Consider the following 54793-nt stretch of genomic DNA (forward strand, 5'->3'; position numbering starts at 1 on the left):
GCCGTCGAGTTCGCGCATCTTCACGCAGGGCGCTTCGGTGATCAGGAGCTTGTAGTGGGACAGGATCACGGGGATGTCGTTCAGAGCCATGTCGTACCTCCGGTGATGAGCAACTGATACATACCAATGTAGAGCAGTATGGATCGGATGGCATAGTCCAATCGGGTGATCTGTAGCAGTGTGGGTCAGTGAAGTTAGGCTGATGCCGTGAGCGACCAGCCAGGACTTGCCGCGTACCAGCGGGTTGTCGAAGCGGTGAAGAAGGACATCCGGTCCGGAGCCTTGGAAGTGGGCGCCCGGCTACCCGGTCACCGCAAACTCGCCGAGCAACACGGCGTCGCACTCGGGACCGCGCAGAAGGCTGTGCAGATCCTTGAGACCGAGGGCTGGGTCGTCTCCCAACCCGCCGTAGGCGTCTTCGTTCAAGAACCGCCGGCCGAGGATCGAAGCCCTGTCACGATCGAGACGGTCATTCGTCAGCTCGATCAGTTGCAGGCGGCGGTCTTGCATCTGACTGAGCGTGTCGAGCAGCTCGAAGCCGCCGACGACGCTCGATCTGTTCCACCTTCTCAGTGACCCTCGTTATGGCGAACTGCAACTGACGCAGCTTGAGGCTGATGAATTCCAACTCATCCGGTGTTCCGTTCATGTAGACATAGAACGGCAGGTGAGGGGGTGCATTGCAGTGTGCTCAAGGGGGTGCATTCGTGCACGGAAGGGGTGCACGGGAGGTGCACAGCGTGCCGACGCGGTGATCAGTTGACCGGAAACAGCGAACCGAACAAGCTCCTAGCTGCGGTGATGTCGGAAGCCGACATGAGCAACAAGGGGCTTGCCGCACGAGTACGAGAACTCGCCAAACGCGATGGTCAGACCGTCTCGGCTGATCACGTGTCGGTTCGTCGCTGGCTCGACGGCACGCGGCCGAAGGCGGCGACCCAGAACTACATCGCGCTTGCTCTCGGCGCCAAGCTGGGCAGGCGCGTCGACCTCGCGGAGATCGGCTTCAACGGCGGTATCCAGCCTGTTGGGCCGGACGCGACGCAGCACGGCGCGGAGTATCCGCCGAGCGCGGACGCAGCTGTTGATCTGATGAGCCAGCTCACCGCCGCTGATCTCGAAGACCAGCCGGCCTTGGTGCGTTCCCAGTGGGCGCACGAGGCCACGCCCGGCATCATCACCGGCTACATGTTCGCCGACTCTCTGCACGTGGCGGATGCGGACGAGCTCCGCCGAGGCGGGGGAGCGGCAGCGTCGGCAATCCGCGCGACAGCTGCGAACCTCATGGACCTGGACTTCAGGTACGGGGGCGGTCACGTCCGGAAGATGCTGCTCTTCTACTTCAAGAGCGAGATTGCCCCGCTGCTGCAAGGCAATCACACCGAGTCCGAACGCCGGGACCTGTTCAGCGCAGCCGCGGAAGTCGCACAGCTGCTGGGGTGGAGCGCGTACGACGCCGGCCGCCACGGCGCAGCACAGCGGTACTTCGTCCAGGGACTTCGGCTTGCCCGCGAAGCTCAAGACCACGTCCTAGGTGGACGGTTGCTGGCGAACCTCAGTCACCAGGCAAACTACCTCGGTCGCTACAACGACGCCGTTCAGTTCGCACGTGCGGCACAGGGCTCGACCATCGCGAAGGCCACGCCAGCAGTCACTTCGATGTTTCTCGCGATGGAAGCGAGGGCGTTGGCGAGCAGCGGCCAGGCGCGTGAGTTCTCACGCGTGATGCACGAGGCGGAGCGCTTCTTCAGCCAGCACGTCCCCGGCGACGAGCCCCCGTGGATCAGCTACTTCAACGCGGAGGAACTCGCGGGGGAGGCGGCCCACGGCTTCCGCGACCTCAGGCAGCCGGAGAAGGCACGGCTGTACGCCGCCCGAGCCATCGCGCCCGACGACACCCCGCCGCGAACGAAGGCCTTCATCGGCATGGTGTCGGCCGCGGGAGCACTCACGAACGGCGACCTTGAAGAAGCCGTCGATCTGGCGATCGACGCTGTCGACTTGGCCGGCCCGCTGCAATCCAGCAGGTACGTGCGCTATCTGACCGACTTCCACGCCCAGCTTGCGGCGCTGCACGCGAACGACCACCGCACGCGGCTGTTTGTCGAGCGCGTGATCCGGCATTACCCGGAGATCGATCTCGGAACCGCCGCACTGCTGACCCGGATTGCCTAGAAGGGCCGCCACGGCTCCGTTGCGCGCCCGGTCCGCATCGTCTCGATGCGCGTCGCGTACTCGGCGTCGATCTCCTCCGACTCGTCAACGTTCTGCATGATCCACGTAGTCATCTTGATCTCGTGAGTCTTCTGCAGGACGTTGAAGCCGTCCCACTGCGTCACGTCGTAACGGTACGCATCGCAGAACGCGCGGTACTCCTCTGCGGTCCACCATCCGGCGGACAGGTACTCAGTTGCCGTCATGGCCAGGTCCCACTCGGGCTGACCCCACGCGAAGCGCTCGAAGTCGATCAGAACTGCGGAACCGTCGCTGATCATCAGGTTCTGGACGTGAGCGTCCCCGTGCGTTGCCGTCGGTTCGAGCGGGAACGCAAGCTCGCTGATCTCGTCCCGAAGCTCGTCGACCCTGTTCAGCAGGAAGCGCTTGTCAGCGTCCGGCACGCTGGCCGACTCGATCCGAGGCTCGACGCGCGTAAGGATGTCTTGCTCGGGCAGCTCGAACGCTGTCGGGCGCGACGTCCGGTGCAGCTCCAGCAGTAGGTGCCCCAAGGCGCCAACGTCCCCGCGGCCGCCGTTACGTCCATCGATGTAGCGCCAGAAGGTAGCTGGGTAGCCAGAAATCGAGATCGGTTGATCAACCTTGTACAACCGGGCCGCAGGTAGGCCGCTCTCCTTCAGCCAGTTGGAAACCGCCACCTCCTTGACCGCGTCGTCCCAGTGTTCGCGACTCCGCGCGATGCGAACCACAACGGATGAATGGGGGAGGTGGAACAGGGCGTTTTCGCCCAGTCGCATCAAACGTGCGTCGGTGGCGTCAATTCCGGTGTGGGCGGACGCCTCCTTGAGGACCGCAGAAGCAAGCCGCGAGCTGAAAGGCTCGTCTGGGATGTCCGCTTCAACCACGTTGTGCACCCTGCCCACGCTAGAGGTTCGGTATTTGGTCCGCCAGGTTCAAGGTGCCTGACCAGGGCAGGTCTGAACCTGTGACTGTACGAAGTGGCCCAGGATCACGACGCGGTCGGTTGCTCGCCTGTCGCTACCTGAAGGACCGTCACGTACTCCTCTGCGAGCAGTCTGCTGAGAAGTATCTTGGATTCAGCGGGGCTCAGAGCGACGTCGTCCAGTGCGGCCAAAGCTGCCCGGCACTGAGAAACTGCGGAACCGTCGTGCACGAAAACCCTCGCGAACTCGCATTCCGCAACCACGGTCGCGGGTGCCTTGTCTCGCTCGTAAATCGTGAAGTCGGTCGAGGCGGGAAGCCGCTTGTCGGTTGGAATGATTCGAATGAACCTTGACATGCGCCGTACCAGTTCGAACTGGTCCATCCGTTCGCGGTCAACGTTGAGCGGTGCGCTCAGTGCAGTTTCGGCCACGTAGAACAGGCATGAGGGACGGGAAGTGGGGTACAAAATGCGTTGGCGCTCTCGCTGTGACCGGATGGCGTCCTGGATCTGTTCGGGTGTGGCCCCGCGCTCTTGGAGAAGCCTTTCCGTGTAGTGGACAGTTCGAAGAAGAACCGGGAGCGACTCCTTGCCATAGCCGGTTATTGTGGTAGCGGAACGCTCGGCATGGGCGATGGTCTCGAAGTTGTCCCAGTTCTGGGCGAAGTAGGACTCAAATGCGTTTCGGTAGTGGTTGGTAAATTCGGTGATTGCGCTCTTTCCCTTGCTGCAGGCGGTCAGGTACTGGGCGAGGTCCAGTTCGGTCGGTCGCACTTTTCCGCGTTCGATGTTGGAAATCTTGCTCGGATCCCAGTCGAGGCGTTCGGCGAACTCGCTGCCCGTGGGAAACTCCTGGCGGAGTGCCCGCAGCATGTCACCGAGTTCACAGCTCCGAGGCGTTGCTGGAGTCTGTTCCATTGTTGCCCTTTCCTTTTCGTACGATGGAGCCAGGCCTCTTCGCTCGCGGCTTCCTGGAAGCCGGACGGCGAGACGAGCTTGCTCTAAGAGAACTCGCCGCCTCGGCGATCGCTTCTATTGACTGAGTCGAAGAGAGTGCGCACCTTTGCAGTGCTTTGAAGCCCTGTCGGATCAGCTGGCAGGTGGTTGGATCCTCGATGTATCGTCCGCATCCTGCGCTCTCCAGGTAAACAACGTCATTGTGTTGCTCGTGCGGAAAAGTGAGATGGCAGTACGAGCTTTCAGGCCGGATCTCGGCGCGCGGTTCGTCATCCAGGACCTGAACTGTGAAGTGATCAAAGTCCGAGAGGTGCACCAACTGCATCAGAGCGGCGTTGGTGATCGCCGGACTTCCGACGACCTGATGAATCGCGCGCTTGGTAAGCACCACGTCGACTGCCGGGTTTGATGCCTCGTTGGCGGCCAAATACTTGAGCCAGTCGGTTTGAGACTCTGGCCAGCGGTTTGAATCTTGTTCCGCTGATTCCAAGGCGTCTGGTGGCGTAATAGACGCTCGGTAGTCGGCGGTTTGAAGAAGGCGTGGAATAGCGTCAGCGCCGAAGGCGCAAATTGCGGCAGCTTCTAGACGTGACTTATCCACGTCCTTGGCTTCGTCCAGATCGTAAGCGGACTGCCTGTATCGGACTTTCCTGCGTTCCTCGGCGGCAAACTCGGCGCGCCTGACTTGCCGCTTCCACACCTCGTTTGGGAGCCCGTAGACCCTTCCAAGGATCATGACATTCAGCGGGTCGAACGGCCTTAGTGCGTTTTCCATCATGCTGAGGTTGGCGGCGGAGAAACCGGCCTCTGTGCATGCTTCAGCGAGGCTCATGCCGGTCTCATCGCGCCACTTCCACAAGGTGCGCCCGATTGCCCTTTCGGCCATTGATGGGCGGATGTAAACAGTCACTTTTGGCCCGGCATGTCAATGACCGTCGCGTGAGACGTGCTGGTGATCGACTCAACCCGCTTAGCTAGACCGTCTCGCGCGTCAAGCACTATTGGTTGTTCAGGAACGTCGCGACGCTCGGCGCGGTGAACAAGCATTTCTCCGAGTGCTACGAGGATTTGGCCGAACTCGTGTTCGCGTTCGGGTGTCAGAGTTTCCATGACGATGTCGAAGGAGACGCCCGGCATCAGTTCGCCGATCCTCCGGAGGTTAGCGACCAGATCGACGTCCTCAGGCGACAACACGGCGCGCACTCCTCGATCTGGGCAGCTGTGGGTGGCGCCTGAGATCGGGGAGCTGGCTTGCATCAGCCAGTAAACCGAGCGGGTTACCTCAGGCGCCAGCAGCGACGCTAGATCGACAATGGGTCAGTAACCCGAGCTGTCAGCTAGGCCTGACCAGGAGCACTGCTGCTCAGAGAGGTGCGCCAACACGAGTTGCCAGGCGTGCGGCTTCCGTCGCGATCGACCGCCGAGCCCGCTGGACGAGCGTCTCCAGCAACTTGTGCGCGGCCGGCCGATGCTTCAGGTCCTCGGGTGCTTCGCGTTCGGTCGCGGAGAGCATGACCAGCGCACTGCCGTAATCACGGCGCTGCACCTGGCCCTTGGCCTGGTCCAGTAGGAACGCCACGCGGCGTTCGATCGAGGGGGAGCGGTCGTGATCGATCTGTTCGGCCAGGCGCAGCCCGTCAGCAGCCGCGCCGGCTTCTACCTCAACGCTGACCGCGTGCATCGCGACGTTCGTAGGCCCGAACACCGTCCACAACGTGTTGCGTTCGCCGGTCCGCTTGGCCAACGGCTCGACCGCCTGCACGCGCTCTCTGGCTCGCCACGCATCCCCTTGGCGCGCAGCTGCGATGGAGCCGACAAGCAGGAGCGCACCGCGGAGCGCCAAGGCGTCTAGGTCGTCCTCAACCCGCGGACCGAGCGCCTCCGCCCCATGCATTGCGACGTCCTCGGCGCCTTCAGCTTCACCACCGGCAAGCAGCACCTGAGCCAGGTTCCATTGGGCCATCGCCAACCGCAGCGGGTCGTCCGCGTTCTCGCCAGCGCGGATTGCCCGGTCCGCCGCGAGCATCGAGACGTCGCCCCTGCCAATCCTCTTGGCGACGCTTCGCAGCAGCGCGTAGAGATCAGCAGCGCAGCACTGAGCTTCTCGCCGCTCAGCCGCGGAGAAATCCCCGCCACCACGCAATGCTTGCTCGGTTTCGACAACGAGCGCGGGGAGTTCCGGCGTGAGTTCGCTGTATCGAGTGGCTGACGTCTGCCAGGTCTCCCATGCGCTCAAGACGTTGCAGCGCAACGCTTTCAGGTCAATAGCCGCACCGTCACCTGGCGTCAACGGCTGCGTGAACGCTCTGTACAGCGCGTCGCCCGCCGCACTTGGACGAGCCGTGTCATCACGCTTTGCGGTTGAGCTCAACAGCTCGTCGGCCGACACGTTCAGCACCTCAGCTAGCTGCTTCAACACGGTGACGGTGGGGAGCTTGAGCCCGCGTTCGATCTGGTAGAGGTAATCGGGCGTGATGCCCGCAAGCCCAGCGATCACGGTTTTCGGCTTGCGCGAGGCGAGGCAATGCAAGCGCACCCGTTCGCCGATGGTGACTGCCAGCTGTTCGTCCATCCCCACCCCTGGGAAGCGTTGACCTGCACTGATGCTACGCCCCAGCACGAGACCCCAACTGAGTGACAGACTCGGAACATGATCTCGCCGAACGGGCCGCGGGTGCTCGTGCTCTGGGACATCGATCACACGTTGCTTCAGTCGCGCGGCATGGGTCGCGAGATGTACGAGCGCGCGTTCCCGGAATCGTTCGGCCGGCCCTTCCAGCAGCTCGCCGACGTGAGCGGCAGGACCGAGCTGGACATCATCGCCGAGACCTTGAAGCTGCACGGGATCGAGCCCACCGACGAGGCAACGGGCAAGCTCGTCGGTGCACTGGTCGACAGCTACGAGGCCGGCCGCGATGAGTTCGCGTCGCGAGCCCGAGTGCTACCAGGAGCGCGAGAAGCCTTGGCGGCCTTGACGACTGAGCCGACCGTCCACCAAGGGGTGCTGACCGGGAACCTTCGGGCCGTCGCACGCATCAAGCTGGTCGCACTTGGGCTGGAACAGTTCCTCGACCTGGAGACGAGTTCGTACGGCGATGACCACGCCGACAGGGCGGAGCTGGTAGCAATCGCCAGAGAGCGCGCGGCCAGGCAGCTTGACACCCAGTTCGGCCTGGACGACACGGTGCTCATCGGTGACACCCCGCGAGACGTCTCCGCCGCCTTGACTGCGGGAGTACAGGTCATCGCTGTGGCAAGCGGCAAAAGCAGCGTCGAGGACCTACAGGCCGCCGGAGCCCGCAAGGTGCTCGAAGACCTGACGAACACCGCCGAGTTGGTACAACTGATCAAGGGCTAGCCCTGTCACCTCACGCCGAAGTGGGCGTGATCTCCGCGATGGGCCCGTGCACGCGCCGTTCGATCTCGTCGCGGATGGGCCGGACCTGCTCGACGCCTTGGCCTGCCGGGCCTTCGAGCGTTCAGCCCCAGGTAGCGCTTGCTAGGCAAGAACGGGCAGGCGCCGCCGCATCTCATCGTGATGGCGACGTCCGAGGCCTGCACCGCGTCGGGGGTTGATCGTGTCGGCTGGTGCCGAGCCTGCGGAGCGCAACTCGACGCGGTCGCGGAGAGGCGGACGGGGAGCGGCCGGCGTTGTGGACGCAGACGAACAGCACGGATGGACGGCACACGGCGTCGGCTCCCTTTCTCACCGTGGCTGGACTGTTGAAACGACGGCGACGAGCACCAGGCCACGATGCCGCCAAGGATTTGAGCGCCGACGAAGGGCGCGACCGAGGCAAGCGTGATCCCGGCGAAGGTGTCCGTGAACGCACGCCCGATCGTAACGGCAGGATTCGTGGACGAGGTCAAGACGCGAACCAGTAGGCGGAGCCGATGAAGGCCGCGTCAGCCATTCCGGCCAGGTCTCCGGTGTCGCAGTTGTGGGTTGACCAAGCGGCGAGCGGTTCGGCGAACATCGCGTTGACCAGGACCGCGCGACGATCGCAGTGGCCGCCTGCGCGCTCTCCAGCTCTTGATTCGACGCTCTTCTATCTTGAAGTTCTCCGGGGCTAACGCCGTGCTGCTCGGTTCGGTGATGTAGGTGTCCGTGACCGTTGAAGTGGCGAAGCGTAAGATCATGGGCATCTACTGAGTGCATAATAGGTCGGTGGAAATCTACGTAGTTGAACGCGGCGAGTGGATCTCGGGAGCGTATCCACCATATGCCACGCTGACGAGTGACAGGTGGAACGACTACGGATATGTGACGATGTTCCAGCTAGCCGTTATTGACACCGCGGACAGGGTCCACGAAATTGGAAACGTAAAGATCGCCAAGGTTGGTCAGTCGTTAGACGACAATGTGACACGAGATTTCCTCGGGCACCGGTTCAGTCAACTTAGCGAAGAGTTTGTCTCGCTCGGCCAAGAATACTCTTACTATGAGGCAATCTCGATCTTGCCGATCGAAATCTATGCCGATGTTCTGGGAGCGCTCCAAGACGCCGTGTGGCTGCCGTTCAAAGCGGGACAGTTTGATAATCAGCACGTATGGCATACATCATTGCTCCGATTTGGATCGGCTGCCGTGGCACTCAAAGACGCGCGGAATCTGCTTCTGGCTAATGTGTCACGCGAAAACTCGGGGCTTAGGCAGGTCATCTTCCGAACGTCGGCTGGCGGTAACGAATTCGACCTGCGATGCAACTTTGGTCACGACCAATACTTGACCTCTCGGATTAACGCGATCATTGGCTACAATGGATCTGGCAAGACGGGTATTCTTTCCCGTCTTGCGGTTACAGCCAGATCTGACAAGAGGCATCGAGACAGTCTTGGGTTCGTAGGTGAAAATGGAGTCTTCGTCGGGAAGGATCCACAGTTCTCCTCAACGATCATGGTGTCGTATAGCGCATTTGATACGTTTACTTTGCCGGAAGACCTGGGAGAGCAGGAGCGGACACTCGCTGAGCGACAGGGAATGGTGTTCGGCTACTCTTACTGCGGGCTGCGGATGCCAACACGAGGTTCTGGTGCCGAGCATCAGGAAGAGCGCCATAAAAATAGCCGAGAGCTCCGAACCGACTTTGTTGTTGGCCTGGCAAGGATAAAGAGTCTGCGGCGCACAGAGCTACTTGCGATGTGCTTGGAGCCTCTGGCTGTGGAGCCATCATTTTCTCGAATAACGGACGTGAATAGTCTGTCCGAACTTGATGCAGACGAATTGGAAACGTTCTTCGACGGCCTCAGCACTGGTCACAAGATCACACTTAGCATCGTGGTTCATCTTGTTCTCCGCCTTCAGCCGAGGTCACTAGTGCTCATTGACGAGCCCGAGGCGCATTTGCATCCTTCGCTCCTTGCGGCGATGCTCAAGTCGTTGAGCGCACTGCTAGAGGCTTTTGACTCCTATTGCGTGGTTGCGACCCATTCGCCGGTCGTCCTGCAAGAGATTCCGGCCTATTGCGTTTCTGTATTGCAGCGTGCGGGCAATAAAACCACGGTGCGGCACCCGATGATCGAGACGTTCGGAGAAAACGTCGGTGTCATCACAAGTAGCGTCTTCCATCTCGACGGAAGTGCTACAGACTTCCATGCCAAGCTGGACGAGCTTTCGGCCATCAGGTCTGAGTCTGAGGTCGAAGCAATGTTCCCGGCCGGCATGAGCCCTGGCGCGAAAAGCTACTATCTAAGTCGTCGAGGAGGTGACAGTGCTCTCCCTCGTTTCTAGCGGTAGAGATGCCGTCGCCGACTTGTCGCTCGCAATATCGACCAGTTCGGATCCTGTAAAGGGCATTCTGCAGGGAATCAAAGGTCTCTTAGAGGACGCGTACCCGAAGTATATTGCGGCGATGAACGATGTCGGTACGTGCTGCGCAATTGGTCTTAGCGTCCCGCAGGCTGACGCGCTAGAGGGCACGTATGAGGCGTTGCGAACGCGAGCTTCGCTAAAGCCTATACGCGACGAGCTGCTTTCGCTTGTCGATCGCCTTGGAAGCTACTGCCCGTTATGCGGCATTGAGCAAGCCTCCACGCTCGACCACTACGTGCCAAAGTCTGCCTTTCCTGAGTTTGCGATATTTCACTTCAACCTCATCCCGTGTTGTTCGCGATGTAATCAGTTCAAGGGGAAGACAAGCTATGGCACGGTAGAGGACAATCTCTTTATTCACCCGTATTTCCATGCGTTGGACGCGTACGAGCTATTGAAGGCAGTTTTGTTGCAAAGGTCAGGAACCTTCTATGTCGAGTTTCGCCTCGATCGCCCCGAAGGGGTTCCCGACCTGCTATTTGAAAAAATCGAGAATCAGGTTAATCGCATCCGGCTACTTCAGCGGATATTGGGACCGGCAGGCACCGAACTTGCCTCGCATGCTCAGAACTGTGAACTGTTCGCTGCTTCTGGTGGCACTGCAATGGTCGTGGAATCCTGTATTCGTCAGGCAGACTACTGGAAAGGCGCGGCTGGAACTAATCATTGGCGCACGGCGTTGTATAAGGCGATGTCTCTTAGTGAAGACTTCTGTAGTGGCGGGTTTTTGTCGTTCGTGCCGAAGTACGATGCCGATTCGAATGGCCTTATTTCCTATGGTTCTTGAGTGTGTCAGGCATGACCGCCGGTGCAATAGTGTCTGGCCTGTGTATGGACTGTCGAGCTTCAGGTGATGGTTGACGTTTCGGCTTCAACTGATGCTTGACGCGGACCTAGTCAATCCAGCACAGAGACAGGTTGTCGTAGCCCGCACCGATCATGGCTACGGTTGTACCGCGGACGGCAAACGACGACGTTGCGGGAGCGAGCCATGGAGACCCAAGCGTGGAGTAGGTACGACATCGTGCACTGCTTGGTGACTGGCCGTGCTCCGTACGGGCTCCTGATCGAATCCGAGGACGGCGAACGCGGATTCGTGGACAGCTCGTACATCACAGACGAGCCGGGCGAGCCATGGCCTGAGGTCGGACAACGGTTGCGCTGCATCGTTTTGGGCTACGCGAAGGACGACAGGCTCCGTGCGGCGGCAACACCACTATGTGTCGAGATGGTGGCCTCAGCAGGCGATCCTGTCGCAGCGGTGGAGCGATGGAGCGTGCTGACCGGCCGGGGACGGCAACCCGAGTGACGTGTAGGCCTGATCGACCGCCGCCGCGTTGACGCGTCCTCTGAAAGTCGAGCTACCAGAGCAGCGATGTTCAGGTCACCAAACCGGTGACTAGCGGTGTCAAGCATCAGGTGAAGCCAACGTGTCAAGCATCAGCCGAAACACGACAGCCTGTGTATAGACCCGGTGTTCAGAGTTTCTTTTCTTCATCAAGGCGGCCCCTACGGGGCCGCTCGGTCGCCTCAGCAATCCCATCCTGCAGGGGCTTAACGGCCCCGCCCCTGTGTCGCTCGGGCAAGCGGGTGGGGCCCGGCCTGACGGCCACCCACCCGCGCCCGGCGACGGAAGGTAGGGCCTACCCCGACAGGATGGGACAGCGACCGACCGGCCCCGCAGGAGCCGCGAGATTAAGACGCGCACTCACATCGCTGGGTAGATGAACGGGAGGCCTCGCACAAGCCGGACCGCCGGCAGCGAGCCGTTCGATCTACACGGTCGGAAGTGTTCCCTACCGCCCTATGCTTCCTCGGGCGAAGCTCTCAAGGATGCGACTGCTAGGCACGTCCGACAATGACACCAGGCGATTTGCTAAGGCAACCGGGATCAGTGCATTGTCATACATTGAGCACCGTAGTTCCGATACTGCCGCCAGCACTTCGGTGATATTCATGAAGTCGTCGTACTTTGGCGCTGCCTTGTGCCCTCCCGAAGTGGGCACGGTCGCTACATACGTACTGCCGTCTTTCGCTCTAAAGATGACTTTGCCGCCCCAGTAGGTGTTCCCTCCGTAAGCGATGGATCCACCCGGATCTCCTGGGATCACGTATTTGTAGATGTATTCGTTGGATAGCGGGAGCAGAACTCCCACATCCGCACCATCTTGGCGAGCGGCCTCTTGCGCTGCATCCAGGGTCTTCTCGATATTTACAGCATGCTCAACAAACGATCCAGACTTCTCAAGGCCAACAATATTGAGAAGAGATACCATCTTGCTCGGATCGGCCGGATCTGGGTATCGATTCAAGAAGCTGGCGAGGTCGCGCAGCGGTTCAACAAGAGAGAAAACCTGGCCGAAAAGCGCAAGCGGGCCATCCTTGATGAATAAGACTTCGCGCAACAATGTAGGCTTCATGTCCCACAATGCGCGGATGAGGTGGACCAGAGCCAAAGTCTCAAGAGTGGAGAGGAGATAGGATGTAACCCGACTAGCGCCTTGCTCATCGTCTACCAATTCATGCAAGCGCAAGGTGTCCGCGAGGTAGATCGGCTTTCCGCATACATCGCAATCAAAGAGCGCGGGAGACTGGGCCGTGAGAACTATGTCCTCCCGTGTGCAGTCCTGGTTTGGGCAATGCCGCATGACTCTCTGCTGGCTGCTACTCGGCAGCCAAAGGCGGAAGATCAGCCAGCGCAGTGTGTCGCCAAGAGATTTGTCGCCATGGTGTTCCTTCAGGAGAAACTCGTGGATCGTGTAGCGGATTGAATCCCTCAGGCTGCGGCCGTTTCGAGAAATATTCTGGGTAGGCAATGCGAGATGAAACCGCTGAATCTTCTTGAGCTTTGAGAGATCTTCCGGAGCAATGAACGTCTCGCGGTCGAGTGCCCTCAGGTCTTCGAGTTTGAAGAACAGGGGACCGAAGGCAAAGAACGTAATAGTCGCGGACGGGAAATCATCGCGCACGAGAGATTCACGGTAGCTGCCGTCGACTGCAATTACGGCCTTAATTGGCTGCTGATCCGGCTCGGGCACGCGAAGTAATAGCTCACTCACGGTAGCTTTATCCGCCGCACGGGGAATCGTGCACTCCGCGAGCAGGCCCTTGACCTCGGGGGCTGTAATTATGTTGGTATGAGAAATCTTGCTGGCACGTTCCATCGGCTTACGCCCGCGGACGCTGGAGTACGCCATGATCTAACTCCTTGCGACCTTGAACGGGTCAACCTGAATCGGCACGATGAAAGTGTTGGAGTCAGTCTTAAGTCGAATGAAACCCTTATCGATAGTTCGACGCAGGCTCTCTGTGAAGTCCTCGAAGTCGTAGTACTTGTCGAGCTCGCGCAGCTCGTCCCGATTGTTGAGGTGCGAAACGAACCAGTTCTGCGTGTTCTTGAGGATGCTGCTAGAGATGGAGCTAACTTCCTGTGTCGCGTAACAGAGCCCGATCCGCAGCTTCTGTCCTTCTTTGGCGATTCGGTTGTAGATCTGAGTTAGATCCTTGTCGTCTTTTCGGGGAAAGAGGTTGTGTGCCTCTTCAAAGTACATCTGGATGAAGTTGGCCGGCTCGTTGTCAATGAAGTGCTGCATACCGTCGTTGAAGATGCGAGTGCTGACCCTGTCGGAGTAAGTTCGCTGGATCTGCGGGTTGCCCTGCGAAAGATCCAGGATGACGATCTTTCCTTTGCGGAGAAGATCGACGATCTCTTCTTCGAACGGCTTTCCGATCGTCGAGGTATGCAAACTCCGGTGAGCGATAAGCTTGCGATATCCCGACTCTGTGGGCTGAGCGGTCGAGTTCCTCATGCGAGTCAGAAAACGCATGAGAGTTTGAGTGTCCTCGTCAGCCCAGTCCCGTCCCTTGGTCCGGCGATAGGCTGTAAATGGTTCCTCGTTGAGGTTCTTGTAGGCTGCAGTGAACCAAGTGATAGCCTCATCCAGCGAGATGCCGGCGCTGGGATCAATCCCTGAGATGCCAGGAATGCTGCTTTCGCGAATCTGCTTGTTCGCCTCGAAGACTACCTTGGCACCATTCTCCTGAAAGCCTGCGGCTTTGAGGCATGCCATGTAGGCAGCCTTTTTCACGGCGAAGCGTGTCCTTGCCGAATGGTCCTGATCATCCGGTGCGGTCCAGTCGATGTTGCAGAACGCCTTCGTATAGTCTGCCTTGTCTTCGCTGAGCAGAGTTGCGAGAAGTGCGTGGCCGTCCTCGATAGAGCGGTAGAAGTTGAGCTTCATGACGCGGAAATTCGGCTTTTCAAGAACGCTGTACCGCGTGACCTCTGCCGGATACTGCTCAAAGATCGCAGTGCCAGCGTCCTGCTGGTTGGCGTTGGCGTACTCACCGTTAATGTCGAAAATGATCTGACCGACCGGCCTGATAGCTTCATCCTTGATCGTGCGGCCAGATTTTGAGATTCCAACGGTGGCCTGAATGATCTTTTTGACTGAGTTCGACTTGCCTGTTCGGGTCATGCCGAAAAGCGCAGTTCTCTTGCCGAGGAAGTCGAGAGGTGAGACAAACACTGGAACGTCGACACCCGCAGGATGGCGGAGGCTTGAACTGTAGCGCACCTTGCCAATGCGCTCATCGCCCTTGCCTCCGGGTATGCCATCTTCTCGGAAGTTGACGATATATTCCAGAACCTTGCCTGTCGGCTTAACAACCTTGTAGTTGTGCGGAGCATAGAAATTGTCCATGTCTCCGGCGAAGCGAATGGTGTTATCGCTGTCGCGATAGAAGGTGCCGATGACGCGGCACTCCAGGCCCGAGAACTGAAACTCGGCGCGCGTGTATGAGTCCAACGGTGAGCCGCTGTCGTCCCGCGGAACCTCCTTGTAGTGGTCCACCATTGCCATGACCATGTCGTCATCAGTCGGGAGTTTGGTTGGCTTCAGAACACGCAGTAGTACTGCCTCGTCGATCTCAGGTTCGCCGTTGTATAGCGCCAAGAGAAAAGCTCCAGCGGGCACGCCGCCGACGGTCTGCTTCCACTTGTCGTTGCTCATCAAGCGGAGGCGTTCGAAGTCCAGGTAGAACGGCCGGCCGACAAAAGCGTCCTGCTTGCGGCATTCCTCGAAGAGATCGACGCCTGCCAGGAGCTTGAGCTCCTCCATGATGGTCGACATGCAGTGATTTCCCTTAGCAGTGGCGGTTTAGGTGGGTGTGCCAGAAAAGGTGAGACGTCGGTCCCACATTGGTGGCACCATATCTGGAAGAGTCCTGGTCTGAGGGCTCAGCAATAGCAGTCGATCAGTCTTGGTAGCTCGGCCGCTGTTGTGCTTCCAGATACGGCTAACTTTCTGATTCTGGGGAAGCTCATCGGCAATGATGCCGTGGAGGTGCCATCCTTGTTCCTTAAGAACGTGCTCCCAAACCTCTTGAGCAAGGTTCAAGTCGGTGTCGCCACGGCGCACATCGCCGATGACAAAGCACACGAAGCCATCTTCCGCCACAATCTCTTTGAGGTTGGCTGAAACTGACTCCATAAACTTCAGGTATCGGGGCAATGAGGCTGAGGCCATCAACTTTTGGTCCACTTCGGCTGCGGTTTGACCGAGGAACCACAGGCGAACCCAGTTGTACTTCCCATACTTGATGACCTCAAGATAGGGAGGCGACGTGAAGATCAGCTTCGGCCGCTGCTTGAGAATCCACGAAGGAGGTTGCGCAGTAGCATCTTGGAGCCAAGTTCGTCCTCCAGTACGCTTAGCGGAGGGTAGATCGATGCGTTCGAGTCGTCGCTCAAGCATTTCGAAAACGTCGACACTGGGACGTTTTAGGTCGTGCTCTTCTATGTACTTGGCAACGTAACCTGGTGCCATAGCGAACGTGTTCGGCATGCTAATCGAGAACCCCCGGGGCTCCCCGTTCTTGTTATGATTTCCATGAAGCATGCCGAGAATGACGGCGATCCAGAAGCAGTCGACGTCATTGGTGCGGTCAAGTTTTTCTTTCAGCCAGACGAGCTGCTTGAACGTCATCTCGCTGTAAAGCATCGAGATATACTCTGGTTCCGATTCCGTGCGGACTGGCTCTGGTGAGTATGAAGCCCTTAGTTCATTGAGTCGTTTTAGCAAGGTCTGACGAGACGGGACTCTGGTCTTCGCGTGTGAAAGTGCTACCGCCAAGGGATTAGCATCGCTGGCGTAGCTGCGACGTCCCTGGAGAACGGCCTCTAGCGCCAAAGTCCCCCGACCAGAAAACGGGTCGTACACGGCGTCGCCAGGCTCGGTCAACCAGTCCACGAAGAAGTGGGCTAGTTGTGGGGGGAACATCGCGAAGTAGCTGCAGAGGCTGTGCAGTGAGTGCCCCCACCGCCGGGGCGCGGAGCGCCACTGCAGCGGAAGGTCTTCGAGTGCCGGGTGGCTTGCCGGAGAGCCCATGCCCCTGATCATCTAGTACTCATGCCCGAACAGCCCAATGCGGGGCCTCAAGATGCTGGTGTGTGGTAGGCAGTCGCTCAGTCGAGAGATCGCCACGTGCCGGCGATACACAGGGCTCCTCGCTGTGGACCATGCCTGAGCGGCTCCGGTGCCGCGTACCTCAGTAGGCCCGCTGTCGATTTGATCATTGAATTCACGACGATCACACGGCTGGGCGTATGAAGGTACCGCCAATGTGCTGAAGGTTTCAACTCCCGTTATGGAGTTTCGATACGCATTTGTTCTGTTTTTCGGTGTGTTCGCGCAGGTCAACTGCATGGCGATCGGGAAGTAGTACATGGCCTGCCCGCCTGGAATACTTCGATCTATGTGTCGATGGCGTCTAGCCGTCAGATAGCTGTTCTGATCGCGCGAAGCTCTGTGCTGGACACCGGAAGCTGGCCGGTATCGTGCACTGATCCGGCGTTCAAGCAGTGCTCGATGTCGGTTATCGGCGATTACCGAGCTATCGCAGGTGTCGTGTGGTGAAGCTTCTCATTGCTCGTCTCCTGTCCGGGCTGGCCAGTACTAGAGACTTCGGTGGCGGACCTGCGGTCGTTACGTCGCCTGTTCGTCTAGGTGCGCAGCTAGGAGGAGAGCTGCACATGATCGACTTAAAGTGCTTCCTCAGGGCTGCGGGGCAGGCTGGACGAGCGCCGAGGGGTCACCCTGGCGAGCTGGGCACGGCGCTCGGCTGCCGCGCCCATGGACAGCTCGCCGCCTTGACGGCGTCGACCAGCCCACAGGCTTGCCCACGGAACATGCACGGAACAGAGTGCGCCCGCGGAACGGCCAGCGGGACCTCAGCCGCAGCTCACGGCCATGATCGGCGCATTTTCGAAGTTCCGCACGATGGAACTGCGCGGTTAGACCTCGCCCACGCAGCCATCTTGATCTGCGCTGGTTGGTGACTCGAAATGGGTCCTGACCAGCGCAGATCTGTTTTTCGGGCGCAGCGGAATCCGTCACTGACCAGCACCGAACGACGGCTGTTGTCACGCTCTACGGGACAGTCACGGGACAGAAGCAGCATCCGCCGTTCCTCCTTGGAGAGGCTCAGCCAGGCTTCCAACTGACCGACGTCAGGCGACTGCCGGTAGGCCCACGCGGTCTGCAGGGTGCGGTTGAATCGCTCTACTTCGCCGTTCTGCCAAGGACAATGCTGCCTGATGGTCTTGTGGCATGCGTCGATCGCTGCGGCGAAATCGCGGGAGATTCAGGTAGTTCTTGGCGTTGTCGGGCAGAACACGGTGAACGCGCCCGATGCCCTGCTCGGCGAACCACGCGGCGGCGCGGAGCAGGAACCTGGCGCATGTCGTGCCGCGTGCTGTTCCGCGATCCTGTTTCAGGAGTGCAGTCGGTTGCGACAACTCGTGAAACATGATCGCCACGGATGAACCGCCAGAGGATCGCCCGCTTCGCGAATGGCGACGTGTGAAACGCATCGCGTCCGCGACTGCTTGCGCGGCGGTCATGGTCTGGCCGTTGCGGCGCGTTCGCGATTGGCGCGGATCTCGTCGTGGTGGTCGGCGGCCCAGCCGATCAGCGAGGTGACGATCTCGTGCAGTCCGCGGCCCAGCGGGGCGAGGGTGTACTCGACGCGCGGAGGGACCTCGGCGTAGGCGGTGCGGGTGATCAGGCCGTCCTGGTGGAGTTGGCGGAGGGTGAGGGTGAGCATGCGCTGGGAAATGCCGGGGACCTGCCGTTGCAGGTCGGTGTAACGCAGCGGTCCGGACTCCAGGACCGCGATGATCAGCAGGCTCCACTTGTCGCCGACGCGGTCGAGGGTCTGGCGGATGAAGTCCATGTGTTCGGCAGGGATGGCCGCGCATGGCCCGATCGCCGCCGCTCTTGCCGTCACCTCTGCTCCGTTGGCCGCCTCCATGACGCACATTCCTCTCCGGCACGCACACCGGTGTGCCTTTTGTACGGCCTTCCATGCTGTTCCATCATGGCGTTACGCACAAGTTGTAAGAAATGGAGGTGCGTGGTGAAGGTGGACATCTGGTCCGAGGTGACCTGCCCCTGGTGCGGCCTGGGAAACCACCGGGTGGCCAAGGCCGTCGAGAGGTTCGAGCACGCCGACGAGGTGGAACTGGTCCACCACTCGTTCCCGCTCGGCAGCAGCTTCCCCGAGGGGGACATCTTCTCCGTCCGAGAGGTCCTGCTCCGCCGGTACGGGATGGGTGGCAGCCAGGCCGAGACCTCGACCCGGCGGATCGAGAAGCTCGCCGAGAGCGAGGGTCTGATCCCTTACCGGGTGCTGGACAACAAGGTCGGCAACACCGACCTGGCGCACGAGTTCCTCGCCCACGCCAGCGCCCAGGGTCGCAACCGCGAGGCCTGGGCCGCGATCTTCGCCACCTACTTCGGCAAGGCCGAGCCGGTCTTCTCCCTGGACGACCTCGTGGTGCTCTCCGACGAGCTCGGCCTGGACCGCGAGCGGACCCGACAGGCCCTCACCGACCGCCGCTACCGCCGGCAGGTCCGCGACGACGCGGCCCGCGCCCAGCACCTGGGGGCGACCGGCGCGCCGTTCATCGTCGTCGACGACCGCTACGGCGTGCCCGGCGCCCAGGACAGCGACACCTTTCTCGAACTGCTGCGCAAGGCCTGGGACGACAGCTACCCCCTCACCGCCGACGCCCCGGTCTGCGGATCGGACGGCTGCGCCGTCCCCGAGCGCGCCTGATCCACCCTGAACCTCCCGAAAGGCGTTTGATCACCATGAGCAACCTGCTGGTCCTCGGCGGCAGCGGCCGCACCGGCGCTCACGTGCTGGAGCACGCGGCCCAGCGCGGCCACCGCGTCCGCGCTCTCGTCCGCAACCCCGGTACCGTGCGGGCGCCGGTCGGCGTCGAGCTGATCCAGGGCACCCCTGCGAACATCGACGACATCCGCCGAGCCGCCGAGGGCACCGACGCGGTGATCAGCGTGCTGAACAACGTCCGCGCCTCCGACAACCCGTGGGCCAAGCCGGTCAGCCCGCCGACGTTCATGACCGACGCCGTCCGCCACACCCTCACCGCCATGGGCGAGCAGGGCATCCGCCGCATCGCGCTGACGTCCACGCAGGGTGCGGGTGACGACTGGACCCGGCTCAACCCGTTGGTCAGGGCGTTCATCAAGCTGTCGAACATCAAGGCGGGCTTCGAGGACCACACCGGTGTCGACCAGGTCGTCCGCGCCTCGTCCGGCATCGACTGGACCCTGGCCCGTGCCGTCGCCCTGACCGACAAGCCCGCCGAGGGCCCCGTACGGGCCGCCGAGGCCGGCACCGAAAAGCCCGGCGCACGGATCAACCGCGCCGACCTCGCCCAGTTCCTCGTCCAGACGATCGAGGATGACGCGTGGATCCGCAAAGCACCCCTGGTCTGGAACACCCGCGGCTGACTCGACCCTCCAGGCCGTGGGTGGCGGCAAGCTGCCTGTCTGACCACTGGGTTCGCTCTGCAGCTCGGCCTCCGTGTCCGGGGGCTGATCGCGCCGCGAGACGGCCACGGAGCAAGAACCGGTCGTATCGACGTATCGGCGGCTTATGGGACTTGTGTCCAAACGCCGCGCGAGGAACTCCGGGGCTGACTGGTTCGCGGGCTTGATCTGCGCTCGGTGAAAGCCGAACCAGGCTTTCGCCAGCGCAGATCAGTCGCGTGAATGCGTTCCGCTGAACTCTTGCGTCGACGCCCCGAAGCGCGGACGAGTCACACGCTTTGCAGCGGCGGATACGGCTTGTTGGGTGGTGGCGGGGGAGTGAGCTTGGCGTTGAGCGCCTGAGCTTCCTGAAGCTGGTCTTCCAGGGTGACTATGCGGCACGCCGCATCCAAACCCGTGCCCTGGTCGACCATCGCACGCACACGAGCTGCCAGACGCAGCTGGTGGCGGCTGTACCGGCGGTGGCCGCCGGCCGAGCGCTGCGGCTCGATGAGTTTCGCCTCGTCGAGGCTGCGCAGGAAGTTCGCCGACGTGTCGAGCAGTTCTGCGGCCCGGCCCATCGAGTAGGCGGGGTAGTGCTCGTCGTCGAACTTCTCTGCTGTTGTCTGCGGTTCGTTGTTCGCAGATTCGTTGGTGTCTGGGGTCATCGCGCCTCCGCATCACGAGGGGCCCCGATGCCGTAGCACCGGGGCCCCAGGGTTGTTGGGTTTCACTTCCACCTAGCCGACCGTGAGATCGGCATCCTCTGTCCGCATGCCCAGTACTGAAAGCGAGCGCTGCGGGGATCGCGTGTGCGTAACCGAAGACCACCTTCCAATCTGATGGAACCGCGGTACCCGTTCGGCGGAGATCAGCCGAAATCGGGCGATCCGATGGTGTGCAACCCTTCCCTTCTCCTCTGAGTACTGACTTTCCTTTACTCACGTGGCTGTCGGCGCCGGACCTCTTGCACATGCCGGACTCACCTCACCGACCGCCCTTGGTCATCTGCCAGAACCCCTTCCACTGATCGGCTCCGGCACGTCTGACCGTCTTGCGCCTGCAACTTGCACTTCGACTTCAACTCGGAACTGCGTCTTGCACTTGCTGGTCATGCACTTGCTGGTCATGCGGTTGCTGGTCATGCGGTTGTCGGCTCCGGGGTCTTGCGTACTGCGTCCGGTCTTGCTCGCCGACTTCCCTTGATCGCTGCCTTGAGCCCTCGAAATGACGAGCTCTGGCCTGACCGTCTTGCCTTGCTTCACGGGCAGTTCATCATCTCCCGTGTCATCTTCTCTCTTGTCCAACGAGGAGAAGACTACACACACCGGATCGACAATGTCTACCTCCGCCACCACAGATTTACTCTGACGGGTGACATAGGCGTGCTCGCCTGGTCCGACCCAAGCAGGTGCCCGGCAGTGGTATCAGCAGTTGAATGCTGGTCAACCAATCTAGGTTGATGTATTTTCAGGCAGTGGTCGCAGACCGTCGAACTCCGGACGCACCGCCGTTCCTCCGCCTCGCCGGGGAGCGGCTGCGCTGGGATCTGCTGCGTGAGCTGGCCAGGAGCGACCTGCGGGTCGGTGACCTGATCGCCGCGGTGGGCCAGCCGCAGAGCCTGGTGTCCTACCACCTGCGCAAGCTGCGCTCGGGAGGCCTGGTTTCCAGTCGCCGCAGCTCCGCTGACGGCCGCGACACCTACTACCGCCTCGACCTCGGCCGGTGCGCGGAGCTGCTGGCCGGCACGGGACAGGGCCTGCATCCGGCCTTGGACCTCGTGCCACCGGCATCGCCCGCGGAGGAGTCGATGCGAGGCAGGGTGCTGTTCCTGTGCACCGGCAACAGTTCCCGTTCCCAGATGGCCGAAGCGCTCCTGCGTCATCGCGCGCCGCACGTCGAGGTCATGAGCGCGGGCAGTCACCCGAAACCGTTGCATCCCAACGCGTTCGCGGTCATGCGCGAACGCGGCATCGACCTGTCAGGGCACCGCAGCAAGCATCTCGACGAGTTCGCCGGGCAGCACTTCGACCACGTCATCAGCCTCTGCGACAAGGTCCGGGAGGTGTGCCCGGAGTTCCCCGGCCTCGTGCACTGGAGCATGCCCGACCCGTCCGCCGCGGGTGGCACGGCCGAGGCCAGCTACCCCGCCTTCAGGCGTGCGGCCGACGAGCTGTCGGCCCGAATCGGATTCCTGCTGCAGAACCTGGCCCACCCTCGCCCACAGGAGACGCGATCATGACCGAGGACCTCGCGCACGTGCGCTACCTGGTCGACGACGTCCAGGCCGCAGTCGACTTCTATACCGCCCATCTCGGGTTCACGCTGCGCTCGTCGGCGGCTCCGGCCTTCGCCGACGTCGTTCGGGGACCTCTGCGGCTGCTGTTGTCCGGCCCGGCGAGCTCCGGCGGACGTCCCATGCCGGACGGTGAGGTTCCCGAGGCAGGCGGCTGGAACCGGATTCATCTCGTCGTCGACGACCTGGACGCCGAGATCGCCCGGCTGCGTCAGGCCGGGGTCCGCTTCCGCAACGACGTCGTCGCCGGGCCCGGCGGCCGGCAGATCCTCCTGATCGACCCCGCCGGTAACTTCGTCGAGCTGTTCGAGCCGCGCCGATGACATCACCCACGCCACAGCTGGCACGGCGACTGGGCACCAGGGACGCGGTGATCATCGGCCTCGGCTCGATGATCGGCGCCGGCGTGTTCGCCGCCTTCGGCCCCGCCGCGCGAGCCGCCGGAACCGGGTTGCTGATCGGCCTGGTGCTCGCGGCGGTCATCGCCTACTGCAACGCCACCGCGTCCGCGCAGCTCGCCGCGACCTACCCGACGTCCGGCGGCACCTACGTCTACGGCCGCGAACAGCTCGGCCACTGGTGGGGGTTCACGGCTGGCTGGGGCTTCGTCGTCGGCAAGACCGCGTCCTGCGCCGCGATGGCGCTCACGTTCGCCACCTACGCCGTCCCCGGCCCCTGGTGGGCGCAACGGCTCGTCGCCGTCGCGGGCGTGATCGGACTCGCCGCCCTCAACTACCGCGGCGTCACGAGAACCGCCGCCCTCACCCGCGTCCTCGTCACGGCCACGCTGATCGCCCTCGCGACCATCGTCGTCGGCATCGCGGCAGGCGGTGCGGCGAGTGCCGACAACCTCGGGGGCTGGCACGCGCTGGGGACCGGCGGGATCTACGGCACGCTGCAGGCCGCCGGGCTGCTGTTCTTCGCCTTCGCGGGCTTCGCCCGCATCGCCACCATGGGAGAAGAGGTCCGCGATCCGCAGCGCACCATCCCCCGTGCCATCCCGATCGCCCTGGGCATCACCGTGGTCGTCTACGTCCTCGTGGGGTCCGCCGCACTGCTCGCCGCGGGCCCCGACCGGCTCGCCGCCGCCGCAGCGCCTCTGACCGAGGCCGTCACCGCCGCCGGTTCACCCGGCCTGGCCCCGGTCGTGCGCATCGGCGGCGCGCTGGCCAGCCTCGGTGCACTTCTGGCGCTCATCGCCGGCGTCGGCCGGACCACCCTCGCCATGGCCCGCAACCACGACCTGCCCCACTGGCTGGCCGCCGTCCATCCCCGTCACCAGGTGCCACACCACGCCGAGATCGCGCTCGCCGTCGTCGTCAGCGTTCTCGTGCTCACCACCGACCTTCGATCCGTGATCGGGTTCTCGTCGTTCGGCGTGCTGATCTACTACCTGATCGCCAACCTCTCCGCCGCACGCCAAGGGGCCGAGCACCGCCGCTGGCCCCGCGCGCTCAACATCGTCGGCGCCGCCGGGTGCGTCACGCTCGTCGCGACTTTGCCCCTGCCCTCGGTGCTCACCGGCCTGGTGATGTTCGCCGTCGGCCTTCTGGGACGTCTGGTCGTGCTGCGGGCGCGTTGACGAACTTCAGACCTCCAGCGCCCACCGCACGTACCGCATCGTCGCCGTGAACCCGGCCTTCTCGAAGATGCCGGACGCCCTGGACGAGTTCGCCGAGTCCACGCTCAGCAGCGCGCGGTCATAGCCCTGATCGACGGCCAGGTGAAAGCCTCACGGCATGGATGCTCGCGCCATCGCCACGTCGGCCCTCGGCCGCGACCCTGGCCCGCTCACACCGGTGAGCAGCCGCTCGCACCATGTGCACGTGGGTGCTGACGTCGTGGTGAAGCTCATCGCCGCGGACGACCACTCACGGCTGGACCGGGAGATCGCACTCGCGCCGCACCTGCCGCCAGGCCTCACAGCTCCGCTGCTGGCGAGCGGGCAGCGGCACGACGTCCGCTACGCCGTCTACACCCGCGTTCCCGGCACCGCGCCGGGCATGGACCTCCCCGGCACCGGCGAACGGGCCGCGCTCGATCTGGCCGCGCAAGCGATCGAACGACTCGACGCCTTACATGCCTGGACGCCCCCGGAACCAGCCAAGCGGATCCTGGCCGAGGTCCTGGACCACGGCGGCTTCACCGGCAGGGACGCACTCGTCGCCCAAACGAAGAAGCTCAAGGGCGTTGTCCCGCCGAACGTGCTCGACGGCCTCAAAGCGATCGCGTCACGCGCGCCAGAGCACGCCCATAACACCGTCCCGGTCCACGCGGACTGCCACTGGGACAACTGGCTCGCGAACGGCACCGAGCTGACCGCACTGCTGGACTTCGAATGGGCCCGCTTCGGCGACCCGCTCGACGACTGGTTCTTCCTGGCCAGGTTCAGCGGCCCGCACATGCACGCCGTTCTCGAAACCATCGCCGACGCGACCGAGATCCCCCTGGACGACCTGCGCGTGGAGTGCGAGGTGCGCGAGGCGTCGCACCTGATAGCAGACCTGCCCTTCGACCAAGCGAGGGTTCTGGAGCTCCTGGAACAACTCGTGGCCGGCATCTGGTGGCCGCAGTAACTTCGGGCGGGTGCCCAACATCCTCGCGATCGGCTTCGATCCCCACACCATCCCCGGCTTCGACCCCGCGCCCGTCGCCGCCGGCATCAAGCAGGGCAGCAAGGCGTTCGCCGAACTCGGACTCACCGAGGACCTCTTCCTCATCGACTTCGAGGAACTGGACGGCCGCGCCCAGGCCAAGCTCGTCGAGAAACTCGAAAGCAGGCAGTACGACGCCGTCCTGATCGGCGGCGGCATCCGCAAGGGATCGGGTCTGCTGGAGCTCTTCCAGACCGTGGTCAACCTCGTGCACTGGCATCAGCCGGACGCCGCGATCGCCTTCAACGAGAGCCCCAGCGACAGCCCGGACTGGGTGCTCAAGGCGCTGGAGCAGAAGCGGAAGAGTTAACCCACAACATCGGGTGAACCGAGAACGCGGCCTCTCCGTACCCCTCTTCAGAACGAGAAAAACGCTGTCCAGCGATCAAGTCCCCGCAGGTCAGCACCGCACACCCCGATAAGACCACGAAGCGTAACCGCATCACTCGATCGCGTGGTCGTGGACGTAACCCATAACGAGAGCCGGGCTAGCAGCGAACTAACAGACAGCTCCGCCAGTTCGTCAGGAGGCAACGATGAACTTACGCAGGACTCACAAGGCTCGTTGACTGTCTGTCAGCAACGGATAGCCCAACCCATCGGAAACGTGACGAGAGTCACCCATCGGGCGCTCAAGCTTGCCTGCGCTCGTGACGCGAGGTTACGTTCTCGCCCGCCGATAACGGTTTGGTCACCGGCAGGACACAGGAACCACAGCACCAAGGGTCCAAAGTCCCCCGGAAACCCCCGCCCGGGTTTGCCGGAGACCAAGCTCCCCGACGCAGGAGGCTCCCCCTTGGCCCGGCACAGCAAAGCCGATGGCCGAACCGTGTACACGGTCGTGCCCATGCAAGAAGTCAAACCCGGCGCTCACCGCGTCGAGGACGACAAGGTTCCGCTCGCTCACCGGGTGAGCGCGATCCTCGTCGCAGCGGGTGTCGCCGCCGGCACCGCAGCCATCGCCAACGCCGCCACCAGCGGCACCTCGACGGAACTCGCCGCGGGCGCGGCCGAGCTGGGCGCTCTCCCCGACCAGCAGGCCAAGACGATCCAGACGGTGCACGACGTCAACCCCGGCAACCAGGTCGGACGCCTTCTGCAGTTCCAGCAGATGTACGCGCAGCAGACCTTCGAGCAGGCCACCAAGGCCGCCGCGGACGCGCACGCCCAGCGTGAGGCCGCCGCCAAGGCCGAGGCCGAGCGTCAGATCGAGATGCGCAAGCCCGCCAAGCAGCGCGAGGTCGAGGGCTGGATCAAGGACGCCATCAAGGTCCTGCAGGCCAACGGCACCAACATCGACAACAGCAGCGTCGACGAGATCTACACGATCATCATCAAGGAGTCGAACGGCAATCCCAACGCCGTGAACAACTGGGACTCCAACGCGATGCGCGGTACGCCCTCCAAGGGCCTCATGCAGTGCATCGACCCGACGTTCAACGCCTACAAGCTGGCCGGCTACGACAACATCCTCGCGCCGGTCGACAACATCATCGCGGGCGTTCGCTACACCTACGCGCGCTACGGCGGCTTCCACAACCACCCCGGTCTGGTCAGCATGGGCCTCGGTGGCGGGTACCGGGGGTACTAAAGAGGCCAAAATCGCCGTGTCGGGGGTGCGCAAGACCTATCGGCGGACGATGCTGTCAAACAGGTTCACCCACAAGCATGGCGGCCCTAGCGGGCACACGCCCGGTAGTGCTCCCATCGAACGCGATCCCCGAACGCAGGGAGTGGCCGATGAACGAGCAACAGGCACGCGACGACGAGCTGGAGAAGATCCGCTCGGAGGCGACGAGTTGGCTGGCCAAGATGGCCAAAGCCCAGCATCGTCCCAACGTCGAGCAACGCAGGCCTGAGCACGACGCCATGACACCCGCGAAGAAGTAGGCAAAGAAGACAGCGGAGCGCCTCGGCTACGGCCGGGGCGCTTCTGCTTTGAAGGCCGACCACAGCAGGTTCAGCGGATGGTCCGCCGGATGCTTCGCCAGTTCGTCCGTTCGGGCGAAAACGCCCACAAGCCGCTCCATTGAGTCATCTGCGAGCTCGACGACCCGGAGGCCGCCTCCCTCACGGAGCTCGTTGTTCGACGCCACCACGCCCAAACCAGACGTCACGATCATGGCTCCCTGGACGAGGTTCGAGCGCAGCAGCGAGATGCCGTACTGGATCTCGTCGATCTCGGCCGCGATGTCGAGCCCCTGGCGGTAGTCCGGCCCGAACCAGCCCCGCAGGAACTCCGCGATCAGCCCCGCCCCCGGCACGACCAACGGGACCGACCTCAGCTGAGGTACCCGCACGCGGTCGCCGACAACCGTCTCCGGCAGGTTCGTCAGCAACGCGAGCCCGCCGCGCCGCCACTCGATCACGTCGAACTCCGGCCGTTCCCAGCCCGCGCCGGCCCGCGTCACGACGCTGCCGCAGACGACATCGACCTCGCGCGTCTCCAGCTTCGTCCAGATGTCCTTGGTGCGGATGTGCACGACCTTGAGGTCCACGTCGCGTTCGCGGAACTCGTCCGACACGTGGTGCCACGCCTTCGCGAGCGTGTCCAGCATGTATCGCGTCGTGCCCACGGTGACGGTCGTGCCGAGCTTGCGGCGGCACTCGTGAATTCCGTCGAGCCACTCCGCGAGCGTCTCTCTCGCCAATTCGACGAGCGACTCACCAGTCGGTGTGAACAGCACGTCCTTTCCGCGTCCCTGCTTCACCACGAGCGCTTCGCCGCACAGTTCCAGGAAGTTCCTGTTCAACGTGTCGAGCTGCTTCTGCACACTCGACTGCTCTCGTCCCAACGCCCTGGCGGCGCGTAGGGCCGAACGGGTCTCGTGCACGGTCAGCAGGGTCCTGAGCTGGTCCATCGTGGTATCCAGTAGAGCACCGGGCATGTTCAGCAAACGGTGCAGCGAGGTGCTGGTGGGAAGCACCAACTGGGACGAGCCGGACATGGGACCCTCTCTGATGTTCTGCCGATCAGTTGAACTGAACTTGACCGCATTTCGCCGACAAATTATCTGCAGATCCTGTCGGCAAATCCCTGGACACTTATAGCGCGGGTGTACAAAACTATCTGCGGCGACCACGCGTGGGAGCCGATTCCGGGGGGAATCATTGGGGGGTGGGGGTCCGCCAGCGCAAGCCGGTGGGCCCCCAAGTATTACCCTCAGCCGTTGTGACGGCTTCCGCTCGCCTGGACTGGGGCACCACCTACCAGGTCACCGTGCTCGAACTCGGACTCGCCTGCTGCGGAGTCGAAGTGATGGCAGCTCTCGACCGCCTTCCCGACCTCGGCGTCACGCCGGTCGACGGCGCGGGCGAGGCGCACGTTCTCGTTGTCTCCGGCACCGTCACGGACGTCATGTTGCCTGCTGTCCTCCGCAGTTTCGAGGCCATGCCCGAACCCCGTTACGTGATCTCCGTGGGCGCCTGCAGCAACACCGGCGGCCCGTACTGGGATTCCTACAGCGTCACCAAGGGGATCGACCAGGCCCTGCCCGTCCACGTCGCCGTTCCCGGCTGCCCGCCGCGGCCCGAAGCGCTGCTCGAAGGCCTCAAGGCGCTGCATGGACTGGTGAACGCGTGACCACCCCGAAGACCGCGTTCGGACAGACCGTCCACCACGTGGAGCTCGCCGACTGGCTCACCACGGCTGCCGACCACCACGCCCAGGGCTTCGTGATGTTCGACTGGCTCGGCGTCGAGGACGCGGGCCGGCCGGGCGCCGCAGGTCAGCGCCACGCGGTGTTCCTGCACGTCATCAACCCTCAGACGCGCGAGGGTGTGATGCTGCGGACCGAGATCGCGGAGACCGACGCACTGCCGGGCATCGCCCACCTCTGGAAGGGCGCGCGCTGGCACGAACGCGAGGCTGCGGAGATGTTCGGCATCACCGTCGACGGCGAGCCCGACCACCTGTTGCTGCCCGAGAGCTTCGAGGGCCACCCGCTGCGCAAGGACTTCGTGCTGGCCTCCCGCGTCGTGCGTCCGTGGCCGGGCGCCCTCGAACCCGGTGAGGACAACACGAGCGCCCCGAGCCGCCGCCGCACCGCACCACCTGGCGTTCCGGACCCGTCCTGGGGGCCGCGCCGCGAAGAGGAGAGCACGTCGTGACGAACCTTCCGCCGCGTACGAGGGGCGTCATCGCGCTGTTGGAGGCCAACTGCACGGTCTGCATGATCTGCGCGCGCGAGTGTCCCGACTGGTGCATCCACATCACGTCGCACACCGAGGTCGAGGAGCAGCCCGGCAGCGCCCGCCCGCGCAGCCGCAACGTGCTCGACCGGTTCGCGATCGACTACGGCCAGTGTCTGTACTGCGGCATCTGCGTCGAGGTCTGCCCGTTCGACGCCCTGCACTGGGCGCCGGAGTTCGGCTATCCGGGCACGGGTTCGATCGACGGCGAGGGCGCCGTGGCAGAGCTCGTCCACGAACGGGACGTGCTGTCCACATGGGTCGAGAAGGTGCCGCCACCGCCCCAGCTCGACCCGGCCGCGGAGGCCGCACCCGAAACGGCGACAGGAACTGGACGCAGGCCCGGTTCGTTGAGGGGTAGGACGTAAAACCCGGAGGCGAAAACCGTGCACAAGCACTTCAACGGGTTGAAGACGGCCGTGCTGCTCGGCGGGATGAGCGCGCTGATCGTGCTGATCAGCAGCCTGTTCGGCCGGACCGCACTGGTCATCGGCCTGCTGTTGGCCTTGGGCGTGAACGCCTACGCGTACTTCAACTCGGACAAGCTCGCGCTGCGCGCGATGCGGGCGGTACCTGTGTCGCAGGTGGAGCAACCAGCGCTCTACGCGATCGTGCGTGAGCTGTCGCAGAAGGCGCGCCAGCCCATGCCCAGGCTCTTCCTGAGCCCGACCGTCGCACCGAACGCGTTCGCGACCGGCCGCAACCCGCGCAACGCCGCCGTGTGCTGCACCACGGGCATCCTGGACCTGCTCGACGAACGCGAACTGCGCGCCGTGCTCGGCCACGAGCTCGCGCACGTCTACAACCGCGACATCCTGATCAGCTGCGTGGCCGGCGCGCTGGCCGGCGTGATCACGATGCTCGCGAACCTGGCCCTGTTCGCCGGGATCTTCGGCGGCGGTGACGGCGACGACGACGGACCGGGCCCGCTCGGCCTGCTGCTGATCGCGCTGCTCGGCCCGATCGCGGCCACCGTCGTGCGCCTGGCCGTGAGTCGCTCACGCGAGTTCCAGGCCGACCAGGCGGGCTCGGAACTCACCGGCGACCCGCTGTCGCTCGCGAACGCGTTGCGCAAGATCGAGCTGGGGACGCGGGCGGCGCCGCTCGCACCGGAGCCGGAGGTGGTGTCGCAGAGCCACCTGATGATCGCGAACCCGTTCCGCTCGGGGGACCAGTTCTCGAAGTGGTTCTCGACCCACCCGCCGATCGCCGACCGCATCCGCAGGCTCGAAGAGATGGCCCGGCGCTAACGCCCTGCCGTCGCCACGGCCATGAGGTACTCGCCGTACCCGGACTTGCCGAGCTTCTCGCCGAGCGCGTAGCACTCGTCGGCGGAGATGAAGCCCATGCGCAGCGCGATCTCCTCTGGACACGCGATGCGCACGCCGGTCCGGTGCTCCAGCACCTGCACGAACTGCCCGGCTTCGAGCAGCGAGTCGTGCGTGCCGGTGTCGAGCCACGCGAACCCGCGGCTCAGGTCCACGAGCTGCGCCCGGCCCTCGTTCAGGTACGCGAGGTTGACGTCGGTGATCTCCAGCTCGCCACGCGGCGACGGCTTGAGGTTCCGCGCGATGTCCACCACGCCGTTGTCGTAGAAGTAGAGCCCGGTGATCGCCCGGTTCGACTTCGGCTTGGCGGGCTTCTCCTCGATGGACAACAACCTGCCCGTCGCGTCGACCTCACCCACGCCGTACCGCTCGGGATCCTTCACCTGGTACCCGAACAACACGCATCCGTCCAAAGAGGACGCGTGCTGCTGCAGCGTGGTGGAGAAACCCTGGCCGTAGAAGATGTTGTCACCCAGCACCAGCGCCACGTCGTCGTCACCGACGAAGTCGGCACCGATGATGAACGCCTCCGCGAGCCCGTTCGGCGCGGCCTGCTCCGCGTAGGAGAAGCTCATGCCCCACTGGGAACCGTCGCCGAGCAGCCGCCGGAACTGCGGCAGGTCGGTGGGCGTGCTGATGATCAGCACCTCCCGGATGCCGGCCAGCATGAGCACCGACAGCGGGTAGTAGATCATCGGCTTGTCGTACACCGGCAGCAACTGCTTGGAGACGGCCTGCGTGATCGGGTGCAGGCGCGTCCCACTGCCACCGGCGAGGACGATGCCCTTCACCGGTAGTTGGTGAACTGGATGGCGATGCCGAAGTCAGAGCCCTTCAGCAGTGCGATGACGTCCTGCAGGTGGTCCTTCTTCTTGCCGGACACCCGCAACTGGTCGCCCTGGATCTGCGCCTGAACGCCCTTGGGCGCCTCGTCGCGGATCTTCTTGGCGATCTCCTTGGCCTTCTCGGACGTGATGCCCTGCACGAGGTTTCCCGTGACCTTGAACACCTTGCCGGACACCGCGGGCTCACCGATCTCGAACGCCTTCATCGAGATGTTGCGCTTCACCAGCTTCTCCTGGAAGACGTCGATCGCCGCCTTGCAGCGCTCCTCGGTCTCGGAGGTGAAGGTGATCGCCTCCTCGCCGGCCCAGGCCACTGTGGTGTTGGTCCCGCGGAAGTCGAAGCGCGTGCTCAGCTCCTTGGAGGCCTGGTTGAGCGCGTTGTCGACCTCCTGCCGGTCCACCTTGCTCACCACGTCGAACGACGGGTCCGCCACGACTTCACTCCTCAACGATCTCGGGGTTCACAGCTAGCGTCGATGCTACTGGGGTACCCCGATTTGGGGCCTCCCGAAGGGGTTATGTATTGTTCTGCCCGCACCGTTACGGCGGTGTGGGGCGGGTTGCCCGAGCGGCCAATGGGAGCGGACTGTAAATCCGTCGCGAAAGCTACAGAGGTTCGAATCCTCTACCCGCCACAGCAGTGCTGAAGGCCCTGTGACCAGGAAGTTCTGGTCACAGGGCCTTCGTCGTGCTGTCCGGCTGCGTACGGCTCGATCCGGTTTCCCACTGGTGTCCGTACCGAATACGTGCCGAAGTTCGGCACGGCCCATTGGCGACGCGTACGAGCACACCTGCTCGGTGTCCTGCTTGTTCTCGCTTGGGCGCAGTTGGCCATTGACCTGACGTCATGCCATTGACCGCCTTCAGGTGACGCGGAAGACCGGCCAGCCGATCTCGGTGCGCCACGCGGCGGGATCGCTCGAGTCACGAGGGCCGACGACGTAGACCTCCCGCACCGGCCCGGCAACCGACATCGCGTTCTCCACCACCCATGTCCCGAGTGCGCCGTAGGTGACCTCGACGCCGTCGTGCTCGCCGACGTGGGTGGTGACGGCCAGTTCCGCGGCCGGAAGAGTTGCGGGGTGCACGCGTCCGGTGTGAGGTGGCGCATCGGTCGGCAGGTAGACGAGCGCGTGACCGCGCTCCTGTTCGAAGAGGGCGTTGTCGTAGCTGCCGCCCGGCGGTCCGGTCGCGGCGGTGCCGACGGCCGCCTCCAACTCGGCCATCGCGCCTGCGTACCAGGTCGTGACGTCGCGATGCCCGACCACGGCCTCCACCGCCGCGACCGTCCGGGCGGGCTCCGCCCGCAGTTCGACGTCGATCGGCGCGGGGTCGGGCCGGAGCAGGCGCCGCAGCGACACGACTGCGGCCCTGGTGCGGTCGAGCACGTCCTCAAGGCGTTGCAGGTGGTCCGCGACCAGGGCCGCCCGGACACCGGGGTCGGGAGTCCGCAGGATTCGCTGCACGTCGCTCAGGGGGACGTCGAGTTCGCGGAGCCGGTGGATGACCTGCGCGGTCGGGATCTGGTCGACGCCGTAGTAGCGGTAACCGGTGCTCTCGTCCACCACGGCGGGTTCCAGCAGGGCCGCCTCGTGATACCGACGAAGGGTCCGCACGCTCAAGTGGGTCAGCCGCGAGAACTCCCCGATGGTCAGCACCCCCACATTCTGGACTCTCTCCCAGGGGGAGAGTCCACGGCTTGACCCTCCCGCGCCGCGAGGTCGCACGGTGGGCTCATGACACAGCACACCGATCTTCCGTCCGATCTGCTCCCGACCACCGTGCGCGATTTCTTCGCCGCCCACGTCGTCCACGACGCCGACACCGCCTCGTCGTTCCTCACCGAGGACGCGGTGGTCGTCGACCAGGGCGAGACGTTCCGCGGCCGAGAGGAGGTCCACGCGTTCCTGCGGGACGCCGGGTCCGCGTTCGAGTACACGACCGAACAGATCGGTGCTCGCCGCGTCGATGACGCCCACTGGGTGGTGACCGTGCGGCTCGAGGGCACCTTCCCGGGTGGCGTCGCCGAACTCGACTACCGGTTCGCGTTGCGGGACGACCTCGTCGCCGAACTCGTCATCGCCAACCACACGGCCTGACCGAACCCGTGTCACGTCGATCCTCAGTGGAGAGAGAAATGTCTGGTTCGGATCGCGATCGTCTCGACGGTCGCCGGGCGCTGGTCACGGGTGGTTCGAAGGGCTCGGGCAAGGCCGTCGCGGAGAGGCTGCGAGAGATGGGTGCCGACGTGTACGTGACGGCGCGAACGATGCCCGACGGGTACGAGCACCCCGACCGATTCATCGAAGCGGACGTGATGACCGTCGAAGGCACGACCGCGGTGGCCGCTCGAATCGCTGAGGCCGGCGGCGCACTCGACATCCTGGTGCACGTCGTCGGAGGCGCGTCGACGCCGGCCGGTGGATTCGCGGTCATCACCGATGACCAGTGGCTCACCGAGCTGAACCTCAACCTCCTGGGAGCGGTGCGGCTCGATCGGGCTCTTCTCCCGGCGATGATCGAGTCCGGGGCGGGCGTGGTGCTGCACTTCACCTCGATCCAGCGTGAACTGCCCCAGTACGACGCGTCCCTGGCGTACGCGGCAGCGAAGGCCGCACTGCGCACGTACAGCAAAGGGCTTGCCAACGAGCTCGCGCCGCGCGGCGTGCGGGTCAACGCGATCAGCCCCGGCGGGATCGAGACCGAAGCCTACGAACGATTCGTGGACCGGATCGCCGAGGGCAACGGGATCACCCGCGAAGCGGCCAAGCAGACCATCTACGACTCCCTCGGAGGAGTACCGCTGGGACGATTCGCGAACACCGAGGAAATCGCGGACCTGGTCGGGTTTCTGGTCTCGGACCGCGCCTCGGCGATCGTGGGTGCCGAGTACGTGATCGACGGCGGGACCGTTCCGACCGTCTGAGCCGGAACCCTGTTCCGCCCTCTGACATTCATCGATGACCTGCGGCAGGCAGACGTCCCGTCTCCTGCCGCAAGGAGAACCCATGACCACGCAAGTCACGGACCGGCCCTCCGCCCAGCCGGTCGGACCACCCCCGCCCTTCGATCCGGAGCTCGCTCCCGTCGTCGAGATGCTGACCGGCCTGCGGCCCCCTGACGCGTACCGTCCGGACAACATCGTCGAGATGCGCAAGCCCGTTCCCGGGGTGGAGACCCCGACCGACGAGATCCTCTCGCGCGGTGGCGCCTACAGCGTGCAGGAACGGGTGGTGCCGGGGCCGTCTGGGGAACCGGACATCTCGCTGCTGATCTGCCTCCCGAAGCACGCGGCGACCCCGACGCCGGCGATCTACCACGTCCACGGTGGCGGCATGATCGTCGGAGACAACCGGTTCGGCCTGGTCGAGATGGTGAACCTGGCCGAACCGATGGGCATGGCCGTGGTCTCGGTCGAGTACCGGCTCGCACCCGAGACACCCCACCCCGGTCCCGTCGAGGACTGCTACGCGGGCCTGGTGTGGATGTCGGATCACGCCCACGAGCTCAACATCGACCCCGGGCGCATCGTCATCGGCGGTGCGAGCGCCGGCGGCGGTCTCGCGGCAGGTGTCACGCTGATGGCACGCGACCGCAACGGCCCGGCCGTCCTGGCCCAACTGCTCCTGTCGCCGATGCTGGACGACCGCAACGAGTCGCCCTCTGCTCGGCAGATGCGCGGCCTCGGCATCTGGGACAGCTCCTCGAACGAGACCGGGTGGAACGCGCTTCTCGGCGACGGCGTGCGCGGAGGACCGGACGTGTCTCCGTACGCTGCGCCTTCCCGCGCCGCGGACCTCTCCGGACTGCCGCCCGCGTTCGTCGACGTCGGATCGGCCGAAACGTTCCGGGACGAGGACGTCGCCCACGCGAGCCGCCTGTGGCAGGCGGGCTGCGACGTCGAACTGCACGTCTGGCCCGGCGGGTTCCACGGGTTCGACGTCGTGGTTCCCCATGCCGTGCTCTCGCAGGACGCCGTCGCGGCTCGATCGGCATGGCTGCGCCGTCAGCTGGGGCGTGTTTCCCGGTGAGGCGTTGAGAGGGTCGAATCCTCTGCCCGCCACGCACGACTGATGGGCCTCTGACCGGACTGGTCAGGGGCCCGTTGTCGTATCGTCGTGTCGGACCGAGGGGGATCTCAGTGCGTACGCAGATGGCTACCGAAGCCGGCAGGACAACGGCACCGAGCGAGGACCGCGCGCTCGTCGGCCCGAACCTGGTCGCCGTGCTCGACGGTGTGACGGCGAAGCCCGAGACGGGTTGCGAGCACGGGGTCGGCTGGTTCGCCGACCAGTTGTCCGCGGAGATCCTGCGCTTCGCCCACCTCGAACCGGCCGCGGCGCTGAAGGAAGCGATCGCGCAGGCCGCTGAGCTGCACTCCGGTACGTGCGACCTCGATCATCCCGACTCGCCGAGTGTGGCGATCGCGATGGTGCAGACCAAGGGTGACGTGCTGCGGTACCTGGTTCTTGGGGACGCCACGGTCGTGGTCGACACCAAGGGCGAGTTGCTCGTGGTGAGCGATACGCAGACGCAGCGCACGGCTGGTGCGAAGGCCGTGGACGTCGAGCACGCGCTCACGGGCGAGGTGCCGTTGGCCGACGTGCGGCGCGTTGCGATCCTCTCTGACGGTGCCGCGCGTGCGGTCGACCTGTTCAACCTCTTCGATTGGCGTCAGGCGCTCGAACTGATGGCCGCGAACGGGCCGGACGACCTCATTCGGAAAATGCGCGCGGTCGAAAAGGAAGACGCCAAGGCCGTCGATTGGCCGCGCAAGAAGATTTCCGACGACGCGACTGTCGTCTATCTCGATCGGTGACGGACGCCTGCCGCTCAATGTCTGGGTGCCGGCTCCACGCCTCGGCGGCGTGCGATCGCCTGCATGTTCTGCTCTCCCCAGTCACCCAACGCGTGCAGCGCCTCGTTGAGGCGCACGCCCAGCGGAGTCAGTGAGTACTCGACGCGTGGCGGCACCTCGTGGAACACCTCGCGGTGCACGATCTCGTCCGCTTCCATCTCGCGCAGCACCTGGATGAGCATCTTCTCGCTGATGCCGGACACGGAGCGGCGCAGTTCGCCCGTGCGCACGGGGCCGTGGTGCAGCGCCCAGAGGATCAGCGCTTTCCAGCGGCCGCCGATCACGTCGATCGCCGCGTCGAGGCCGCACGCGTACTGCCGTGGCTTCATCCAGGATCCTTACCGAAAAGTGGGTACCTGACAAAATAGTAGGTACTTGTCGTCTGGTCAGTGCTGGAACGAGCATTCACGGCATGGGGATCAAGAAGACCGTGAGCGTGCTCGGCCTGGGCAGGATGGGCTGCGCGCTGGCGAAGGCTCTCGTCGACGAGGGCTACGAAGTGACCGTGTGGAACAGGTCCGAGGCCAAGCCGACGCCGGCAGGCGCCAAGAGAGTCGCGACAACAGAAGAAGCGTTCCGGAGCGACGTCGTCGTCACCTGTCTGTCCACTTACGACGTTCAGCGACCGTTGCTCACCAACGAGATCAAGACGCTCGTCAACCTGACGTCCGGTACGCCGGAGCAGGCTCGTGCCACCGCGCGGTGGGCGGAGGCCAACGGGGTCGAGTACGTCGACGGCGTGATCATGGCCGTGCCGCAGCAGATCGGTACGGAACAGGCGCGGATCCTGTTCAGCGGCAACGAGAACCACCATGTGTTGCAGGTCTTCGGCGAACCCGTCCACCTCGGCGAGGACGCCGGACTGGCCGCGCTGTACGACCTGGCGTTGCTCGGCGTCATGTGGTCGGTGTTCGGCGGCTACCTCCAGGCCCTCGCGCTGGTCGGCACCGCGGGCATCGCACCGGAGAAGTTCACGCCGCTCGCCACGGACTGGCTCGCCACCGTGACCACGTTCCTCCCCGAGATGGGTGCGGTGACGCAGAGCGGGAACTACGAGACCGACGTGTCCGCGCTGGACATCAACGTGTCGGGGCTGCGGCTGCTCACCGAGGCCAACCGCGAGCAAGGCCTCGACACCACGATTCCGCAGGCCCTGCACGACCTGTTCGAACGCGCCCAGAGCAACGGCCACGGCGCACACAGCATCGCGAGCGTCATCGAGGAGATCCGGAAGTGAAGTACCTGGGCAAGAAGGCCGTCGTCACGGGCGGCACGCACGGCATGGGGCGTGCGACGGTCGAGATGCTGATCGAGAACGGCGTCGAGGTCGTGCTGACCGGCCGCACGACCGACAAGGCAGAGGACCTGAAGGCCCACGCCATCGCGTCCGACGCGGCGGACCTCAACGACATCGCCGCGCTCAGAACTGAAGTCGCGCAACGACTTCAGGACATCGACCTGCTGTTCGTCAACGTCGGGTTCTCCACTCTCACGCCGTTCGCCGAGGCCACCGAGGCCGACTACGACCGCACGTTCGACGTGAACACCAAGGGCGCGTTCTTCACCGCCCAGCACCTGGCGCCGCTGATCAGGGACGGTGGCTCGATCGTCTTCACGACGAGCGTCGCCACTGTTCTGGGGTCGCCGGGCCTGAGCGTCTACGCCGGCGCGAAGGCGGCGGTGCGGGCGTTCGCGCGTGGGCTCGCGGCGGAGCTGGCGCCGAGGAACGTCCGGGTCAACGTGGTCAGCCCTGGGTTCATCGACACCCCGTCGATGGGCGTCACGGGCGTGCCGGACGAGATCCTCCGGCAGTTCAAGGAGGAGGGCGACCGCATCACGCCGCTCAAGCGTCACGGCTCGATGGACGAGGTGGCGAGTGCCGTGTTGTTCCTGGCGTTCGAGGCCACGTTCACGACGGGGACGGAGCTCGCGGTCGACGGCGGCCTGGGCCAGGGGATCAGCGCCTAGAAGAAATCTTCGGAGAACCTGTCACACCTTCGTCACTCGCCGGGTCGACCGAGAAGCAGACGACGAAGGAGAACGAAGATGAGGATCGCCAACCCGATCTTGTCCGTGCCCGGCGCGATGAAGGCGTTGCTGGACCTGTCGGAGGCCGCGGCGAAGACGGGCCTGGACGAGGACTACGTCGAGTTGATCTGCCTGCGGGTCAGCATCATGAACGGCTGCGGCATGTGCATCGACTACCACACCAAGCTGCTGCGCCAGGCGAACGTGGCGGACGAGAAGGTCTACGCCGTCGCGGGGTGGCGGGACGTGCCCTACTACAGCGACGCCGAGAAGGCCGGGTTCGCGCTCGCCGAGCAGATCACCCACGTGCACGTGAGCGACGACGTGTGGAACGAGGCCGCGAAGCACTACAGCGAGGAGGAGCTCGCGGGTCTCGTGATCGCCATCGGCGCGATCAACCTGTGGAACCGCATGAACGTTGCCACGCAGCAGAAGGTGGCCTGAAAAAGGTGAAGCCGGCGCGCAAGAGCTTCCTCTCTCTTGCGTGCCGGCTTCAGCGCGGAGCATACCCCATATCGAACAGATGTTCGATCACTGGGCGATCAACGCGCTGATCAGATCGCGGCGAGTGCCGCCCGGCCGTCGTCGGTCAGTTCCGCGCAGACGCGAAGGCCGAAGCTCGTTGGCTGCGAAGGGCGCAGCAGTCCCGCGTGCACGAGGTCGTGCGTCGCCATCTGGTCGCAGCAGGGCAGTCCGTCGACGTACAGATCGGGCTCGACCCCGCCTGTGACCTCGGCGCGTCCCGCGGCGACAGCCCGCAGCATCGCTCTCGCTCTTCCGCTGAGTTCCATCTCGACCCCCCAGGAGTGTTCGAATCCGTTGTCCCCTTTGTCGATATGGAGGCCGGATCCGTTCCACAAGTACGGGTTCGTTTGGCTTCTTCGCTTGTGTGAACGGGTAGATCATGTCCCACTAGGCCGATCGGGTTGCGAAGACACGCCGGAAGAAGAGCGCAACGCGGGACGGCGCGCCCAGGTCGTCCAGGCCGGCCGATAGCCGTTCGAGTACCAGAACGGCGTCGAGCGCGGGTTCGGCAGAGCGTGGTGGAGCAGCGTCGACGCCACGCCGGCGTCGTCCAGAACGGCGTGCGCGTGCGCCGCGAGAGCGCTGCCCGCCCCGCTGCCCCGCACGTCCGGCCGGACGCCGAGATGTCCGAGGTACGCGAACGGGCGCGCCGTGGCGAACCGGTTCATCCACCCCGCCTCCTGCGGCATGTCGACGTAGATCATGCCGACGGGCGTGTCGTCCAGGACGGCGAGCCACATCGCCTCGTGGTCTCGACCGAGCACCTCGGCCAGCGCGGTCCGCATGTGCTTCGCGGTGTTGGGGCGTTCGGTGACCAGACCGAACGCCGCGTCGTACCGGACGGTGTGCATGTTCAGTTCGACGGCGACGTCCAGGTCGGCGGAGGTCGCGGGGCGGATGCGCACGCCGGAGGGACGCGCTGCGGGGGCACGTCCAGCGCGGCGTTCGGCGATCACCGTGAGCGGCGCGAAGCCGTGGTGGATCAGCGGGAGCGCGCCGGCTGTCTCGTGGCTGGGCAGCGTCACGACAGCCACGGTGTCCGGGTCGTCCAGGCCGGTGAGGCGGGTTTCCCACTCGTCGAGCAACGTCGGCAGGTCGCAGCCGGGCTGCCAGGTCAGGCTGTGCGTGCGCAACGCACCCCAGGTCGGGAGCAGCGAGTCGGGATCTGCTTCGCGGTAGGAGAAAGTCTCGGTCACTCCTCATCTGAGCATGGCAGGGTCGGCGGCGTGGAGATTTACGTCGTGGACTCGTTCACCAGCAAGCCGTTCGCGGGCAACCCCGCCGCGGTCGTGCTCCTCACCGAACCGCGCGACGACGCCTGGATGCAGCAGGTCGCCGCCGAGATGAAGCACGCCGAGACGGCCTTCGTCACCCCGGACAACCACCTCCGCTGGTTCACGCCCGAGGTCGAGGTGGACCTCTGCGGGCACGCCACCCTCGCCACCGCGCACGTCCTGGGCGGCGAGCAGGCGTTCACCACGCGTAGTGGGGTGCTCACATGCACAAATGACGACGGGTGGGTCCGGATGGACTTCCCCGCGGACCCTCCAGAGTTGACTGACCCGCCAATCGGTCTAGCGGAAGCGCTGCCACATGCGACGATCAAGTCCGTGTCGCGCGGGCGCTTCGACTACCTGATCGAGTTGGGGAGCGCCGCGGAAGTCCGCTCCGTGCGACCTGATGTCCAAGGACTGGCACAAATCCCGTCACGCGGAGTAATCGTGACGGCCGCCGGCGACGGCGACGCGGACATCGTCAGCCGGTGCTTCTATCCGGCCGCCGGCGTCCCGGAGGACTCCGTCACCGGATCGGCCCACTGCACCCTTGCGTCCTATTGGGTGCCTCGGCTCAAGCGGGCTGACCTGCTGGCGGAGCAGGCGTCACCGCGCGGAGGGTTCGTCAGGACGACCCTCGCGCAAGATCGCGTACTGCTCTCGGGGCAGGCCGTGACGGTGCTCCGGGGACACCTCGTCGAGTAGCCACGTCTGGGTGAATCGATGTCACTAGACGTGCTCGACCTGCCATTTCGTCCCCCGAGCGGGGTACATTGGTGCCCCTGGAGGGGTCCTGATCGCGAAGTGCGGGACCCCTCAGTCACGCCTAGAGGTTCCCCCACCCAGGCCGACGAGGAGGCTGGATGTCCGACCGAGCGTCGGCCCCCGTGTCGGACTCGGCCGCCTGGTCGGCCAAGTCGACCAACCGCGCGTTCAGCGCGTTCGCCGTCACCCTCCTGGTGGCCGGCATCGCCTGCGCGGCCATGGTCGCGGTCTGGCTCCCGGAGAAGGAGACTCCCTCCCTCTTCTGGATCGGCCCTCTACTCGTCGTCGGCTTTCTGCTGGCGGAACAGCTCGCGATCAACGTCGACGTCCGCAGCGGCGTCGCGTGGACGATCTCCTTCACCGAGATCCCGCTGGTGCTGGGCCTGCTGGTGGCGCCGTTCGAGATCGTGCTCGCCGCGCACGTGGTCGCGGGCGTGGGCACGTTGCTCGGCAGGCGGATCCTGGACAGGGCCGTCTACAACGCGGGCCTCATGTTCATGGAGATCTCCGTGGCGTTCGCCGCCGCCGAGGCCGTGAACCGGATGATCGGCGCCGGTGGTCCGTTCTGGGCGGGCGCGTTCGTCGGAACCATCACCGTGCCGCTCCTAGCGAGCGTGCTGGGCCTCTGCGCGTTGCGCCTCATGGGCAAGTCGATGCGCGTCAGCAACAGCCTCCGTCTCGTGTTGCAGACGCTGGTCGTGGCGCTGCTGAACACCTCGATCGGCCTCGTCGGCTACCAGATCGTCGCCACCACCGACTGGGGCGGCGTCCTGATCATCCTGGTGCTCGCGGGCATCGTGGCCACCTACCTCGCCTACTCCGGACTGCTGCGCGAACAGCGCGACCTGGAGGCGTTGAGCGAGGTCAGCCTTCGTGTCGCGAGGTCGGGACAGCACGGCACCGGTCCGCGCCAGCCCGACGACGACCTCACCACGGGCGTCGAAGAGGACGAGTGGCAGCTCATCGCGGAACGCATCCGCGAGCAGCTCAACGCCAACAGGGTCGTGCTGCGCCTGCGCACCGACCCGCAGGAAGCCATGATCACCCTCGTCGCCGGGGAACCGCTGCCCGACGAGATGACCGCGACCGACCCGCGTGCCGTTCGCGAGGACCCGGTTCTGCAACTGCCGGGCACGCACGTCCGCTACTACCGCGTGGCCGACGCGACCGAGGACGTCACGGAGGCCCTGCTGCGCCGTGACGCGCAAGAAGCGCTGGTCGTCCCGTTGCGCGGCGCGACCCAGCTCCTCGGTGCCGTCGAGGCGCACGACCGGCTGTCCCGCTGGCGTGGTTTCGGCAAGGCCGACATCCAGCTGCTCAGGACCCTGGCCTCGCACCTCGCGACGGCCGTCGACAACCGGCGTCTGCTGGCCCGCCTGCGCCACGACGCCTACCACGACCCGCTGACGGGTCTGCTGAACCGGCCCGGCTTCCGCGAGGCGTGCGCAGAGCCGTTGCGCGAGTCCCAGAGCGGTGTGGTGCTGCGCATCGACCTCGACATCCTGTCGACCGTCTCCGACGCGCTGGGTCAGGCCTGGGGCAACCGGATGGTCGTCGCCGCCGGACGCCGGCTGCGGGACGCCCTCGGCGCCGACGTGCCGCTGGCTCGACTGGAGGGTGGCGCGTTCGCCGCGTACCTCGACGACGAGCGTGCGGCCACCGCCCACGAGACCGCGGAACGGTTGCGTGCGGGGCTTTCCGTGCCGTACCCGGTCGACCGGCTGACGGTCGAGGCCTCCGCGGTCGTGGGTTACGCGTCCAAGGCGGACTCCGAGACCGAGGACCCGGACCCCGACGCGTTGCTGCAGCGGGCGGACGTCGCCGTGCGCGCGACGTCCGAGGGCACGCCGGTGAAGGCCTACGCGCCGTCGATGGGCCACCTGTTCCTGCGCCGCTTCCAGCTCGTGACGCAGTTCCGCCAGGCCGTCGAGACCGGCCAGATCTCGGTGCACTACCAGCCGAAGGTCGCCCTGCCATCACGACAGGTCGTGGGCGCCGAAGCGTTGGTGCGCTGGACACATCCGGAGTTCGGCCGCGTCGACCCGGACGAGTTCGTGCCCGCCGTCGAGGCCACCGGTCTCGTCGACGTGCTGACGGACTTCGTGATGGATCGCGCTCTCGAACGCGTGCGCCGCTGGCTCGACCGAGGCCTGCGGATGTCCATCGCGGTCAACCTGTCGGTGCGCACTCTGGGCGACGAGGAGTTCCCGAACCGCGTCGAGGCCGCCCTGGAGCGCCACGACGTGCCGTCGGGCCTGTTGACCTTCGAACTCACCGAGTCCGGCGTCATGGCCGATCCTGAGCGCGCTCTGCCGGTGTTGCGGCGCCTGCACGCGATAGGCGTCGTGCTGGCGGTCGACGACTTCGGCACGGGCTACTCGTCGCTCGCGTACCTGCGCCAGCTGCCGGTCGACGAGGTGAAGATCGACAAGTCGTTCGTGCTCGGGATGGGCACGGATCTCGGTGACATGGCCGTGGTCCGGTCGATCGTGGAGCTCGGGCACTCGCTCGGTCTCGTGGTCGTCGCCGAGGGCGTCGAGGACGACGCCGCGCGGGATCAGTTGGTGGGCATGGGTTGCGACGTGGCCCAGGGCTACCTGATCTCCAGGCCGCTGTCCGAAGATCGCTTCGAGGCCTGGCTGCGCGCCCGAACGGTGCAGGTCAGGGGTGCTCGCGATGAGACGGTGCTCACGCTGGTGCACTAAAGGCACCCCCGGATTTCGTTCTCGCTGGACCGATGTTGTAGAGTTCTCCTCGCTCGGCAAGAACGAAAGAGCAAGCCCCTTTAGCTCAGTCGGCAGAGCGTCTCCATGGTAAGGAGAAGGTCTACGGTTCGATTCCGTAAAGGGGCTCCACTACTGGCCGCAGTGCTGTGCGCTGCGGCTTGTGGTTGTGTTAAAGCGGTGTAGCTCAGTTGGTAGAGCAAGCGGCTCATAATCGCTGTGTCGCCGGTTCAAGTCCGGCCACCGCTACGCGAGTGGGCGTGGTCTGTCGGCGGAAAGCGCCGACCGTCCTCGCTCCGCATGATTTTGGGGGTCCAACCCCCACACCCCCGGGCAGCAACCTCGTTGCCCGCCCCCGCCGGGCGGTAAGCCCGTACCGGTCGCCTCTTCCGAGGTCGGGGTACGTGTGCTCTCAGGAAGGCAAGGACCGTGGCTGCAACCGACGTACGCCCGAAGATCACCCTCGCGTGCGAGGAGTGCAAGCACCGGAACTACATCACCAGGAAGAACCGTCGCAACGACCCGGACCGCCTGGAGATCAAGAAGTTCTGCCCGAACTGCAAGACGCACCGCTCGCACAAGGAAACCCGCTGAGCGCGTAGCCACTCTTCGACGAGGCCCGTCCCACATCCGTGGGGCGGGCCTCGTCGCATATAGGCTCACTCGGTGCCTCTCGACCCCGTTTTCATCGGACGTAGTTATCCGCCGTCGCAGCCGTACGACGTGAGCCGCGAGAAGATCCGCGAGTTCGCCGAGGCGATCGGCGCGACCAGCCCGGCGTACCTCGACGCGGAAGCCGCGAAGGCGTTGGGGCACAAGGACGTCATCGCGCCGCCGACGTTCGCGATCGTCGTGTCGATGAAGACGAACGAGACCGTCATGTTCGACCCGGAGCTGAAGCTCGACTACAGCCGCGTCGTGCACGGCGACCAGAACTTCACGCACCACCGCGCCATCACCGCGGGCGACCAGCTCGTCAGCACGGCGCACATCGACGCCATCACGTCCCGCATGGGCAACGACATGGTGACCGTGCGGACCGAGATCACCACGGTGGACGGCGAGCCCGTCACCACCGCCAAGTCGATGCTCGTCGTGAGGGGAGAAGACGCGTGACCGTCGAAGTCGGAACGGAACTGCCGGCGCTGTCCGTGCGCCTCAAGCGCGACGACCTGGTCCGCTACGCGGGCGCCTCGCTGGACTTCAACCCCATCCACTGGAACGAGAAGACCGCGAAGGACGTCGGCCTGCCGGACGTGATCGCGCACGGCATGCTGACCATGGCCGTCGCCTCGCGGATCGTCGCGGAGTGGATCGGCGACCCCGGTGCGATCGTCGAGTACGGCTGCCGGTTCGGCAGGCCGGTCGTGGTGCCCAACGACGACGAAGGCGCGCTGGTCGAGGTCACCGCGAAGGTCACCAAGGACTTCGAAGATGGAACTGTGAAGGTCAACATCACCGCTGCTTTCGAGGGCAAGTCGGTGTTGACAGGCGCTTTCGCCCGCGTGCGCGTCGCTTGATCTTGTGATCAAGAACACCACCGGGCGATCCGGTCCGGTGGTGTTTGCGGTGCTCAAGGGAGATTCGGGCCGGGTGGGCACCTCGGTTGCCCGACCCTGATTCGTCTTCTCCACCGGCGTGTGGGTAGGCTGTGCGACAGGCCGCTCGGCAAGTGCTTGAGCGGTCTGGTTGGAATGGACGGGACAGGCTCCCGTACACTTCCTGCTTGGCCAGGGGATCTCTCGTGGGATCTCAAAGGGGTGTAGCTCAACTGGCAGAGCAGCGGTCTCCAAAACCGCAGGTTGCAGGTTCAAGTCCTGTCGCCCCTGCTGTCGAAGCGCGTCATGGGTGGAGTGGAGGCACGGCATGAGCGAGGGCCGCGAGCAGGACCAGCCGGAGGAGCGCGAAGGCGCTGTCCGGCCGTCCACTGCTGCGGCGCGACGTGAACGTCGTGCCTCCTCCCGCCCGGCCGCCCGCAAGGACGGCAGCAGCGCCGAGTCGAAGAAGAGCGTCGCCAAGTCCGAGGAGTCGGACGAGGACGCGAAGAAGGGTCGCCCGACCAAGACCCGTGAAGGGCAGGAGAAGCGTCCCTCGCTGATCGGGCGAGGCTTCCGCTACCTCCGCGAGGTCGTCAGCGAACTCCGCAAGGTGATCTGGCCGACGCGCAAGCAGCTCGTCACCTACACCGGCGTCGTGCTGGTGTTCGTGGTCTTCATGGTTGCGCTGGTGTGGGCTCTCGACCTCGGCTTCGGCGCGGCTGTTTTCGAGTTGTTCGGCTAAGCCGCACAGCTGCCGCTGCAATCAGGAAGCGAGATCCACAGTGACCTCCGATAACGGCGTCGACGCCCAGGAGAAGACCGACCTCATCGACGACGAGGTGTCCGAGGACACCGCTGCCGACGAGACGGTCGAGTCGGAGGCTGTGGACTCCGAGGCCACTGACACCGCGGACGAGAGCGACGAGTCCGACGAGGCCGTCGCCTCCGAAGACGGCGACGTTCTCGCGATCGACGAGACGCCGATCGACGAAGAGCCCGAGGACCCCGCCGAAGAGCTGCGCCAGGCCCTGCGCCGCGCGCCCGGCGACTGGTACGTCGTGCACTCGTACGCGGGCTACGAGAACAAGGTCAAGGCGAACCTCGAGACTCGTATCCACACGCTCGACATGGAGGACTACATCTTCCAGGTCGAGGTGCCGACCGAAGAGGTCACCGAGATCAAGAACGGCCAGCGCAAGCTGGTGCAGCGCAAGGTGCTGCCCGGCTACATCCTGGTCCGCATGGAGCTCACCGACGCGTCCTGGAGCGCCGTCCGCAACACGCCGGGCGTCACCGGGTTCGTCGGAGCCACCTCGAAGCCCTCGCCCCTCACGATCGACGAGGTGCTGAAGTTCCTGCTCCCGCAGCAGGAGCAGAAGCCGGCCGAGGGCAAGAAGGCCGCCTCCACCACCGTGTCGAAGCCGACCATCGAGGTCGACTTCGAGGTCGGCGAGTCGGTCACCGTCATGGACGGCCCGTTCGCCACGCTGCCCGCCACCATCAGCGAGGTCAACGCGGACGGCCAGAAGCTGAAGGTCCTGGTGTCGATCTTCGGCCGGGAGACGCCGGTCGAGCTGTCGTTCAGCCAGGTCTCCAAGATCTGAGCGGTCTCCTTCACCGGATGACCGATCGGCCACGCTGCGGCTGGCAGAGCCGCGCGCGGACACTGCAATAACAGGAAGTACGGACAATGCCTCCCAAGAAGAAGAAGCTGTCAGCGATCATCAAGCTGCAGATCAAGGCTGGTGCCGCCAACCCGGCGCCTCCCGTTGGTCCCGCGCTGGGTCAGCACGGCGTCAACATCATGGAGTTCTGCAAGGCCTACAACGCCGCGACCGAGTCGCAGCGCGGTCAGGTCGTGCCGGTTGAGATCTCCGTGTACGAAGACCGCTCGTTCGACTTCAAGCTGAAGACCCCGCCGGCCGCGCGACTCATCCTCGCCGCCGCTGGTGTCGACAAGGGATCGGGCGAGCCCCACCGCGTCAAGGTCGCCAAGGTGACCATGGAGCAGGTGCGCAGCATCGCCCAGGTCAAGATGGTCGACCTGAACGCGAACGACATCGACCAGGCCGCGAAGATCATCGCCGGCACCGCCCGTTCCATGGGCATCACGGTCGAAGGCTGACCACACCCTCTTTTTAGCAAGCGTGGGAGAGCCGAGCGCGGCTCATTCACCACGAACTGATCCACGAAGGACAGAGTTATGAAGCGCAGCAAGGCCTACAAGGCCGCAGCAGAGCTGGTGGACCGGGAGCGGCTGTACTCGCCGCTCGAGGCCGCCAAGCTCGCCAAGGAAACGTCCAAGGTGAAGCTGGACGCGACCGTCGAGGTTGCGATCTGCCTCGGCGTCGACCCTCGCAAGGCCGACCAGATGGTCCGCGGCACCGTGAATCTGCCGCACGGTACGGGCAAGACCGCCCGCGTGATCGTCTTCGCAACCGGTGACAAGGCCGCTGAGGCCGAGGCCGCCGGTGCGGACGCCGTTGGCTCCGAGGACCTGATCGAGCGCATCCAGGGTGGCTGGCTCGACTTCGACGCCGCGATCGCGACCCCCGACCAGATGGCCAAGGTCGGTCGCATCGCCCGCATCCTGGGCCCGCGTGGCCTGATGCCGAACCCGAAGACGGGCACCGTGACCCCCGAGGTCGCGAAGGCCGTCAACGAGATCAAGGGCGGAAAGATCAACTTCCGCGTTGACAAGCAGGCCAACCTGCACTTCGTCATCGGCAAGGTCTCGTTCGACTCCGAGAAGCTGGTCGAGAACTACGCGGCCGCGCTGGACGAGATCCTCCGTGCGAAGCCGTCCGCGGCCAAGGGCCGGTACGTCAAGAAGGTCGTCGTCTCCACGACGATGGGCCCCGGCATCCCGGTCGACCCGAACCGCACCCGCAACATGCTGGTGGACGAGGCCTGAGCCTCCCCGGTTCCAGCTTGAACTGAGAAAGGCCCCCGGTTCGCCGGGGGCCTTTCTGCTGTCTCAGTGCTGGAACGTCTGCCGGTAGTCGCTCGGGGACTTCCCCACCAGCTTCAGGAAGTGGTGGCGGAGGTTGTTGGACGTACCGATGCCGCTCAGGCCCGCGATCTTCTCCACGGACAGGCTGGTGGACTCCAGCAACGCCTGCGCCCGCGCGACGCGTTCGTTGAGCAGCCACTGCAACGGTGTCGTGCCGGTCGCGGCCTGGAGCTTGCGGTAGAAGGTCCGCGGGCTCATCGCGGCCCTGCGTGCCAGGTCGTCGATGGTCAGCGGTTCGTCGAGACGGGTGCGTGCCCAGTCGAGTGCCGATTCCAGGCTTTCGCTGTTGTCCGGAGGGATCGACAGGTCGATGACCTGGCTCCGGCTTCCCGGGCGGTGCCCCGGCACGATCATCCGGCGAGCCAGTTGGTCGGCGACGTGGGCGCCCAGGTCGCGGCGCACCAGGTGTAGGCAGAGGTCGAGCCCGGCGGTCATGCCCGCACTGGTCAGCACATCCCCCTCGTCGACGTAGAGCACCGAGTCGTCGACCTCGATCTTCGGATGGCGCTCGGCCAGCAGAGCGGTGTGCATCCAGTGCGCGGTCGCCCTGCGACCGTCGAGCAGGCCGGCCGCGGCCAGTGCGTACGCCCCGACGCACTGGGAGACGATCCGCGCACCGTTGTCGTGAGCCTTGCGCAGCGCGGAGACCAGTTCCGGTGGCACGGGCGCGTTGTCCTCGATCACCTCTTCCGGCACCCACGACACGAAGACGGTGTCCGCGTGCACGACGTCATCGAGGCTGTGGGTCGTGTGCAGGGTGAATCCGGGACCGGTGCCTCGCGTGCTGGATCCGGTGCCGCACAACCACAACTCGTACCAGGGGTCGGCGAGGTCGGGCTGTGGCGTGCCGAAGACCGCGGCGGGGATGCCCAGCTCGTAGAGGTCGGCGACGCCGAAGTCGGTGGGCACGATCAGGGCGACGGAGCCGGCACTCATGGGATCCAGCCTATGGCAGGAATTTGGTGATAGGGGTCATTCCGGTCACTGGTCGAGTTGATCACGCGCGGCGAAGCTGGACCCATGACTTCTGAAGCGATCACCGTGCTGGGGCTGGGCAATCTTGGGCGTGCGCTGGCGGAGACGTTTGTGCGGGCGGACCGTGCTGTGACGGTCTGGAACCGGTCCGCAGGGAAGGCCGAGGGGCTTGCGGCGACCGTCGCGAGCACTGCGGCGGACGCGGTGGCGGCAAGTGGACTCGTGGTCGTTGCGATGCTCGATCATCAAGCGGCACAACAGGTTCTGGCTGGCGTCGACGTGCGCGGGAAGGCGTTGGTGAACCTCACCTCCGGCACTCCTGACGACGCTCGTGAGCTGGCTGGGTGGGCTGCGGCGAACGGAGCCGAGTACCTGCACGGTGCGGTGTACGCGGTGCCCCAGACGATCGGCACCGACGCGTCGTCGATCATCTACAGCGGATCCGCGGTTGTGCATGAGCGGTGGCAGAAGTCGTTGGCGCAGCTGGGGAAGGTCACGTTCCTCGGGGGCGACGCCGGTCGCGCCTCCGGGTACGACGTGGCGATCCTATCTGGGATGTACGGGCTGCTCGGCGGGTTCCTGCACGCGGCCGCGCTGGCGCGAGCCAACGGGATCGACGTCGGTGAGCTCACGCCGATGTTGTTGTCGTGGCTGACCGATCTTCAGCCCGCGCTGACCACGTTCGCGGGGGAGATCGACGGCGGGAGTTACGCCGGTGGGGAGTCGAGCCTGGCGATGAACCAGTCGGGGCTGGCCACGTTGATCCGCGCGGCTCGGGCGCAGGGCGTGCCGTTCGCCGGACTCGACGCGTTCAAGGCGTTGGTCGATCGGCAGGTTTCCGAAGGGCGCGGGGAGGAGAGCCTCGCCCGCGCCGTCGAGTCCTTCTAGCCGCAGGTGCTTTCGGACCAGTCGGTGATGACCCAGCCCGCGTTGATCTTCTCGACCACGAACGTGCCGAGGCGCGGGCCGCCCTCGACGGTCAGGGCGCAGGAGTCGATGGTGACCTTGGTGGTGGTCGGCGTCTTGAGCATGTCCGGCGGGAACATGACCTGCTGGTACTTGTCGACGCTGGTGACCTTGGACTTCAGGGTCTTGACCGCGGCCGCGCAATCGCTTGCGCCTTGAGCGTTCGCGAACTTCTGCCGGGTGTCGTCGCGCAGGAAGAGCGTGCAGGCGCGGGTCGTGTCGGCGAACGACACGTGCTTGTAGAACATGCCGACGGTGCCCTGCAGGCCGGCCGGTGCGGACAGGCCCTGCGCCGCGCCCGTCACGCCGCCGCTGTCCTGGGCGATGTCGCCGGGATCGTCGACGCCGAAGAAGTGGTTGTAGGCCCAGACGGCGGAGAAGACGACGAGCAGGAAGAAGAGCGCCCGCCAGAAGATGCCGCTGCCGAGCACGACGAGCCACCAGCGCTTGCCGCCGGGTTGCTTCGGGGCCTGGGGTGCCTGGCCCGTCGCCTCCTGGTAGCGCTGGTACTCCTGGAAGCGCTGGAACTCCTGGAACTGCCGCAGCTGCTCCGGATCCACCTGCGGGGCGGGCGGCTGCGGCTGCGGCTGGCGGGGCGCGAGGTCCTTGCCGGGCTCGTCGGTCACAGGTCACATCATGCCGATTTGGAACGGCGGTACACAGTCGAGTACTGTTTTGCCTGGTTCTACCGAAGACCGCAGGTGTTCTCCCCAGGGAGAGCGAAGGCCCCGTTGCAACACGGGCGGCCCGCGCAGGGAGGACGAGGTCAGTCTTACGACGCCCCGTGCTGCTTGTGCGCGAGGGCGTTTTTGTTGTTTCGGAGCCTTCTCACCAGGGGTCTAACCCAGCCCAGAGAGGAGGCGATCATGGCGAAGCCCACGAAGGTTACGGCGGTCGCTGAGCTCGCGGATTCGTTCCGCACCAGCTCGGCAGCGGTTGTCACTGAGTACCGTGGCCTCTCCATGGCGCAGCTCACCACGCTGCGTCGCGCTCTCGGCGCGGGCACCAAGTACACCGTCGCGAAGAACACGCTCGTCAAGCTCGCTGCTGCGGACGCCGGTGTGGAGGGCCTCGAGGCCCTTCTGTCCGGTCCGACCGCCATCGCGTTCGTCGAGGGCGAGCCCGTCGACGCCGCCAAGGCGATCCGCGACTTCGCGAAGGACAACAAGGCCCTGATCATCAAGGGCGGCTACATGGATGGCCGCCCGCTCTCGGTCGACGAGGTCACCGCTATCGCGGACCTCGAAACCCGTGAGGTGCTGCTCGCGAAGCTCGCGGGCGCGATGAAGGGCAACCTGGCCAAGGCCGCGGGTCTGTTCAACGCCCCGGCTTCCCAGGTCGCTCGCCTGGCTGCTGCCCTGCAGGAGAAGAAGGCCGCCGCGGCTCCCGCCGCCGAAGCCGACGCTCCCGCCGAAAGCTGATCACCCAAAGACACGCCCGACGCTTTCGCGCGGGAGATTAGAAAGGACCGCCGATCATGGCGAAGCTCAGCACCGAAGAGCTGCTCGACGCGTTCAAGGAGATGACCCTCCTCGAGCTGTCCGAGTTCGTGAAGCAGTTCGAGACGACCTTCGAGGTCACCGCCGCGGCGCCCGTCGCCGTTGCCGCCGCCGGTCCCGCCGCGGCTGCCGAAGAGGCCGAGGAGCAGACGGACTTCAACGTCGTCCTCGAGTCCGCGGGCGAGAAGAAGATCCAGGTCATCAAGGTCGTCCGCGAGGTCGTCTCGGGCCTGGGCCTGAAGGAGGCCAAGGAGCTCGTCGAGTCCGCTCCGAAGGCGATCCTCGAGGGCGTGGCGAAGGACGTTGCCGACGCCGCCAAGGAGAAGCTCGAGGCTGCGGGCGCCAAGATCACCGTCAAGTGATCCTTGCCCCCTCGGGGGCTGGCGTTTTGCCTTGTAGTGCTTGAACGGGCGTGTATCCCCTTTGTTGGGGGTGCACGCCCGTTTTGTGTTCTGCGGCTGTTGTGGGTGGTCGCCTTGTGGGTGGCCGTTCTGTTGCGTGCTTCCCCTGGGGGCTCTGCCCCCAGACCCCCGGCAATCTGATCGGGGGGTGGCGCCCTCGGCGGGTAGATGGCACGCCTGTTGCTTTGGGCGGCTGCCTGTTTCGTAGTGGGGTTGCGTTGGCGGTGGGGCCCCGTCACGAGCCGAACCAAGAGCGGGCCACATGCGAGAAGGGGTGTCAAACGGACGAAAAGCGTGTCCGTTTGACACCCCTTCTCGCATGCAGCAAGAGCTGTGGTGCGACTCGTGACGGGACCCCACCGCCGGGCCCGCTCGGTAGGACGGCTCGCCTTCGGCTTCGCGTGTTGGTTGTGTTTGGGGTCACATTGGTCTCGTAATTATCGGCTGGCAGGCAGTGGTCCAGGGGCTCGTGCCCGTTTTGCGAGGTCACACTGTGTGGTGTTATCTGAACGCAACCGCCATTAGGCCAACTGGTGAGTAACCTGCCGCGAACGAACTCGTTGCCCAGGTGTGACGCCGATCGCTGCGGCGTCCTCGGGCGTGTGCGGAGGTGCGGATGGGCGTCGAGGTGGTCGTCGAGGGTCTGACCAAGTCCTTCGGCAAGCAGACCATCTGGCAGGACGTCACGCTCACGTTGCCGCCGGGTGAGGTCAGCGTGATGCTCGGGCCTTCCGGTACCGGCAAGAGCGTGTTCCTGAAGTCGCTGGTGGGGCTGCTCAAGCCGGAGCAAGGCAAGATCATTATCAATGGGACGGATCTGGTTCGGTGCTCTGAGCACCGGTTGTACGAGATTCGGAAGATGTTCGGCGTGCTGTTCCAGGACGGTGCGTTGTTCGGGTCGATGAACCTGTACGACAACATCGCGTTTCCGCTGCGGGAGCACACTCGCAAGACGGAGGCCGAGGTTCGGCGGATCGTCCTCGAGAAGATGGAGATGGTCGGTCTCGTCGGGGCGGAGAAGAAGCTGCCCGGTGAGATCTCCGGCGGTATGCGCAAGCGGGCTGGTCTTGCCCGTGCGCTGGTGCTCGACCCCGAGATCATTTTGTGCGACGAACCCGACTCCGGGTTGGACCCGGTTCGCACGGCGTACCTCAGCCAGTTGCTGATCGACCTGAACGCCCAGATCGACGCGACCATCCTGATCGTCACGCACAACATCAACATCGCTCGTACCGTGCCGGACAACCTGGGGATGTTGTTCCGGCGCGAGCTCGTCATGTTCGGGCCGCGCGAGGTGCTGCTGACCAGTGACGAGCCCGTTGTCGAGCAGTTCCTCAACGGGCGGCGGCTCGGGCCCATCGGCATGTCCGAGGAGAAGGACACGGCCACGATGGCGGCCGAGCAGGCTCATGCGGACGCCGGGCACTCGGACGGTTCCACGTCCGAGGACGTCCGGGGGATCATCCCGCAGATCGAGCCGACGCCAGGGCTGCCGTTCCGGGACGCCGTGCGGCGGCGCAAGGACCGGGTCATGTCGATCATCCATCAGCTGCCCCACCAGGCTCAGCAGGGGATCGTCGAGAGCCTCACGACTGAGGAGCAGGTGCGGTACGGCGTGCACGCCGGTGCGCCGGCGGTGGCGCCCACGCCCAGCCCCTGGCCTCGGCAGGGTGGTGTGCTGTGACCACGCAGACCTCGTTCCCCGGCGCTGGTGCGCTGCGGGAGACCGGGAAGTTGTGCCAGCTCGGGATCGACGTCGTGCGGACCACGTTCCGGCGGCCGTTCCAGCTTCGCGAGTTCATTCAGCAGAGTTGGTTCATCGTCAGCGTGACGGTGTTGCCGACTGCGCTGGTGTCCATTCCGTTCGGCGCGGTCATCGCGTTGCAGCTCGGGTCGCTCACGCGGCAGATCGGTGCGCAGTCGTTCACGGGTGCGGCCAGCGTGCTCGCGATCATTCAGCAGGCCAGTCCGATCGTGACGGCGCTGCTGATCGCGGGGGCCGGTGGCTCGGCGATCTGTGCGGATCTCGGCTCGCGGACGATTCGCGAAGAGATCGACGCGATGGAAGTGCTCGGTGTCTCGCCGATCCATCGGCTCGTCGTGCCGCGGGTGCTTGCCGCGATGTTGGTGTCCGTGCTGCTCAACGGCATGGTCAGCGTCGTCGGCGTGCTCGGTGGCTACTTCTTCAACGTGATCATGCAGGACGGCACGCCGGGCGCGTACCTCGCGAGTTTCTCCGCGTTGGCGCAGCTGCCGGACCTGTGGATCAGTGAGTTGAAGGCGCTGATCTTCGGGTTCATCGCGGGCATCGTGGCCGCGTACCGGGGGCTCAACCCCGCCGGTGGACCCAAGGGCGTGGGTGACGCGGTGAACCAGGCCGTGGTCATCACGTTCCTGCTGCTGTTCTTCGTCAACTTCGTCCTCACCACGATCTACCTGCAGGTCGTGCCCGCGAAGGGGAGCTGATGGCGAACAAGGTGCTGTCCACTCTGGACGGGTTCGGCGACCAGCTGTCGTTCTACCTCAAGGCGCTGGCCTGGACGCCCCGCGCGTTGAAGCGGTACTCCAAGGAGACGATGCGGCTGCTGGCCGAGGTCAGCTTCGGGTCGGGGGCGCTCGCGGTCATCGGCGGCACGATCGGCGTGATGGTCGGGCTGTCCGTGTTCACCGGGACCGTCGTCGGTCTTCAGGGCTTCACGGCGTTGAACCAGATCGGTACGTCTGCCTTTGCCGGGTTCGTGTCCGCCTACTTCAACACCCGTGAGATCGCCCCGCTCGTGGCGGGACTGGCGTTGTCGGCGACGGTGGGCTCCGGGTTCACGGCACAGCTCGGCGCCATGCGGATCTCCGAGGAGATCGACGCGCTGGAGGTCATGGGCATTCCCAGCCTGCCGTTCCTGGTGACGACGCGGATCATCGCCGGGTTCGTCGCGATCATTCCGCTGTACGTGATCGGGCTGCTGACGAGTTACCTGGCGGCGAGAACGATCACCGTGGAGTTCTACGGACAGTCGGCGGGCACGTACGACCACTACTTCAACCTGTTCCTACCGCCGATCGACGTGCTCTGGTCGTTCGGCAAGGTGCTGGTCTTCGCGGTCGTGATCATCATGACCCACTGCTACTACGGCTACCGCGCGTCCGGCGGTCCGGCCGGTGTCGGCGTGGCGGTCGGGCGCGCGGTGCGG

At 64.8% G+C, this 54793-nt stretch carries 59 protein-coding genes, 4 tRNA genes and 3 pseudogenes (2 of these 66 only partly in view); 44 read left to right on the plus strand and 22 right to left on the minus strand.

Features of this window, described 5'->3' with window-relative positions:
• Nucleotides 1-90 carry the start of a hypothetical protein gene (locus tag ACIRG5_RS46145; protein ID WP_402917458.1) on the minus strand. 300 nt of this gene lie to the left of the window's left edge, so the window shows 90 of its 390 coding nt (coding positions 1-90); its start codon is at nucleotides 88-90; its stop codon lies beyond the left edge, outside the window.
• Between the two features lie 117 nt (nucleotides 91-207).
• Between ACIRG5_RS46145 and ACIRG5_RS46150 the strand changes: the two genes are divergently transcribed.
• Both ACIRG5_RS46150 and ACIRG5_RS46155 read left to right on the plus strand, forming a co-directional pair.
• A complete protein-coding gene (locus ACIRG5_RS46150) occupies nucleotides 208-576 on the plus strand; it encodes a GntR family transcriptional regulator (protein ID WP_402917461.1) in 369 nt (122 codons plus the stop codon).
• A 111-nt stretch (nucleotides 577-687) separates the two neighbouring features.
• Nucleotides 688-2175, plus strand: coding sequence for a hypothetical protein (locus ACIRG5_RS46155; protein WP_402917463.1), 1488 nt, complete (start codon nucleotides 688-690; stop codon nucleotides 2173-2175).
• Here ACIRG5_RS46155 and ACIRG5_RS46160 read toward each other — a convergent pair.
• The 5 genes from ACIRG5_RS46160 to ACIRG5_RS46180 form a co-directional block, all read right to left on the minus strand.
• On the minus strand, nucleotides 2172-3089 hold the full coding sequence (locus tag ACIRG5_RS46160) for an aminoglycoside phosphotransferase family protein (RefSeq protein ID WP_402917465.1): 918 nt from the start codon (nucleotides 3087-3089) through the stop codon (nucleotides 2172-2174). The genes ACIRG5_RS46155 and ACIRG5_RS46160 overlap by 4 nt on opposite strands.
• A gap of 95 nt (nucleotides 3090-3184) precedes the next feature.
• Nucleotides 3185-3991: a Scr1 family TA system antitoxin-like transcriptional regulator gene (locus ACIRG5_RS46165; protein WP_402917467.1), complete on the minus strand. Its 807-nt coding sequence runs from the start codon at nucleotides 3989-3991 to the stop codon at nucleotides 3185-3187.
• 10 nt (nucleotides 3992-4001) lie between these two features.
• Nucleotides 4002-4907: a Scr1 family TA system antitoxin-like transcriptional regulator gene (locus ACIRG5_RS46170; RefSeq protein WP_402917470.1), complete on the minus strand. Its 906-nt coding sequence runs from the start codon at nucleotides 4905-4907 to the stop codon at nucleotides 4002-4004.
• Between the two features lie 74 nt (nucleotides 4908-4981).
• A complete protein-coding gene (locus ACIRG5_RS46175; RefSeq protein ID WP_402917473.1) occupies nucleotides 4982-5269 on the minus strand; it encodes a hypothetical protein in 288 nt (95 codons plus the stop codon).
• A 169-nt stretch (nucleotides 5270-5438) separates the two neighbouring features.
• Entirely contained in the window at nucleotides 5439-6647 is a 1209-nt protein-coding gene (locus tag ACIRG5_RS46180; RefSeq protein WP_402917476.1) for a helix-turn-helix domain-containing protein, read from the minus strand.
• Between the two features lie 78 nt (nucleotides 6648-6725).
• Here ACIRG5_RS46180 and ACIRG5_RS46185 point away from each other — a divergent pair, with 78 nt between their 5' ends.
• Nucleotides 6726-7433 (plus strand): HAD family hydrolase, encoded by a 708-nt coding sequence (locus tag ACIRG5_RS46185; RefSeq protein WP_402917479.1) that lies wholly within the window; start codon nucleotides 6726-6728, stop codon nucleotides 7431-7433.
• Nucleotides 7434-7443: 10 nt separating this feature from the next.
• Here the strand turns inward: ACIRG5_RS46185 and ACIRG5_RS46190 are convergent.
• Nucleotides 7444-7764: pseudogene (locus tag ACIRG5_RS46190) on the minus strand (low molecular weight phosphatase family protein).
• A 479-nt stretch (nucleotides 7765-8243) separates the two neighbouring features.
• On the opposite strand from ACIRG5_RS46190, the gene ACIRG5_RS46195 reads away from it, so the two are divergent.
• Together ACIRG5_RS46195 and ACIRG5_RS46200 are read left to right on the plus strand one after the other, a co-directional pair.
• Complete coding sequence (locus ACIRG5_RS46195; protein WP_402917482.1) at nucleotides 8244-9806, plus strand: AAA family ATPase; 1563 nt, start codon at nucleotides 8244-8246, stop codon at nucleotides 9804-9806.
• Entirely contained in the window at nucleotides 9787-10674 is an 888-nt protein-coding gene (locus ACIRG5_RS46200; RefSeq protein ID WP_402917485.1) for an HNH endonuclease, read from the plus strand. The genes ACIRG5_RS46195 and ACIRG5_RS46200 overlap by 20 nt, the downstream gene beginning before the upstream one ends.
• Before the next feature lie 1009 nt (nucleotides 10675-11683).
• On the opposite strand, the gene ACIRG5_RS46205 is transcribed toward ACIRG5_RS46200, so the two are convergent.
• From ACIRG5_RS46205 to ACIRG5_RS46225, 5 genes and pseudogenes are all read right to left on the minus strand, one after another.
• Complete coding sequence (locus ACIRG5_RS46205; protein ID WP_402917487.1) at nucleotides 11684-13084, minus strand: hypothetical protein; 1401 nt, start codon at nucleotides 13082-13084, stop codon at nucleotides 11684-11686.
• A gap of 3 nt (nucleotides 13085-13087) precedes the next feature.
• Nucleotides 13088-15019 (minus strand): ATP-binding protein, encoded by a 1932-nt coding sequence (locus ACIRG5_RS46210; protein ID WP_402917490.1) that lies wholly within the window; start codon nucleotides 15017-15019, stop codon nucleotides 13088-13090.
• A gap of 27 nt (nucleotides 15020-15046) precedes the next feature.
• Nucleotides 15047-16288 carry a DNA methyltransferase gene (locus ACIRG5_RS46215; RefSeq protein ID WP_402917493.1) on the minus strand — a complete coding sequence of 414 codons (1242 nt, stop codon included), beginning with the start codon at nucleotides 16286-16288 and terminating at the stop codon, nucleotides 15047-15049.
• A 1117-nt stretch (nucleotides 16289-17405) separates the two neighbouring features.
• Nucleotides 17406-17640 (minus strand): annotated as a pseudogene (locus ACIRG5_RS46220) (IS481 family transposase); the annotation flags it as partial.
• Between the two features lie 146 nt (nucleotides 17641-17786).
• On the minus strand, nucleotides 17787-18176 hold the full coding sequence (locus ACIRG5_RS46225; RefSeq protein WP_402917496.1) for a winged helix-turn-helix transcriptional regulator: 390 nt from the start codon (nucleotides 18174-18176) through the stop codon (nucleotides 17787-17789).
• Nucleotides 18177-18305: 129 nt separating this feature from the next.
• Here ACIRG5_RS46225 and ACIRG5_RS46230 point away from each other — a divergent pair, with 129 nt between their 5' ends.
• Nucleotides 18306-19007 (plus strand): DsbA family protein, encoded by a 702-nt coding sequence (locus ACIRG5_RS46230; RefSeq protein WP_402917499.1) that lies wholly within the window; start codon nucleotides 18306-18308, stop codon nucleotides 19005-19007.
• Nucleotides 19008-19042: 35 nt separating this feature from the next.
• Nucleotides 19043-19708: an NAD(P)-dependent oxidoreductase gene (locus tag ACIRG5_RS46235; RefSeq protein WP_402917502.1), complete on the plus strand. Its 666-nt coding sequence runs from the start codon at nucleotides 19043-19045 to the stop codon at nucleotides 19706-19708.
• Between the two features lie 308 nt (nucleotides 19709-20016).
• Here the strand turns inward: ACIRG5_RS46235 and ACIRG5_RS46240 are convergent, their stop codons facing one another.
• Nucleotides 20017-20394 carry a MerR family transcriptional regulator gene (locus ACIRG5_RS46240; protein WP_402917505.1) on the minus strand — a complete coding sequence of 126 codons (378 nt, stop codon included), beginning with the start codon at nucleotides 20392-20394 and terminating at the stop codon, nucleotides 20017-20019.
• 809 nt (nucleotides 20395-21203) lie between these two features.
• On the opposite strand from ACIRG5_RS46240, the gene ACIRG5_RS46245 reads away from it, so the two are divergent.
• The 7 genes and pseudogenes from ACIRG5_RS46245 (at nucleotide 21204) to ACIRG5_RS46275 (ending at nucleotide 26566) form a co-directional block, all read left to right on the plus strand.
• Nucleotides 21204-21968: an ArsR family transcriptional regulator gene (locus ACIRG5_RS46245; protein WP_402917508.1), complete on the plus strand. Its 765-nt coding sequence runs from the start codon at nucleotides 21204-21206 to the stop codon at nucleotides 21966-21968.
• On the plus strand, nucleotides 21965-22345 hold the full coding sequence (locus ACIRG5_RS46250; RefSeq protein ID WP_402917511.1) for a VOC family protein: 381 nt from the start codon (nucleotides 21965-21967) through the stop codon (nucleotides 22343-22345). Before ACIRG5_RS46245 ends, ACIRG5_RS46250 begins: the two co-directional genes overlap by 4 nt.
• Nucleotides 22342-23604 carry an APC family permease gene (locus ACIRG5_RS46255; RefSeq protein WP_402917514.1) on the plus strand — a complete coding sequence of 421 codons (1263 nt, stop codon included), beginning with the start codon at nucleotides 22342-22344 and terminating at the stop codon, nucleotides 23602-23604. Before ACIRG5_RS46250 ends, ACIRG5_RS46255 begins: the two co-directional genes overlap by 4 nt.
• 157 nt (nucleotides 23605-23761) lie before the next feature.
• A complete protein-coding gene (locus ACIRG5_RS46260; protein ID WP_402917517.1) occupies nucleotides 23762-24598 on the plus strand; it encodes a phosphotransferase family protein in 837 nt (278 codons plus the stop codon).
• A 10-nt stretch (nucleotides 24599-24608) separates the two neighbouring features.
• Complete coding sequence (locus ACIRG5_RS46265) at nucleotides 24609-24986, plus strand: hypothetical protein (protein ID WP_402917520.1); 378 nt, start codon at nucleotides 24609-24611, stop codon at nucleotides 24984-24986.
• Between the two features lie 930 nt (nucleotides 24987-25916).
• Nucleotides 25917-26267 (plus strand): annotated as a pseudogene (locus ACIRG5_RS46270) (transglycosylase SLT domain-containing protein); the annotation flags it as partial.
• A gap of 149 nt (nucleotides 26268-26416) precedes the next feature.
• On the plus strand, nucleotides 26417-26566 hold the full coding sequence (locus tag ACIRG5_RS46275) for a hypothetical protein (protein WP_157512956.1): 150 nt from the start codon (nucleotides 26417-26419) through the stop codon (nucleotides 26564-26566).
• A 26-nt stretch (nucleotides 26567-26592) separates the two neighbouring features.
• Here ACIRG5_RS46275 and ACIRG5_RS46280 read toward each other — a convergent pair whose 3' ends face one another.
• On the minus strand, nucleotides 26593-27624 hold the full coding sequence (locus tag ACIRG5_RS46280) for a LysR family transcriptional regulator (protein WP_319976871.1): 1032 nt from the start codon (nucleotides 27622-27624) through the stop codon (nucleotides 26593-26595).
• A gap of 224 nt (nucleotides 27625-27848) precedes the next feature.
• Here ACIRG5_RS46280 and ACIRG5_RS46285 point away from each other — a divergent pair, with 224 nt between their 5' ends.
• From ACIRG5_RS46285 to htpX, 4 genes are read left to right on the plus strand one after another with little or no spacing between them, the layout of a single operon-like run.
• Nucleotides 27849-28259: an NADH-quinone oxidoreductase subunit B gene (locus tag ACIRG5_RS46285; RefSeq protein WP_089915455.1), complete on the plus strand. Its 411-nt coding sequence runs from the start codon at nucleotides 27849-27851 to the stop codon at nucleotides 28257-28259.
• Complete coding sequence (locus ACIRG5_RS46290) at nucleotides 28256-28786, plus strand: NADH-quinone oxidoreductase subunit C (RefSeq protein ID WP_402917525.1); 531 nt, start codon at nucleotides 28256-28258, stop codon at nucleotides 28784-28786. Before ACIRG5_RS46285 ends, ACIRG5_RS46290 begins: the two co-directional genes overlap by 4 nt.
• Nucleotides 28783-29235, plus strand: a complete 453-nt coding sequence (locus tag ACIRG5_RS46295; protein WP_093606362.1) for a 4Fe-4S binding protein — start codon at nucleotides 28783-28785, stop codon at nucleotides 29233-29235. Before ACIRG5_RS46290 ends, ACIRG5_RS46295 begins: the two co-directional genes overlap by 4 nt.
• An 18-nt stretch (nucleotides 29236-29253) precedes the next feature.
• Nucleotides 29254-30117 carry a zinc metalloprotease HtpX gene (gene htpX, locus ACIRG5_RS46300; protein WP_402917528.1) on the plus strand — a complete coding sequence of 288 codons (864 nt, stop codon included), beginning with the start codon at nucleotides 29254-29256 and terminating at the stop codon, nucleotides 30115-30117.
• Here the strand turns inward: htpX and rfbA are convergent.
• Nucleotides 30114-30986 carry a glucose-1-phosphate thymidylyltransferase RfbA gene (gene rfbA / locus ACIRG5_RS46305; RefSeq protein ID WP_402917531.1) on the minus strand — a complete coding sequence of 291 codons (873 nt, stop codon included), beginning with the start codon at nucleotides 30984-30986 and terminating at the stop codon, nucleotides 30114-30116. The two genes, htpX and rfbA, sit on opposite strands and share 4 nt — an antisense overlap.
• The gene (locus ACIRG5_RS46310; protein WP_319976876.1) at nucleotides 30983-31474 is read right to left on the minus strand and encodes a YajQ family cyclic di-GMP-binding protein; all 492 of its coding nucleotides are present in this window, start codon (nucleotides 31472-31474) and stop codon (nucleotides 30983-30985) included. The genes rfbA and ACIRG5_RS46310 overlap by 4 nt, the downstream gene beginning before the upstream one ends.
• Nucleotides 31475-31594: 120 nt before the next feature.
• On the opposite strand from ACIRG5_RS46310, the gene ACIRG5_RS46315 reads away from it, so the two are divergent.
• A tRNA-Tyr gene (locus ACIRG5_RS46315) sits at nucleotides 31595-31675 on the plus strand.
• 228 nt (nucleotides 31676-31903) lie between these two features.
• Here the strand turns inward: ACIRG5_RS46315 and ACIRG5_RS46320 are convergent.
• Nucleotides 31904-32698 (minus strand): MerR family transcriptional regulator, encoded by a 795-nt coding sequence (locus ACIRG5_RS46320; protein ID WP_402917534.1) that lies wholly within the window; start codon nucleotides 32696-32698, stop codon nucleotides 31904-31906.
• A 78-nt stretch (nucleotides 32699-32776) separates the two neighbouring features.
• On the opposite strand from ACIRG5_RS46320, the gene ACIRG5_RS46325 reads away from it, so the two are divergent.
• The 4 genes from ACIRG5_RS46325 to ACIRG5_RS46340 all read left to right on the plus strand — a co-directional run bounded on the left by ACIRG5_RS46325 (nucleotide 32777) and on the right by ACIRG5_RS46340 (nucleotide 35859).
• Nucleotides 32777-33139: a nuclear transport factor 2 family protein gene (locus ACIRG5_RS46325; protein WP_402917537.1), complete on the plus strand. Its 363-nt coding sequence runs from the start codon at nucleotides 32777-32779 to the stop codon at nucleotides 33137-33139.
• A gap of 38 nt (nucleotides 33140-33177) precedes the next feature.
• The gene (locus ACIRG5_RS46330) at nucleotides 33178-33966 is read left to right on the plus strand and encodes an SDR family oxidoreductase (protein WP_402917540.1); all 789 of its coding nucleotides are present in this window, start codon (nucleotides 33178-33180) and stop codon (nucleotides 33964-33966) included.
• Between the two features lie 82 nt (nucleotides 33967-34048).
• Nucleotides 34049-35071: an alpha/beta hydrolase gene (locus ACIRG5_RS46335; protein ID WP_402917543.1), complete on the plus strand. Its 1023-nt coding sequence runs from the start codon at nucleotides 34049-34051 to the stop codon at nucleotides 35069-35071.
• A gap of 122 nt (nucleotides 35072-35193) precedes the next feature.
• A complete protein-coding gene (locus tag ACIRG5_RS46340; protein WP_402917546.1) occupies nucleotides 35194-35859 on the plus strand; it encodes a protein phosphatase 2C domain-containing protein in 666 nt (221 codons plus the stop codon).
• A gap of 14 nt (nucleotides 35860-35873) precedes the next feature.
• Here ACIRG5_RS46340 and ACIRG5_RS46345 read toward each other — a convergent pair whose 3' ends face one another.
• On the minus strand, nucleotides 35874-36227 hold the full coding sequence (locus ACIRG5_RS46345; RefSeq protein ID WP_402917549.1) for a winged helix-turn-helix transcriptional regulator: 354 nt from the start codon (nucleotides 36225-36227) through the stop codon (nucleotides 35874-35876).
• Between the two features lie 83 nt (nucleotides 36228-36310).
• On the opposite strand from ACIRG5_RS46345, the gene ACIRG5_RS46350 reads away from it, so the two are divergent.
• From ACIRG5_RS46350 to ACIRG5_RS46360, 3 genes are all read left to right on the plus strand, one after another.
• Nucleotides 36311-37135 (plus strand): NAD(P)-dependent oxidoreductase, encoded by an 825-nt coding sequence (locus ACIRG5_RS46350; protein WP_402917552.1) that lies wholly within the window; start codon nucleotides 36311-36313, stop codon nucleotides 37133-37135.
• Nucleotides 37132-37866 carry an SDR family NAD(P)-dependent oxidoreductase gene (locus ACIRG5_RS46355; protein ID WP_402917555.1) on the plus strand — a complete coding sequence of 245 codons (735 nt, stop codon included), beginning with the start codon at nucleotides 37132-37134 and terminating at the stop codon, nucleotides 37864-37866. Before ACIRG5_RS46350 ends, ACIRG5_RS46355 begins: the two co-directional genes overlap by 4 nt.
• A gap of 78 nt (nucleotides 37867-37944) precedes the next feature.
• Nucleotides 37945-38370 carry a carboxymuconolactone decarboxylase family protein gene (locus tag ACIRG5_RS46360; protein ID WP_402917558.1) on the plus strand — a complete coding sequence of 142 codons (426 nt, stop codon included), beginning with the start codon at nucleotides 37945-37947 and terminating at the stop codon, nucleotides 38368-38370.
• Nucleotides 38371-38480: 110 nt separating this feature from the next.
• Here ACIRG5_RS46360 and ACIRG5_RS46365 read toward each other — a convergent pair whose 3' ends face one another.
• Both ACIRG5_RS46365 and ACIRG5_RS46370 read right to left on the minus strand, forming a co-directional pair.
• Complete coding sequence (locus tag ACIRG5_RS46365; RefSeq protein ID WP_319976883.1) at nucleotides 38481-38690, minus strand: hypothetical protein; 210 nt, start codon at nucleotides 38688-38690, stop codon at nucleotides 38481-38483.
• A 138-nt stretch (nucleotides 38691-38828) separates the two neighbouring features.
• The gene (locus tag ACIRG5_RS46370) at nucleotides 38829-39647 is read right to left on the minus strand and encodes a GNAT family N-acetyltransferase (RefSeq protein WP_402917562.1); all 819 of its coding nucleotides are present in this window, start codon (nucleotides 39645-39647) and stop codon (nucleotides 38829-38831) included.
• Nucleotides 39648-39677: 30 nt separating this feature from the next.
• Between ACIRG5_RS46370 and ACIRG5_RS46375 the strand changes: the two genes are divergently transcribed.
• From ACIRG5_RS46375 to rplA, 12 genes are all read left to right on the plus strand, one after another.
• Nucleotides 39678-40430, plus strand: a complete 753-nt coding sequence (locus ACIRG5_RS46375) for a PhzF family phenazine biosynthesis protein (protein WP_402917565.1) — start codon at nucleotides 39678-39680, stop codon at nucleotides 40428-40430.
• A gap of 158 nt (nucleotides 40431-40588) precedes the next feature.
• Nucleotides 40589-43195, plus strand: a complete 2607-nt coding sequence (locus ACIRG5_RS46380) for a putative bifunctional diguanylate cyclase/phosphodiesterase (RefSeq protein WP_402917568.1) — start codon at nucleotides 40589-40591, stop codon at nucleotides 43193-43195.
• A 74-nt stretch (nucleotides 43196-43269) separates the two neighbouring features.
• Nucleotides 43270-43345: transfer RNA gene (locus tag ACIRG5_RS46385), tRNA-Thr, on the plus strand.
• 44 nt (nucleotides 43346-43389) lie between these two features.
• A tRNA-Met gene (locus ACIRG5_RS46390) sits at nucleotides 43390-43462 on the plus strand.
• A 180-nt stretch (nucleotides 43463-43642) separates the two neighbouring features.
• Nucleotides 43643-43807, plus strand: coding sequence for a 50S ribosomal protein L33 (gene rpmG, locus ACIRG5_RS46395; protein WP_319976887.1), 165 nt, complete (start codon nucleotides 43643-43645; stop codon nucleotides 43805-43807).
• Between the two features lie 72 nt (nucleotides 43808-43879).
• Nucleotides 43880-44329 carry a MaoC family dehydratase N-terminal domain-containing protein gene (locus ACIRG5_RS46400; RefSeq protein WP_402917571.1) on the plus strand — a complete coding sequence of 150 codons (450 nt, stop codon included), beginning with the start codon at nucleotides 43880-43882 and terminating at the stop codon, nucleotides 44327-44329.
• The gene (locus ACIRG5_RS46405; RefSeq protein ID WP_319976889.1) at nucleotides 44326-44733 is read left to right on the plus strand and encodes a MaoC/PaaZ C-terminal domain-containing protein; all 408 of its coding nucleotides are present in this window, start codon (nucleotides 44326-44328) and stop codon (nucleotides 44731-44733) included. Before ACIRG5_RS46400 ends, ACIRG5_RS46405 begins: the two co-directional genes overlap by 4 nt.
• Nucleotides 44734-44969: 236 nt before the next feature.
• Nucleotides 44970-45042: transfer RNA gene (locus ACIRG5_RS46410), tRNA-Trp, on the plus strand.
• A 37-nt stretch (nucleotides 45043-45079) separates the two neighbouring features.
• Entirely contained in the window at nucleotides 45080-45493 is a 414-nt protein-coding gene (secE, locus tag ACIRG5_RS46415) for a preprotein translocase subunit SecE (protein ID WP_319976890.1), read from the plus strand.
• A 40-nt stretch (nucleotides 45494-45533) separates the two neighbouring features.
• Nucleotides 45534-46355 (plus strand): transcription termination/antitermination protein NusG, encoded by an 822-nt coding sequence (gene nusG, locus ACIRG5_RS46420; protein WP_402917574.1) that lies wholly within the window; start codon nucleotides 45534-45536, stop codon nucleotides 46353-46355.
• Nucleotides 46356-46441: 86 nt separating this feature from the next.
• Nucleotides 46442-46876 (plus strand): 50S ribosomal protein L11, encoded by a 435-nt coding sequence (rplK, locus tag ACIRG5_RS46425; RefSeq protein WP_030478269.1) that lies wholly within the window; start codon nucleotides 46442-46444, stop codon nucleotides 46874-46876.
• A gap of 78 nt (nucleotides 46877-46954) precedes the next feature.
• A complete protein-coding gene (gene rplA, locus ACIRG5_RS46430) occupies nucleotides 46955-47665 on the plus strand; it encodes a 50S ribosomal protein L1 (protein ID WP_093606345.1) in 711 nt (236 codons plus the stop codon).
• Nucleotides 47666-47728: 63 nt separating this feature from the next.
• Here rplA and ACIRG5_RS46435 read toward each other — a convergent pair whose 3' ends face one another.
• Complete coding sequence (locus tag ACIRG5_RS46435) at nucleotides 47729-48700, minus strand: helix-turn-helix domain-containing protein (RefSeq protein WP_402917579.1); 972 nt, start codon at nucleotides 48698-48700, stop codon at nucleotides 47729-47731.
• A gap of 84 nt (nucleotides 48701-48784) precedes the next feature.
• Here ACIRG5_RS46435 and ACIRG5_RS46440 point away from each other — a divergent pair, with 84 nt between their 5' ends.
• Nucleotides 48785-49627 (plus strand): NAD(P)-dependent oxidoreductase, encoded by an 843-nt coding sequence (locus tag ACIRG5_RS46440; RefSeq protein WP_402917582.1) that lies wholly within the window; start codon nucleotides 48785-48787, stop codon nucleotides 49625-49627.
• Here the strand turns inward: ACIRG5_RS46440 and ACIRG5_RS46445 are convergent.
• Nucleotides 49624-50331 carry a hypothetical protein gene (locus ACIRG5_RS46445; RefSeq protein ID WP_402917585.1) on the minus strand — a complete coding sequence of 236 codons (708 nt, stop codon included), beginning with the start codon at nucleotides 50329-50331 and terminating at the stop codon, nucleotides 49624-49626. The genes ACIRG5_RS46440 and ACIRG5_RS46445 overlap by 4 nt on opposite strands.
• Nucleotides 50332-50571: 240 nt before the next feature.
• On the opposite strand from ACIRG5_RS46445, the gene rplJ reads away from it, so the two are divergent.
• From rplJ to ACIRG5_RS46470, 5 genes are all read left to right on the plus strand, one after another.
• Entirely contained in the window at nucleotides 50572-51126 is a 555-nt protein-coding gene (gene rplJ / locus ACIRG5_RS46450) for a 50S ribosomal protein L10 (RefSeq protein ID WP_093606340.1), read from the plus strand.
• Nucleotides 51127-51182: 56 nt separating this feature from the next.
• Complete coding sequence (gene rplL, locus ACIRG5_RS46455) at nucleotides 51183-51566, plus strand: 50S ribosomal protein L7/L12 (protein ID WP_090065888.1); 384 nt, start codon at nucleotides 51183-51185, stop codon at nucleotides 51564-51566.
• 655 nt (nucleotides 51567-52221) lie between these two features.
• Nucleotides 52222-53289, plus strand: a complete 1068-nt coding sequence (locus tag ACIRG5_RS46460; RefSeq protein WP_402917589.1) for an ABC transporter ATP-binding protein — start codon at nucleotides 52222-52224, stop codon at nucleotides 53287-53289.
• A complete protein-coding gene (locus ACIRG5_RS46465) occupies nucleotides 53286-54071 on the plus strand; it encodes an ABC transporter permease (protein ID WP_319976898.1) in 786 nt (261 codons plus the stop codon). Before ACIRG5_RS46460 ends, ACIRG5_RS46465 begins: the two co-directional genes overlap by 4 nt.
• Nucleotides 54071-54793: the 5' portion of an MlaE family ABC transporter permease gene (locus tag ACIRG5_RS46470; protein WP_402917592.1), read on the plus strand. Its footprint extends 87 nt past the window's final position; 723 of the gene's 810 nt are visible here — the first part of the coding sequence; its start codon is at nucleotides 54071-54073; its stop codon lies beyond the right edge, outside the window. The genes ACIRG5_RS46465 and ACIRG5_RS46470 overlap by 1 nt, the downstream gene beginning before the upstream one ends.

The organism is Lentzea sp. NPDC102401, from assembly GCF_044765805.1.
Lineage (GTDB): Bacteria > Actinomycetota > Actinomycetes > Mycobacteriales > Pseudonocardiaceae > Lentzea > Lentzea sokolovensis.

What these genes read in the sequence shown, in the direction of transcription:
- ACIRG5_RS46280 (WP_319976871.1), bottom strand. Translation starts at nt 27,624, where the DNA reads ATGTCCGGCTCGTCCCAGTTGGTGCTTCCCACCAGCACCTCGCTGCAC.
- ACIRG5_RS46435 (WP_402917579.1), bottom strand. Translation starts at nt 48,700, where the DNA reads ATGAGTGCCGGCTCCGTCGCCCTGATCGTGCCCACCGACTTCGGCGTC.
- ACIRG5_RS46360 (WP_402917558.1), top strand. Translation starts at nt 37,945, where the DNA reads ATGAGGATCGCCAACCCGATCTTGTCCGTGCCCGGCGCGATGAAGGCG.
- ACIRG5_RS46440 (WP_402917582.1), top strand. Translation starts at nt 48,785, where the DNA reads ATGACTTCTGAAGCGATCACCGTGCTGGGGCTGGGCAATCTTGGGCGT.
- ACIRG5_RS46260 (WP_402917517.1), top strand. Translation starts at nt 23,762, where the DNA reads ATGGATGCTCGCGCCATCGCCACGTCGGCCCTCGGCCGCGACCCTGGC.
- ACIRG5_RS46255 (WP_402917514.1), top strand. Translation starts at nt 22,342, where the DNA reads ATGACATCACCCACGCCACAGCTGGCACGGCGACTGGGCACCAGGGAC.
- ACIRG5_RS46275 (WP_157512956.1), top strand. Translation starts at nt 26,417, where the DNA reads ATGAACGAGCAACAGGCACGCGACGACGAGCTGGAGAAGATCCGCTCG.
- rplL (WP_090065888.1), top strand. Translation starts at nt 51,183, where the DNA reads ATGGCGAAGCTCAGCACCGAAGAGCTGCTCGACGCGTTCAAGGAGATG.
- ACIRG5_RS46365 (WP_319976883.1), bottom strand. Translation starts at nt 38,690, where the DNA reads ATGCTGCGGGCTGTCGCCGCGGGACGCGCCGAGGTCACAGGCGGGGTC.
- ACIRG5_RS46165 (WP_402917467.1), bottom strand. Translation starts at nt 3,991, where the DNA reads ATGCTGCGGGCACTCCGCCAGGAGTTTCCCACGGGCAGCGAGTTCGCC.
- ACIRG5_RS46335 (WP_402917543.1), top strand. Translation starts at nt 34,049, where the DNA reads ATGACCACGCAAGTCACGGACCGGCCCTCCGCCCAGCCGGTCGGACCA.
- ACIRG5_RS46235 (WP_402917502.1), top strand. Translation starts at nt 19,043, where the DNA reads ATGAGCAACCTGCTGGTCCTCGGCGGCAGCGGCCGCACCGGCGCTCAC.
- rplJ (WP_093606340.1), top strand. Translation starts at nt 50,572, where the DNA reads ATGGCGAAGCCCACGAAGGTTACGGCGGTCGCTGAGCTCGCGGATTCG.
- rplA (WP_093606345.1), top strand. Translation starts at nt 46,955, where the DNA reads ATGAAGCGCAGCAAGGCCTACAAGGCCGCAGCAGAGCTGGTGGACCGG.
- ACIRG5_RS46330 (WP_402917540.1), top strand. Translation starts at nt 33,178, where the DNA reads ATGTCTGGTTCGGATCGCGATCGTCTCGACGGTCGCCGGGCGCTGGTC.
- ACIRG5_RS46240 (WP_402917505.1), bottom strand. Translation starts at nt 20,394, where the DNA reads ATGACCCCAGACACCAACGAATCTGCGAACAACGAACCGCAGACAACA.
- ACIRG5_RS46350 (WP_402917552.1), top strand. Translation starts at nt 36,311, where the DNA reads ATGGGGATCAAGAAGACCGTGAGCGTGCTCGGCCTGGGCAGGATGGGC.
- ACIRG5_RS46215 (WP_402917493.1), bottom strand. Translation starts at nt 16,288, where the DNA reads ATGATCAGGGGCATGGGCTCTCCGGCAAGCCACCCGGCACTCGAAGAC.
- rplK (WP_030478269.1), top strand. Translation starts at nt 46,442, where the DNA reads ATGCCTCCCAAGAAGAAGAAGCTGTCAGCGATCATCAAGCTGCAGATC.
- ACIRG5_RS46170 (WP_402917470.1), bottom strand. Translation starts at nt 4,907, where the DNA reads ATGAGCCTCGCTGAAGCATGCACAGAGGCCGGTTTCTCCGCCGCCAAC.
- ACIRG5_RS46340 (WP_402917546.1), top strand. Translation starts at nt 35,194, where the DNA reads ATGGCTACCGAAGCCGGCAGGACAACGGCACCGAGCGAGGACCGCGCG.
- ACIRG5_RS46380 (WP_402917568.1), top strand. Translation starts at nt 40,589, where the DNA reads ATGTCCGACCGAGCGTCGGCCCCCGTGTCGGACTCGGCCGCCTGGTCG.
- ACIRG5_RS46460 (WP_402917589.1), top strand. Translation starts at nt 52,222, where the DNA reads ATGGGCGTCGAGGTGGTCGTCGAGGGTCTGACCAAGTCCTTCGGCAAG.
- secE (WP_319976890.1), top strand. Translation starts at nt 45,080, where the DNA reads ATGAGCGAGGGCCGCGAGCAGGACCAGCCGGAGGAGCGCGAAGGCGCT.
- ACIRG5_RS46210 (WP_402917490.1), bottom strand. Translation starts at nt 15,019, where the DNA reads ATGTCGACCATCATGGAGGAGCTCAAGCTCCTGGCAGGCGTCGATCTC.
- ACIRG5_RS46345 (WP_402917549.1), bottom strand. Translation starts at nt 36,227, where the DNA reads ATGAAGCCACGGCAGTACGCGTGCGGCCTCGACGCGGCGATCGACGTG.
- ACIRG5_RS46205 (WP_402917487.1), bottom strand. Translation starts at nt 13,084, where the DNA reads ATGGCGTACTCCAGCGTCCGCGGGCGTAAGCCGATGGAACGTGCCAGC.
- ACIRG5_RS46325 (WP_402917537.1), top strand. Translation starts at nt 32,777, where the DNA reads ATGACACAGCACACCGATCTTCCGTCCGATCTGCTCCCGACCACCGTG.
- ACIRG5_RS46180 (WP_402917476.1), bottom strand. Translation starts at nt 6,647, where the DNA reads ATGGACGAACAGCTGGCAGTCACCATCGGCGAACGGGTGCGCTTGCAT.
- ACIRG5_RS46185 (WP_402917479.1), top strand. Translation starts at nt 6,726, where the DNA reads ATGATCTCGCCGAACGGGCCGCGGGTGCTCGTGCTCTGGGACATCGAT.
- ACIRG5_RS46250 (WP_402917511.1), top strand. Translation starts at nt 21,965, where the DNA reads ATGACCGAGGACCTCGCGCACGTGCGCTACCTGGTCGACGACGTCCAG.